This is a genomic window from Sphingomonas pseudosanguinis, assembly GCF_014196255.1.
GTDB lineage: Bacteria > Pseudomonadota > Alphaproteobacteria > Sphingomonadales > Sphingomonadaceae > Sphingomonas > Sphingomonas pseudosanguinis.
In genome coordinates this window covers 1-55335 of record NZ_JACIDH010000016.1, presented here as the reverse complement: position 1 = coordinate 55335, position 55335 = coordinate 1, and the positions used below count along the sequence as shown (strand labels likewise).

Annotated in this window: 59 protein-coding genes (1 of these 59 only partly in view); 25 read left to right on the top strand and 34 right to left on the bottom strand. The window is 67.3% G+C overall.

The features are described 5' to 3' along the window. The 4 genes from GGR48_RS14445 to ung form a co-directional block, all read right to left on the bottom strand. Nucleotides 1-182 carry the 5' portion of a Txe/YoeB family addiction module toxin gene (locus GGR48_RS14445; RefSeq protein ID WP_183952547.1) on the bottom strand. 85 nt of this gene lie to the left of the window's left edge, so 182 of the gene's 267 nt are visible here — the first part of the coding sequence; its start codon is at nt 180-182; its stop codon lies off the left edge, out of view. Continuing rightward, nucleotides 179-433 (bottom strand): type II toxin-antitoxin system Phd/YefM family antitoxin, encoded by a 255-nt coding sequence (locus GGR48_RS14440; RefSeq protein WP_058733588.1) that lies wholly within the window; start codon nt 431-433, stop codon nt 179-181. Before GGR48_RS14440 ends, GGR48_RS14445 begins: the two co-directional genes overlap by 4 nt. Before the next feature lie 39 nt (nt 434-472). Beyond that, entirely contained in the window at nt 473-784 is a 312-nt protein-coding gene (locus GGR48_RS14435; RefSeq protein ID WP_183952546.1) for an alkylphosphonate utilization protein, read from the bottom strand. 78 nt (nt 785-862) lie between these two features. After that, nucleotides 863-1573 (bottom strand): uracil-DNA glycosylase, encoded by a 711-nt coding sequence (gene ung / locus GGR48_RS14430; protein WP_183952545.1) that lies wholly within the window; start codon nt 1571-1573, stop codon nt 863-865. A gap of 114 nt (nt 1574-1687) precedes the next feature. Here ung and GGR48_RS14425 point away from each other — a divergent pair, with 114 nt between their 5' ends. After that, nucleotides 1688-2077 (top strand): hypothetical protein, encoded by a 390-nt coding sequence (locus GGR48_RS14425; RefSeq protein WP_183952544.1) that lies wholly within the window; start codon nt 1688-1690, stop codon nt 2075-2077. A gap of 140 nt (nt 2078-2217) precedes the next feature. Here GGR48_RS14425 and GGR48_RS14420 read toward each other — a convergent pair whose 3' ends face one another. After that, nucleotides 2218-2655: a DUF1810 domain-containing protein gene (locus tag GGR48_RS14420; protein ID WP_183952543.1), complete on the bottom strand. Its 438-nt coding sequence runs from the start codon at nt 2653-2655 to the stop codon at nt 2218-2220. A gap of 80 nt (nt 2656-2735) precedes the next feature. Between GGR48_RS14420 and GGR48_RS14415 the strand changes: the two genes are divergently transcribed. Continuing rightward, complete coding sequence (locus tag GGR48_RS14415; RefSeq protein ID WP_183952542.1) at nt 2736-3248, top strand: hypothetical protein; 513 nt, start codon at nt 2736-2738, stop codon at nt 3246-3248. A 37-nt stretch (nt 3249-3285) separates the two neighbouring features. On the opposite strand, the gene GGR48_RS14410 is transcribed toward GGR48_RS14415, so the two are convergent. The 5 genes from GGR48_RS14410 to recQ all read right to left on the bottom strand — a co-directional run bounded on the left by GGR48_RS14410 (nt 3286) and on the right by recQ (nt 8221). Beyond that, nucleotides 3286-4182 carry a MipA/OmpV family protein gene (locus tag GGR48_RS14410; protein ID WP_240456110.1) on the bottom strand — a complete coding sequence of 299 codons (897 nt, stop codon included), beginning with the start codon at nt 4180-4182 and terminating at the stop codon, nt 3286-3288. Between the two features lie 70 nt (nt 4183-4252). After that, nucleotides 4253-4666 (bottom strand): DUF2141 domain-containing protein, encoded by a 414-nt coding sequence (locus GGR48_RS14405; protein ID WP_183952541.1) that lies wholly within the window; start codon nt 4664-4666, stop codon nt 4253-4255. Continuing rightward, on the bottom strand, nt 4596-5378 hold the full coding sequence (locus tag GGR48_RS14400) for a sterol desaturase family protein (RefSeq protein ID WP_221211527.1): 783 nt from the start codon (nt 5376-5378) through the stop codon (nt 4596-4598). Before GGR48_RS14400 ends, GGR48_RS14405 begins: the two co-directional genes overlap by 71 nt. A gap of 549 nt (nt 5379-5927) precedes the next feature. Then, nucleotides 5928-6440 (bottom strand): GNAT family N-acetyltransferase, encoded by a 513-nt coding sequence (locus GGR48_RS14395; protein ID WP_183952539.1) that lies wholly within the window; start codon nt 6438-6440, stop codon nt 5928-5930. Between the two features lie 11 nt (nt 6441-6451). Continuing rightward, nucleotides 6452-8221 carry a DNA helicase RecQ gene (recQ, locus tag GGR48_RS14390; protein WP_183952538.1) on the bottom strand — a complete coding sequence of 590 codons (1770 nt, stop codon included), beginning with the start codon at nt 8219-8221 and terminating at the stop codon, nt 6452-6454. 204 nt (nt 8222-8425) lie between these two features. Between recQ and GGR48_RS14385 the strand changes: the two genes are divergently transcribed. The 4 genes from GGR48_RS14385 to GGR48_RS14370 all read left to right on the top strand — a co-directional run bounded on the left by GGR48_RS14385 (nt 8426) and on the right by GGR48_RS14370 (nt 11334). Beyond that, the gene (locus GGR48_RS14385) at nt 8426-9424 is read left to right on the top strand and encodes an alpha/beta hydrolase (RefSeq protein ID WP_244954865.1); all 999 of its coding nucleotides are present in this window, start codon (nt 8426-8428) and stop codon (nt 9422-9424) included. 43 nt (nt 9425-9467) lie between these two features. After that, nucleotides 9468-9728: a hypothetical protein gene (locus GGR48_RS14380; protein ID WP_183952536.1), complete on the top strand. Its 261-nt coding sequence runs from the start codon at nt 9468-9470 to the stop codon at nt 9726-9728. 77 nt (nt 9729-9805) lie between these two features. Next, complete coding sequence (locus GGR48_RS14375) at nt 9806-10387, top strand: LOG family protein (protein ID WP_183952535.1); 582 nt, start codon at nt 9806-9808, stop codon at nt 10385-10387. Beyond that, nucleotides 10384-11334, top strand: coding sequence for a squalene/phytoene synthase family protein (locus tag GGR48_RS14370; RefSeq protein ID WP_183952534.1), 951 nt, complete (start codon nt 10384-10386; stop codon nt 11332-11334). Before GGR48_RS14375 ends, GGR48_RS14370 begins: the two co-directional genes overlap by 4 nt. Before the next feature lie 123 nt (nt 11335-11457). On the opposite strand, the gene GGR48_RS14365 is transcribed toward GGR48_RS14370, so the two are convergent. Further along, nucleotides 11458-11688 carry a hypothetical protein gene (locus GGR48_RS14365; RefSeq protein WP_183952533.1) on the bottom strand — a complete coding sequence of 77 codons (231 nt, stop codon included), beginning with the start codon at nt 11686-11688 and terminating at the stop codon, nt 11458-11460. Between the two features lie 121 nt (nt 11689-11809). Between GGR48_RS14365 and GGR48_RS14360 the strand changes: the two genes are divergently transcribed. Both GGR48_RS14360 and GGR48_RS14355 read left to right on the top strand, forming a co-directional pair. Further along, nucleotides 11810-13780, top strand: a complete 1971-nt coding sequence (locus tag GGR48_RS14360; RefSeq protein ID WP_183952532.1) for a S9 family peptidase — start codon at nt 11810-11812, stop codon at nt 13778-13780. 252 nt (nt 13781-14032) lie between these two features. Continuing rightward, nucleotides 14033-15859: an ABCB family ABC transporter ATP-binding protein/permease gene (locus tag GGR48_RS14355; protein ID WP_183952531.1), complete on the top strand. Its 1827-nt coding sequence runs from the start codon at nt 14033-14035 to the stop codon at nt 15857-15859. A 126-nt stretch (nt 15860-15985) separates the two neighbouring features. Here the strand turns inward: GGR48_RS14355 and GGR48_RS14350 are convergent, their stop codons facing one another. The 5 genes from GGR48_RS14350 to GGR48_RS14330 all read right to left on the bottom strand — a co-directional run bounded on the left by GGR48_RS14350 (nt 15986) and on the right by GGR48_RS14330 (nt 21818). Further along, nucleotides 15986-16900 carry a hypothetical protein gene (locus tag GGR48_RS14350; protein WP_183952530.1) on the bottom strand — a complete coding sequence of 305 codons (915 nt, stop codon included), beginning with the start codon at nt 16898-16900 and terminating at the stop codon, nt 15986-15988. An 85-nt stretch (nt 16901-16985) separates the two neighbouring features. Further along, nucleotides 16986-18002 (bottom strand): alpha/beta hydrolase, encoded by a 1017-nt coding sequence (locus GGR48_RS14345; RefSeq protein ID WP_338110525.1) that lies wholly within the window; start codon nt 18000-18002, stop codon nt 16986-16988. Nucleotides 18003-18097: 95 nt separating this feature from the next. Then, nucleotides 18098-19672 carry a phytoene desaturase gene (locus tag GGR48_RS14340; RefSeq protein ID WP_338110528.1) on the bottom strand — a complete coding sequence of 525 codons (1575 nt, stop codon included), beginning with the start codon at nt 19670-19672 and terminating at the stop codon, nt 18098-18100. Continuing rightward, a complete protein-coding gene (crtY, locus tag GGR48_RS14335) occupies nt 19570-20742 on the bottom strand; it encodes a lycopene beta-cyclase CrtY (RefSeq protein ID WP_183952528.1) in 1173 nt (390 codons plus the stop codon). Before crtY ends, GGR48_RS14340 begins: the two co-directional genes overlap by 103 nt. Nucleotides 20743-20792: 50 nt before the next feature. After that, complete coding sequence (locus GGR48_RS14330; protein WP_183952527.1) at nt 20793-21818, bottom strand: YncE family protein; 1026 nt, start codon at nt 21816-21818, stop codon at nt 20793-20795. Nucleotides 21819-22024: 206 nt separating this feature from the next. Here GGR48_RS14330 and GGR48_RS14325 point away from each other — a divergent pair, with 206 nt between their 5' ends. Further along, nucleotides 22025-22456 carry a protein tyrosine phosphatase family protein gene (locus tag GGR48_RS14325; protein WP_183952526.1) on the top strand — a complete coding sequence of 144 codons (432 nt, stop codon included), beginning with the start codon at nt 22025-22027 and terminating at the stop codon, nt 22454-22456. Further along, nucleotides 22453-22854 carry a hypothetical protein gene (locus GGR48_RS14320; protein WP_183952525.1) on the top strand — a complete coding sequence of 134 codons (402 nt, stop codon included), beginning with the start codon at nt 22453-22455 and terminating at the stop codon, nt 22852-22854. Before GGR48_RS14325 ends, GGR48_RS14320 begins: the two co-directional genes overlap by 4 nt. 132 nt (nt 22855-22986) lie before the next feature. Here the strand turns inward: GGR48_RS14320 and GGR48_RS14315 are convergent, their stop codons facing one another. Genes GGR48_RS14315 through GGR48_RS14305 form a run of 3 tightly spaced genes read right to left on the bottom strand, consistent with a single transcriptional unit; the run spans nt 22987 to nt 25730 of the window. Next, on the bottom strand, nt 22987-24231 hold the full coding sequence (locus GGR48_RS14315) for an SAM-dependent methyltransferase (protein ID WP_183952524.1): 1245 nt from the start codon (nt 24229-24231) through the stop codon (nt 22987-22989). Between the two features lie 18 nt (nt 24232-24249). Beyond that, the gene (locus GGR48_RS14310; protein WP_183952523.1) at nt 24250-25005 is read right to left on the bottom strand and encodes a molybdopterin-dependent oxidoreductase; all 756 of its coding nucleotides are present in this window, start codon (nt 25003-25005) and stop codon (nt 24250-24252) included. After that, a complete protein-coding gene (locus tag GGR48_RS14305) occupies nt 25002-25730 on the bottom strand; it encodes a cytochrome b/b6 domain-containing protein (RefSeq protein ID WP_183952522.1) in 729 nt (242 codons plus the stop codon). Before GGR48_RS14305 ends, GGR48_RS14310 begins: the two co-directional genes overlap by 4 nt. 24 nt (nt 25731-25754) lie before the next feature. On the opposite strand from GGR48_RS14305, the gene GGR48_RS14300 reads away from it, so the two are divergent. Beyond that, complete coding sequence (locus GGR48_RS14300) at nt 25755-26375, top strand: flavin reductase family protein (protein ID WP_183952521.1); 621 nt, start codon at nt 25755-25757, stop codon at nt 26373-26375. An 87-nt stretch (nt 26376-26462) separates the two neighbouring features. Further along, entirely contained in the window at nt 26463-26996 is a 534-nt protein-coding gene (locus GGR48_RS18330; RefSeq protein WP_183952520.1) for a DUF3617 family protein, read from the top strand. Between the two features lie 45 nt (nt 26997-27041). Here GGR48_RS18330 and GGR48_RS14290 read toward each other — a convergent pair whose 3' ends face one another. After that, nucleotides 27042-27410 (bottom strand): EF-hand domain-containing protein, encoded by a 369-nt coding sequence (locus tag GGR48_RS14290; RefSeq protein WP_183952519.1) that lies wholly within the window; start codon nt 27408-27410, stop codon nt 27042-27044. A gap of 304 nt (nt 27411-27714) precedes the next feature. Here GGR48_RS14290 and GGR48_RS14285 point away from each other — a divergent pair, with 304 nt between their 5' ends. After that, on the top strand, nt 27715-28173 hold the full coding sequence (locus tag GGR48_RS14285) for a hypothetical protein (RefSeq protein WP_183952518.1): 459 nt from the start codon (nt 27715-27717) through the stop codon (nt 28171-28173). Nucleotides 28174-28213: 40 nt separating this feature from the next. On the opposite strand, the gene GGR48_RS14280 is transcribed toward GGR48_RS14285, so the two are convergent. The 4 genes from GGR48_RS14280 to GGR48_RS14265 form a co-directional block, all read right to left on the bottom strand. Next, on the bottom strand, nt 28214-28975 hold the full coding sequence (locus GGR48_RS14280; protein ID WP_183952517.1) for a sulfite exporter TauE/SafE family protein: 762 nt from the start codon (nt 28973-28975) through the stop codon (nt 28214-28216). A gap of 199 nt (nt 28976-29174) precedes the next feature. After that, nucleotides 29175-30383, bottom strand: coding sequence for a dual-specificity RNA methyltransferase RlmN (gene rlmN, locus GGR48_RS14275; protein WP_240456109.1), 1209 nt, complete (start codon nt 30381-30383; stop codon nt 29175-29177). Between the two features lie 168 nt (nt 30384-30551). Further along, nucleotides 30552-31025 (bottom strand): invasion associated locus B family protein, encoded by a 474-nt coding sequence (locus GGR48_RS14270; RefSeq protein ID WP_183952515.1) that lies wholly within the window; start codon nt 31023-31025, stop codon nt 30552-30554. Further along, nucleotides 31022-31678, bottom strand: a complete 657-nt coding sequence (locus GGR48_RS14265; protein WP_183952514.1) for a histidine phosphatase family protein — start codon at nt 31676-31678, stop codon at nt 31022-31024. The genes GGR48_RS14270 and GGR48_RS14265 overlap by 4 nt, the downstream gene beginning before the upstream one ends. A gap of 141 nt (nt 31679-31819) precedes the next feature. Between GGR48_RS14265 and GGR48_RS14260 the strand changes: the two genes are divergently transcribed. The 3 genes from GGR48_RS14260 (at nt 31820) to recF (ending at nt 34925) form a co-directional block, all read left to right on the top strand. Then, the gene (locus GGR48_RS14260; protein ID WP_240456108.1) at nt 31820-32434 is read left to right on the top strand and encodes an outer membrane protein; all 615 of its coding nucleotides are present in this window, start codon (nt 31820-31822) and stop codon (nt 32432-32434) included. Nucleotides 32435-32584: 150 nt separating this feature from the next. Further along, the gene (gene dnaN, locus GGR48_RS14255) at nt 32585-33700 is read left to right on the top strand and encodes a DNA polymerase III subunit beta (protein ID WP_183952513.1); all 1116 of its coding nucleotides are present in this window, start codon (nt 32585-32587) and stop codon (nt 33698-33700) included. 181 nt (nt 33701-33881) lie between these two features. After that, the gene (gene recF / locus GGR48_RS14250; RefSeq protein WP_183952512.1) at nt 33882-34925 is read left to right on the top strand and encodes a DNA replication/repair protein RecF; all 1044 of its coding nucleotides are present in this window, start codon (nt 33882-33884) and stop codon (nt 34923-34925) included. A gap of 188 nt (nt 34926-35113) precedes the next feature. On the opposite strand, the gene GGR48_RS14245 is transcribed toward recF, so the two are convergent. After that, nucleotides 35114-35494: a hypothetical protein gene (locus GGR48_RS14245; RefSeq protein ID WP_183952511.1), complete on the bottom strand. Its 381-nt coding sequence runs from the start codon at nt 35492-35494 to the stop codon at nt 35114-35116. Nucleotides 35495-35665: 171 nt separating this feature from the next. On the opposite strand from GGR48_RS14245, the gene gyrB reads away from it, so the two are divergent. Further along, on the top strand, nt 35666-38158 hold the full coding sequence (gene gyrB / locus GGR48_RS14240; RefSeq protein WP_183952510.1) for a DNA topoisomerase (ATP-hydrolyzing) subunit B: 2493 nt from the start codon (nt 35666-35668) through the stop codon (nt 38156-38158). Between the two features lie 175 nt (nt 38159-38333). Then, a complete protein-coding gene (locus GGR48_RS14235) occupies nt 38334-39083 on the top strand; it encodes a class I SAM-dependent methyltransferase (RefSeq protein WP_183952509.1) in 750 nt (249 codons plus the stop codon). Between the two features lie 434 nt (nt 39084-39517). On the opposite strand, the gene GGR48_RS14230 is transcribed toward GGR48_RS14235, so the two are convergent. From GGR48_RS14230 to thiD, 8 genes are all read right to left on the bottom strand, one after another. Then, complete coding sequence (locus GGR48_RS14230) at nt 39518-40570, bottom strand: sensor histidine kinase (RefSeq protein ID WP_183952571.1); 1053 nt, start codon at nt 40568-40570, stop codon at nt 39518-39520. Further along, entirely contained in the window at nt 40567-41010 is a 444-nt protein-coding gene (locus GGR48_RS14225) for a response regulator (RefSeq protein WP_183952508.1), read from the bottom strand. Before GGR48_RS14225 ends, GGR48_RS14230 begins: the two co-directional genes overlap by 4 nt. Beyond that, nucleotides 41011-42510 carry a sensor histidine kinase gene (locus GGR48_RS14220; RefSeq protein ID WP_183952507.1) on the bottom strand — a complete coding sequence of 500 codons (1500 nt, stop codon included), beginning with the start codon at nt 42508-42510 and terminating at the stop codon, nt 41011-41013. It abuts the gene before it with no gap. A 54-nt stretch (nt 42511-42564) separates the two neighbouring features. Continuing rightward, the gene (locus GGR48_RS14215; protein WP_183952506.1) at nt 42565-43326 is read right to left on the bottom strand and encodes an exonuclease domain-containing protein; all 762 of its coding nucleotides are present in this window, start codon (nt 43324-43326) and stop codon (nt 42565-42567) included. A gap of 51 nt (nt 43327-43377) precedes the next feature. Next, nucleotides 43378-44433: a dihydropteroate synthase gene (folP, locus tag GGR48_RS14210; RefSeq protein WP_183952505.1), complete on the bottom strand. Its 1056-nt coding sequence runs from the start codon at nt 44431-44433 to the stop codon at nt 43378-43380. Between the two features lie 42 nt (nt 44434-44475). Next, nucleotides 44476-45615, bottom strand: coding sequence for a site-specific DNA-methyltransferase (locus GGR48_RS14205; protein WP_276208019.1), 1140 nt, complete (start codon nt 45613-45615; stop codon nt 44476-44478). A gap of 337 nt (nt 45616-45952) precedes the next feature. Then, nucleotides 45953-46549 carry a ribonuclease HII gene (locus GGR48_RS14200; RefSeq protein ID WP_183952504.1) on the bottom strand — a complete coding sequence of 199 codons (597 nt, stop codon included), beginning with the start codon at nt 46547-46549 and terminating at the stop codon, nt 45953-45955. 71 nt (nt 46550-46620) lie between these two features. Then, on the bottom strand, nt 46621-47448 hold the full coding sequence (gene thiD, locus GGR48_RS14195; protein WP_240456107.1) for a bifunctional hydroxymethylpyrimidine kinase/phosphomethylpyrimidine kinase: 828 nt from the start codon (nt 47446-47448) through the stop codon (nt 46621-46623). Nucleotides 47449-47731: 283 nt separating this feature from the next. On the opposite strand from thiD, the gene GGR48_RS14190 reads away from it, so the two are divergent. Continuing rightward, on the top strand, nt 47732-48616 hold the full coding sequence (locus GGR48_RS14190) for a bestrophin family protein (RefSeq protein ID WP_183952502.1): 885 nt from the start codon (nt 47732-47734) through the stop codon (nt 48614-48616). Nucleotides 48617-48752: 136 nt separating this feature from the next. Here the strand turns inward: GGR48_RS14190 and GGR48_RS14185 are convergent, their stop codons facing one another. Then, nucleotides 48753-50174 carry a sigma-54-dependent transcriptional regulator gene (locus tag GGR48_RS14185; protein ID WP_183952501.1) on the bottom strand — a complete coding sequence of 474 codons (1422 nt, stop codon included), beginning with the start codon at nt 50172-50174 and terminating at the stop codon, nt 48753-48755. Between the two features lie 246 nt (nt 50175-50420). On the opposite strand from GGR48_RS14185, the gene GGR48_RS14180 reads away from it, so the two are divergent. The 6 genes from GGR48_RS14180 to GGR48_RS18410 all read left to right on the top strand — a co-directional run bounded on the left by GGR48_RS14180 (nt 50421) and on the right by GGR48_RS18410 (nt 55036). Next, nucleotides 50421-50555 carry an aa3-type cytochrome c oxidase subunit IV gene (locus GGR48_RS14180; protein WP_221211521.1) on the top strand — a complete coding sequence of 45 codons (135 nt, stop codon included), beginning with the start codon at nt 50421-50423 and terminating at the stop codon, nt 50553-50555. Then, a complete protein-coding gene (locus tag GGR48_RS14175; RefSeq protein ID WP_183952500.1) occupies nt 50555-51682 on the top strand; it encodes an NAD(P) transhydrogenase subunit alpha in 1128 nt (375 codons plus the stop codon). Before GGR48_RS14180 ends, GGR48_RS14175 begins: the two co-directional genes overlap by 1 nt. Next, nucleotides 51679-52134 carry an endonuclease domain-containing protein gene (locus GGR48_RS14170; RefSeq protein ID WP_338110524.1) on the top strand — a complete coding sequence of 152 codons (456 nt, stop codon included), beginning with the start codon at nt 51679-51681 and terminating at the stop codon, nt 52132-52134. The genes GGR48_RS14175 and GGR48_RS14170 overlap by 4 nt, the downstream gene beginning before the upstream one ends. 1 nt (nt 52135) lies before the next feature. Further along, nucleotides 52136-52435 carry a proton-translocating transhydrogenase family protein gene (locus tag GGR48_RS14165; RefSeq protein WP_183952498.1) on the top strand — a complete coding sequence of 100 codons (300 nt, stop codon included), beginning with the start codon at nt 52136-52138 and terminating at the stop codon, nt 52433-52435. Then, nucleotides 52432-53967: an NAD(P)(+) transhydrogenase (Re/Si-specific) subunit beta gene (locus GGR48_RS14160; RefSeq protein ID WP_420854069.1), complete on the top strand. Its 1536-nt coding sequence runs from the start codon at nt 52432-52434 to the stop codon at nt 53965-53967. Before GGR48_RS14165 ends, GGR48_RS14160 begins: the two co-directional genes overlap by 4 nt. 145 nt (nt 53968-54112) lie before the next feature. Next, nucleotides 54113-55036 (top strand): winged helix DNA-binding protein, encoded by a 924-nt coding sequence (locus tag GGR48_RS18410; protein ID WP_183952497.1) that lies wholly within the window; start codon nt 54113-54115, stop codon nt 55034-55036. Nucleotides 55037-55335: the final 299 nt, after the last annotated feature.

Genomic DNA, 55335 nt, shown 5'->3' with positions numbered 1-55335 from the left:
CTGATCCGGCGCGACCACCAGCCTGACAAGTTGCCGCCCAGCGGTTCGGGCTTGCCGGTGCCCTTGAACGGGTGACGGCGACATTCTTCGATCAGGGCATTGAGCTTGGCGAACAGCTTCGCGTCATGCGCATGGAGGTCGAGATACTCGGCCCATGATCGTGACGAGAATTGGACCTTCACGGCTGGATAAGATCGTGCGTTTCGCCGCCGCCCGCTTCCAGCTCGGCGATGCTCTCCAACAGGCGCTGGGCGTTCTTGGGCGAGCGTAGCAGATAGAGAGTCTCTTCGATCGACGCCCATTCGCTGGCCGAGATTAGCACAGCGCCTTCGCCCCGCTGGCGGGTGATCGCCACGGGTGCGCGGTCGGCAACGACCTTATCGATCATCGCCTTCAGATTTTCGCGCGCTTCGGAATAGGAGACAGCCTGCATACGTGTAGGATTGTACAACAACCTGTCCAATGTCAACCCTCACCGCTTCCGCACAAACTCCGCGCGCAGCACCAGTCCCTTGATCCCGTCGAACTTGCAGTCGATTTCCTGCGAGTCGCCGGTCAGGCGGATCGACTTGATCAGGGTGCCGCGCTTGAGCGTCTGGCCCGCGCCCTTGACGGTCAGGTCCTTGATCAGCGTCACCTGATCGCCGTCGCTCAGGACGTTGCCGACCGAGTCGCGCACCACGACCGCATCGTCGTCGCTGGTGGCCCCGCCCTTCGCGGCGGCGTCGGCGGCGCTGATCCATTCGCCGGTCGCTTCGTCATAGACATAATCTTCGTCGGCCATCGCGCTTGCCCCTTGTCTGATCGATGAATGGGCGGCCCTATGCGCGCTTGCGCAAAATGATGCCAGTATGATTACAGATCATGCCCGCTCGGTATCAGGCAGCGGTGGCAGCGCCCAGTCGATCGGCGGCTGGCCATGTTCGACCAGAAAATCATTGGCGCGCGAAAAGGGCTTCGATCCGAAAAAGCCGCCTCGCGCCGACAAGGGCGAGGGGTGGACCGAGGTCAGGACACAGTGCCGCCCCGCGCCCATCTCGCGCACGAAGCCCGCTTTCTTCTGGGCATAGGCGCCCCACAGGATGAAGACGACCGGCTCGGGCTTGGCGGCGACGGCGCGGATCACGGCGTCGGTGAACCGCTCCCACCCGCGCCCCTGATGTGAGGCTGCCTGCCCCATCCGCACGGTCAGCACCGAGTTGAGCAGTAGCACCCCCTGCCGCGCCCAATGATCGAGCAGGCCGTGGCCGGGCGGTGCGATGCCCAGGTCGGTCGCCATCTCCTTGTAGATATTGACCAGGCTGGGCGGCGGACGGACGCCGGGCTGGACCGAGAAGGCCAGGCCATGCGCCTGTCCCTCGCCATGATAGGGGTCCTGCCCCAGGATGACGACACGCACCTGATCGAGCGGCGTCAGGTCCAGCGCGCGGAACCACTCGGCCGGGCGGGGGAAGATGCGCTCGCCGGCGGCCCGCTCCTCGGCCAGGAAGGTCTTCAGCGCCTTCATATAAGGCTCGTCGAACTCGGTCCGCAGCGCGGCCAGCCAGCTTTCGTGCAGACGAATATCGCTCATGCCGCGTGTCATGCCGCTGGCGTCATCGCGGCGCAACCGCCACGGGGGATAATCGTTGAGCAGGCGATACGGTCGTCATTCCCGCCGGCCGCGTGACCTGTCAGGAGCATGTTCATGAAGCGTACGATCATCGCCTCCACCATTCTGGCCACCGCGCTGCCGCTGGCCGCCTGTGGCGGATCGAACGACACCCCGGCCAACAACGCGACGGCGGCGGCGGCGGCGGCGACCAATGCCAGCGGGATGAGCGCGGGCGAACTGGGCACGAAGGTCCGCGATCTGCCCGAGGGGCAGCGGCGCGGCGTGCTGTTCCGTGCGATCCGCGATTCGGGCACCAGCGGCGCGAGCTGCCAGTCGGTGACCAGCATGACCGAGATCGCGCCGACCAACGGCTATCCGACCTGGACCGCCATTTGCGACAATGTCGCCCAGTGGACGATCGTGCTGACCGCCGATGGCGGCGCAACGGTCACCGGACCCGCGCCGGTCAAGAAGAACGGCTAAAGGCCATGGCGGGTGGATCGCCCGGTCGGTCCACCCGCCCGTCCCAAGCCCGGTCGAGATTGCCCTTGTTCCTCCCCTGCAAGGGGAGGTGGCAGGCCGCAAGGCCTGACGGAGGGGTATAACCGTCGGCGAGACCGGCCTTAACGCGCCACGTGACCCAGCAGACGCAGCGTCTCGGGGTCGGGCTTTCCGTCGAAGAAGCGGTCCAGCCCGGTCTGGAACGGGACGGGGTCCTCCGCCACCGCCGCGAACAGGGTCAGCGAGGATCGCAGCTTCATCGCGTCGATGTCGCCGAAGATCACCTCGGCCGATCCCGGCGCGGCGCAGGCGGCCTGTACCACCTCGATCAGGCGGGGTCCGAGTAGCGGATGTGCCAGATAGGCGCGGGCTTCCCGCGCATCGGCGATCGCATAAGCCTGCGCCATCGCGCTGTGGCCCAGCCCGGCGATCTGGGGAAAGATGTACCACATCCAGTGGCTGCGCTTCCGCCCGGCTTGCAATTCGCGCAGCGCCGTGGCGAAATCATGGGTCTGGACTTCGACGAAGCGCGTCAGCGCGTTGGGGGAGGGGCTGGCCATGGCGTGGCAACCGTCCACCCGGGCAGCGCGTTCCTTGGTAAACGGATGCGTCGAGCCGACGTGATCGTCAGGAGAGTGTGATGCGCGGTGTCGTGAGTCTTGTCCCTTTGGCCCTGCTGGCGCTGGCCGCGTGTGGCGGCAAGGGCGGGGATGCGGATTCGGAGGTCGCACCGGGCAACTTCACCCCGCCCGGCACCGCGCGCCCGACCCCGATCGCCGGGGTGGCGCAGGAGACCCCGCTCAAGGCCTATATCGGCCATTATCCCGGCGATGCGGTCGACGGCGTCAGCTTTTTCGACCGGACCGAGGTGGCGAGCGCGCTGCACGACGCGGTGGGCGACCAGAAGCTGGTGCAGCGGATCATGTCGCGCGGCGCGGTGACGGTGCCGATCTTCGCGATGGGGGCGACCGGTCTTGCCGCGCATGGCTGCACTCCGCATGACTGCGCCGACAACAATTGGACGATGCAGATGGATATGAAGACCGGCAAGGCGCAGGTCTGCTATCACGACCGGGAGACGATGGGCGAGCGCAGCCAATGGTATATGGGCGGCGCCCCCGTCACGCGTCCCGGCGAATGTCCGCAGGAATAAGAGAGGCGGGCCGGCCCCGACAGGCCGGCCCGGATCGTCAGAAGGTATAGGCGACGCCCAGCGCGCTCAGCCACTGGCCGCGCGATCCCGCCTGCGACACGATCGGGCTGTCGCCGAAATCGTTGAGCATCCGGCCATAGGCGACGCTGCCGACCAGCTTCCAACCCTGAAGCAGGTTGCCGGTCAGCGAATAGGTGCCGATCGCGCCGGCGGTCCAGTTCTTCCAGCCCGACCGCGCGTTATACACCGGCAGGCCGCTCGCGAGGCTCTGGCCCTGGTTGATCGAGTAATAGCGGCGGGCATAGCCGCTGCCGGCATGTTCGGCGGTGGCGAACAGCCCGACCGCCGCCTTGGTCGACAACGGGGTGAAATAGTTGACGCTCGGCTGCCAGATGCCGCTGTCGTGCACGCCGGTGACGTCGTGGCGATAGCTGAGCGCGACCGACAGGCGGTCATAGGGGCTGGTAATCACCCCGACCTTGCCGATGCCGACATAGCCGCCCAGTTCGACCGCCGCGCCGATCTTGCCCAGCGCGCGGACACGGACGTCGTCGATGCGCGAGGGCGCGGTGCGGTCCAGATTGACAACACCCACGGGGCCGGCCTGGAAATCCCAGCCCGGATTGGTGCGGTCACCGATCAGGTCGACCGACAGGCGGTTGCCGATCAGCGTGATGGTATGGCCGTTGATATAGGCCAGGGCGGCGGGGGCGGGCGTGAACTGATAGTCGTTCGACCCCTGATAATCGGGGAGATAGGCGCCGCCCAGACCGATGGTGATGGTGTTCTTGCCCATCTGCGCGCCGACGGCGGCGGCGTCCGAGACATCGGCCGCCGGGACATCCTGCGCATGCGCCGGGACCGAGAGGGAGAGCGCCGCCGAGGCGATCAGCGGGGCGACCCCGCATAAAGTGGGGCGCGAAAAAAGGCGCAAGACGGAAAACTCCCTGAATGGCTTATCCGAAATGCAACGCCACGGTGGCGATTTCGCTCCGGCGATTGTGTCAGAATATGTACCGCATCCGAATCTGTTGTGTTTCGGCAACAGAATCGAGCGCGAAGCGCGCCGCCGTGAACCGCGGCGGGCCGAAGCGGATCGCCGGGTTGCGTGAAAAGCCGAAGCCTTCGCGGGGAATGCCCGCCAGCGTGTCGAGCTTGGCGTTGTTGTTCTCGTCATGGATGACGGCGGCGGCGTACTGGCCATGGGGCAGGCCGTCGAGATGGATGGCCTTCTGCCCCGCCGGCACCGATCGGGTCAGCGCGCGCGCGTCATCGACACAGGCCGGGAAATTGTCCGGATCGGCGGTCAGGCACAGGCGGACCATGCCCTTGGCCGAGCGCAGCTGATCAATCCCGATGTCCAGCCGGCTGACCGGCGCCGCGCCGATGAGCGGCAACGCGGCCAGCGCCAGCAGCATCGATGCGGCGCGCCGCCTGCGCATGGGCGCGCGCGAAATCTCCCAGTCCCCGGTCCGTCCCGCACAGTCGATCCCAGAAACGGAAGTAAAGGCCATAATTGCACCCATATTGCTCGTGATGCCGTTGATGGTGGCTTGCGGTGATGAGCCACCCCCCCAGGCGCCCCTGCCACATGAAGCGCGGGAAAATCTCCCAGCCCATGTGATTGGTAACGCCCATAACCGTCATGATCGTCAGCACCAAGCTGAGTGCGCCGACATGGATCGGAATTGCGAAGACCAGTAGCGGAATGGCCACAGCGCCGGTCACCGCCTCGATCGGGTGGAACGCCATCGCCGCCCAGGCGGTGGGCGGACGGCTGGCATGATGGACGGCATGCGCGCGCTTGAAGATGGCGGGCCGGTGCATCCAGCGATGCGTCCAGTAGAACCATGTATCGTGCGCGATCAGATAGAGCAGCACCGAGACGGGCAGATACCAGAGCGGATAGTCGTGCACGTCGGCGTAGATCCGCGTCCATCCCCGATTCTGCCAACCCCAGGCGACGATGCCGGCGGGCACGCCGTAGATCGCGGCGGAAGCGAGGCTCCACCAGATTTCACGCCGGATCTGCGGGTCCAGCCCGGCATACAGGTTCGGATGCCGCGCCCTCGTCGCCAGCGCGAACGCGCCCGACGCGAGCAGATAGCGGACACCGACGATCAGCGTCATGGCGATGGCGGACAGGATCAGGGCAAGTGTCACGGCGGCGGTATACCCTATCGGGGGCGGGGCTTGAACCGCGAACGTCCGGCGCGGGGCCTTTTGTTCGCGCGGAGGCGCGGAGGCGCGGAGGCGCAGAGAGGTGGAACCGCGCGTCGGCATCGGGTGTCCATTCGGCGTTGGCTTATGCCGCATCGTCCATAATGGGATGGCCTGTCGGCCGGGCGCACGCCCTCCGCGCCTCCGCGCGAATCTCCCCACATCCGTTCAGGCTGAGCGAAGTCGAAGCCCACGCCCCTCCCTGTCGGCAAGCGCATCCCGTGCACTTCGACTTCGCTCAGTGTGAACGGAGGTCCAAGGCCTTCTATTCCTCCCCTTGCAGGGGAGGTGGCAGGCCGAAGGCCTGACGGAGGGGTGTCGCGTTCGTCGAGAGGGAGTGGCAGGTCGGATTGCCCCCCGGCAATCCTCAAACCCGCAGGGCGGATTCGGCCTGCCGCTCCCCTCCATCAGCGTCGCTGGTCCCCCTCCCCTGCAAGGGGAGGAATAGGCCGAGGGTGTCTAGCCCCGGTGAAAAATCAAAATCGCCCGGTCATGATAGACCCCCTCGACCGGTACGCGGTAACCCAGCTTCTCGGCCAGCCGGATCGACGCGGCATTGTCCGGATCGATGATGCAGCAGGTCCGCCCGATGCCCTGCGCTTCGGCCCAGCCGAGCACCGCGCGCATCGCCTCGCCCGCATAGCCACGCCCGTGCGCCGCCGGGACCAGCGTCCAGCCGACCTCCGGCACGGTCAGTTCCGGCACGATCGCCCGGCGCGATTCTAATAGGCCGATGTCGCCCAGCACCTCGCCGCTCGTGCGGTCGCACACCACCCAGGCGCCATAGCCGAACAGCGTCCAGCACCCGACCGACCGCAGCAGCCGAATCCACACCTCCTCACGCGGCCGGGGCTTGCCGCCGATCATCGCGTACACCGCCGGATCGGCCCACATCGCGGCCAGCGCGTCGAGATCGTCGGGGTGATGGCCGCGCAAGGTCAGCCGCTCGGTGGTCAGGGTCGGGGCGCTCATGGCCCAAGAGCTTATCCCGCCTCGCGGATCACCGCCAGAAACGCCTCGCCATAGGCATCGAGCTTGCGCGCGCCGATGCCGGACAGGAGCGACAGCGCCGCACGGCTGCTCGGCCGTTGTGCCGCCATGTCGCGCAGCACCGAATCATGGAAGATGACATAGGGCGGCACGCCTGCCTCCTGCGCCAGCTCGCGACGCTTGGCGCGCAACGCCTCGAACAGCGGATTGTCCGCCGGGTTGGCGGCGACGGGGGCGGCGCGGCGGCCCTTCTTCTCGCGCTTGGGCGGCAGGACCAACGACAGCCGCGCCTCGCCCTTGATGAGCGCACGCGCGGCGGGACCGAACTCCAGCCCGCCATGCGGATTGGTGCGGAGCGCATCGCGCAGGAGCAGCGCGCGGTGGACGGGCTTGAGCAGCGCCACCTCATCGCCCGAGACGATGTTCCAGACCGACAAAGCCTCATGCCCGTTCATCAGGCTGCGCTCGCTCGACTGTCCGGTCAGCACCTGTTCGATATAGCCCGCGCCGAACATCTGGCCGGTGCGGAAGACGGCGGACAGGAATTTCTGCGCGGTGGTCGTGGCGTCGACCGCATCGGGCGAGCCGAGGCAATTGTCGCAATTGCCGCAGTCCTCCGCCAGCTCCTCGCCGAAATGGCGTAGCAGGATGCGGCGGCGGCATCCCCCCGTCTCGACCAGCGCGCCCAGCGCGGACAGCCGCGCGCGCTCGCCCGCCTGTCGTTCGGGTTCGACCTCGGCCATGCGCTGGCGCGCGCGGGCGAAGTCGTCGGCGCCCCAGAAGAGATGCGCGACCGAGGGATCGCCGTCGCGGCCGGCGCGGCCCGTCTCCTGATAATAGGCCTCGATCGACTTCGGCAGCCCGGCATGGGCGACGAAGCGGACATCGGGCTTGTCGATGCCCATGCCGAACGCCACGGTGGCGCAGATCACCATGTCTTCGGAGGCGACGAAATCGGCCTGGTTCTTGGCGCGCACGGCGGGATCGAGCCCGGCATGATAGGCGCGCACCGGGCGGCCGGTCCGCGCCAGCGCCTCGGCCAGCTTCTCGGTCGCCGCGCGCGTCTGGGCATAGACGATGCCGGGGCCGGGTGTATCGGCGACGACGCGCGCGATCTGCAGGTTCACATTCGCCTTGGGGCTGATCGCATAGCGGATATTGGGCCGGTCGAAGCCCGAGACGATCATGCCTTCGGTGGGAATCCCCAGCTGCTTGGCGATGTCGGCACGGGTATGCGCGTCGGCGGTCGCGGTCAGCGCGAGCCGGGGCACCTCTGGAAAGGCATCCATCAGCGGCTCTAGCAGCCGATAGTCGGGGCGGAAGTCATGCCCCCATTCGCTGACGCAGTGCGCCTCGTCGATCGCGAACAGGCTGAGCGGAGCCGACGCCAGCAACTCGCGGAAATGCGACGACGACGCACGCTCGGGCGCGACATAGAGCAGGTCGAGCTGGCCGTCGCGGAAGCGTGCGATCGTCTCGGCGCGGTTCTGGTCGACGCTGGTCAGCGTGGCGGCGCGGATGCCGACCGCCTCGGCCGCGCGCAGCTGGTCGTGCATCAACGCGATCAGCGGGCTGACCACGACGCAGCACCCGTCCATCATCACGGCGGGCAGCTGGTAGCAGAGCGATTTGCCCGCACCGGTGGGCATCACCGCCAACGTCCGCTGCCGGTTCAGGACACGGGTAACGACCTGATCCTGGACACCCCGGAACTGGCTGTACCCGAAGACTTCATGAAGCTTGGCAAGGGGGTCGGCGACCATCCGCGCTCATGTAGCGACGGCATGGGGGCGGGGGAAGGGTGGGGTGGCTGGAATTGCCTTTGGCCCGAATAGAGATTGGCACCGTGCGGTATCGAACAGGCTTTATCGGACGCGGCGGCGGCGATAGCGTGGTCCAGACGATTCAGCATGGCGGTCGTCCGCCACGGTCCTTTGGGGTGCGATATGCGTGTGTCTCGACTTGGGTTGGCTATCGCGCTCGGGACATGGGGTCTTGCCGGGGCGGCCCCGGCACGGACTGGCCCGGCCAAGCCCGCGCCGCTTCCCAAGAACGAGCGCGTCGGTATCTGGCAACCGATTGATGGGGACGAGCAGATACCGCTTTGGTCACCCGATGTGGGGCTTGCCAAGCCCGACTCCGGGGATCGGCCGGAGGCGACCGGCAACGGCACTGGGCTGGTCGCGGGGCGGAAATGGCATTGGGCGACCTATGTCACTCGCCCGACCATGACGCTGTATCGCCACAAAGGACACGGCAATGGCGCCGCCTTGCTGGTCCTGCCGGGCGGCGGGTTCGAGGTGGTGGCGATGGACCTCGAAGGCACGGAGATCTGCGACTGGGCGGTGCGCCAGGGCATGACCTGCGCCGTGCTCAAATATCGCACGCCGCAGGTCTGGCCGGTGGTCGATGGCCGGCAACAACGGCCCGAGACCTTGCTGGCGCTGGAGGATGCGCAGCGTGCCATCGGCCTGTTGCGCCAGCGGGCAAAAACCTACGGGATCGATTCGCACAAGATCGGCGTCATCGGCTTTTCCGCCGGGGCCTATCTCGCCGCGAATATGAGCAACACCGAGGCGCGCAGCTATCCGATCGCGGATGCCGCCGATCGCCAGTCCCCGCGTCCCGATTTCGCGGTCATCGCCTATACGGCGCGGATGCTGGACAACAGCAGGGGGAAGAACAATCTCGAATTACGCCCTTGGGTGACGATCAGTGCCAAGGCGCCGCCGACGATGATCCTGCATGCGATGGATGATCCGATGGACGACATCCGCCAGCCGCTGGCCTATGCGCTGGCGCTGAACGCGGCGAAGGTGCCTGTCGACATGCGGGTCTATGCCAAAGGCGGGCATGCGTTCGGCTTGCGGCCGACCGCCGATCCGATCACGACGCAATGGCCGGGGCAGGTGCGGCAATGGTTGCAGGACATCGGCATGTTGGCGAAGACTGCGCATCCCCGATAAGGCCCGGCGGGCGCTGTCCGGGGGCATGCGAGAACGAATGTCGATGAAAGCTGTTCGAGGCTTCTGTCGCATCGTAAGCCTCTATGAACGCGCACCGCTGCGCCAGTTGCTCGACCTCGATCCGATCGGTGCCGTCGACTGGATCATCGTGACGCTCGCCCGGCGCATGGTACGGTTTCTGGATGGCGCGCATGCGGCCGAGAATCTCGACGGTCCAGCGGTATCGTCGGGCTGGCGCGGCAATTTCGTCTTTCTGCTGTTCTGGGCGATACTGATCGCCGGTGCCGTCGCCCTCTTCGCCTGACGCGGCGAAAGCCGGAACCGGTCGGCTGGCCGCAACCCCGCTTGCCCCGCCCGGCGCCATCGCTTAGCGCTCACAGGATGAAGCGATTGGCCATTTACTGCGGGTCGGCGACCCCTTCGGACCCCCAATATATCGACACCGCACGGCAGGTCGGGCGTGGCCTGGCCGAGCGTGGGATCGGTGTCGTCTATGGCGGCGGGCGGCTGGGCCTGATGGGTGCGGTCGCCGATGCGGCGCTGGCGGCGGGGGGCGAGGTGATCGGCATCATCCCGCAGGCGCTGGTCGATGCCGAGGTCGCGCATCGCGGCCTGACTGAACTGCACGTCGTGCCCGGCATGCATGAGCGCAAGAAGGCGTTCACCGATCTGTCCGACGGCTTCATCACCATCGCGGGCGGCACGGGCACGATGGACGAGCTGTGGGAAGCGCTGAGCTGGGCGCAGCTCGGCTATCATGCCGATCCGGTCGGGCTGCTCAACACGGGCGGCTATTACGACCATCTCGTCGCCTTCTGGGAAAAGATGGGCGAGGTCGGCTTCCTGCGGCCGCAGCACCGCGACCTCCTGATCGTCGACGACACGCTCGACGGGCTGCTGGACCGGATGGCGGCGCATGTGCCGACTCAGCCGATCGTGCGCATGAACGCGGGCGATCTGTGAGCGACACCGCCGCCCCGAGCGAACGGGCGGCGCTGGTGGCGGCGGCCAAGGCCTCGATCGCGCGCGGCTCGAAGAGTTTCGCGGCCGCCAGCCTGTTGTTCGATCCCGAAACACGCGAGCGCGCCTGGCTGCTCTATGCCTGGTGCCGGCGGTGCGACGACATCGCCGACGGGCAGGATCATGGCCATGGCATGACGCGTGTCGCGGATGCGCCCGCGCGGCTGGCCGAGCTGACCGACAAGACAGAGGCGGCGCTGGCGGGGCGGGTGGTGGGCGATCCGGCCTTCGACGCGCTGCGGGTCGTCGCGGCGGAGACGGGGATGCCGCATCGCTGGCCACGCGACCTGATCGCCGGATTCGCGCTGGACGCCGAGGACTGGCGGCCCGACAGCGAGGAGGATCTCTACCGCTATTGCTATCATGTCGCGGGCGTCGTCGGCTGCATGATGGCGGTGACGATGGGGGTCGCGCCGGAGGATGACGCGACGCTCGACCGTGCATGCGATCTGGGCATGGCGTTCCAGCTGGCCAATATCGCGCGCGACATCGCCGAGGATGCGGGCGCCGGGCGGCACTATCTGCCCCGGCAATGGCTGGCCTATAAGAGCATCGCGCCCGATGCGATCATGGCCCCGTCGCACCGGCCGGGGCTGAGCGCGCTGGCCCGCCGGCTGACCGATCAGGCCGCCCTATTCGAGGCGAGCGCGCGGATGGGGACGCCCGCCTTGTCCTATCGCTCGGCCTGGGCGGTGCTGTCGGCGGCGGCGATCTATGGCGCGATCGGGCGCAAGGTCGCCAGGCGCGGACGGCGCGCCTGGGACAGCCGGGTCGGGACCAGCAAGGCGGAAAAGCTGCGCTTCATGACGGTGGCGAGCGTGCAGGCGGCGCGGCGGGACAAGATGGCGATCGTCCCGCGTGATCCAACGCTTTGGACACGACCCCGATAATCCCACCCTCCGTTCAGCCTGAGCGAAGTCGAAGGCCATGTTCCGACCTATGCCAAGATGACGGTGAGGGGGTTCCCTTGGCCTTCGACTTCGCTCAGGCCGAACGGGGGTAGAGGTTGAGACTCAGCCCCGCGACGGCTTGCGTTCGGCCTTTGCCATCTGCGCGCCGATGCGGCGGCAATCGGCACCGATGACCGGATAGGGCACGTCGGTGTTGGCGGCGATCCGGTTGGCGAGATCGGCGCGGCACTGGGCCATGGTTTCGTAACGGGCCGGGACCATCCGCGCCTCGGTGCAATCGACGCTGCCATCGCCGCAGCCCAGGATCGCCATCACATAGAAAATCGGTTGCATGTAACCGCCTCCACTTGCTGATAAAAACGTACGCAGCGGCCAGCAGTTCCGAAATCGCGCTTGTCGGATTGGGAAGCCGGTGTCATGCTTTGATAATACGGTCAAAGGGTGGGAGCATGACATGGTGTTCAAGGCGTTTTTGGCGGCGAGTGCGGCGATGATGGTGGCGCAGACGGCGGTGGCGGCGGACGTGCCCCTGATCGAGCGGACCAAGCTGTTCGGCAATCCGACCAAGGTCGGTGGCCAGCTGTCCCCCGATGGCAAGTGGATCAGCTTCATCGCGCCGCGCGACGGCGTGCTCAACGTCTGGGTCGCGCCCATCGCCACGCCCGACCAGGCGCGCCCGCTGACCGCGGAGAAGGGGCGGCCGATCCGCCAGACCTTCTGGTCGCCCGATTCCCGGTCGATCCTGTTCGTCAACGACAAGGGCGGCGACGAGAATTTCCTGCTCTACGGCGTCAACGTCGAGACCGGCGCGCAAAAGGCGCTGACCCCGTTCGAAAAGACCCGGGTGCGCGTCATCGGCACCAGCGAGACGATCAAGGATCGCATCCTGATCGGCGTCAACAACCGCGATCCGCGCTGGCACGACGTCTATGAGCTCAACCTGACCAGCGGCGCGCTGACCAAGGTGATGCAGAATGACGGCTATGCCGGCTTTATCGCCGACGACCAGCTGAAGCTGCGCATGGCGTCCAAGGCGCGGCCCGATGGCGGGTCCGACTATTACCGCGTGAACGGCACCACCGTGGAGGCGACGCCGGTCGTCCAGTTCGGGCTGGACGATTCGCTGACCACCGCGCCGATGGGCTTCACCGTCGACGGCAAGACGCTCTACTGGATCGACAGCCGGGGGCGGAACACCGCCGCGCTGATGGCGCAGGACGTCGCCAGCGGAAAGATGACGATCGTCGGCGAAAGCCCGAAGGCCGATGTGTCGGGCGCGCTGTTCGATCCCCGGACCGGCCGGATCGAGGCCTATGCCGTCGACTATCTCAAGAACGAATATCTGCCGATCGGCGACGCGGTGAAGGCCGACCTCGCCTTCCTCAAGGCACAGAACAAGGGCGAGTTCTCGGTCGGATCACGCACCGATGCCGATGACAAATGGCTCGTCACCTTCGATCCCGTCACCGCGCCCGCCTCGACCTGGCTGTACGACCGCAAGGGTAAAAAGCTGACCCAGTTTTATGTCAGCCGTCCCGAACTGGCCGATGCGCCGCTGGTGCCGATGGAGGCGGTCGAGATCCCCGCGCGCGACGGGCTGACGCTGGTGTCGTACCTGACCAAGCCCAAGGGCGTGACCGGGCCGGTGCCGATGGTGCTGCTGGTCCATGGCGGCCCCTGGGCGCGCGACGGCTTCGGCTATAACGGCTATCACCAGTGGCTCGCCAATCGCGGCTATGCGGTGCTGTCGGTCAATTATCGTGGCTCGACCGGTTTCGGGAAGAACTTCATCTCGGCGGGCGACCTGCAATGGGGCCGCAAGATGCATGACGACCTGATCGATGCGGTCGACTGGGCGGTCAAGCAGGGCGTGGCGCGGCCCGACAAGGTGGCGATCATGGGCGGTTCCTATGGCGGCTATGCGACGCTGGCCGGCTTGACCTTCACGCCCGACACGTTCGCCTGCGGCGTCGACATCGTCGGCCCGTCCAACCTGTTCACCCTCCTGAAGACGATCCCGCCCTATTGGGAAGCCGGCAAGCAGCAATTCTACAAGCGGATGGGCGACCCCACGACCGAGGAAGGCCGCGCGCTGCTCAAGGAACGCTCGCCGCTGACCTTCGTCGACCGGATCAAGAAGCCGCTGCTGATCGGGCAGGGTGCCAACGACCCGCGTGTCAACGTGGCCGAAAGCGACCAGATCGTCGAGGCGATGGCGGCCAAGTCCATCCCCGTCACCTATGTGGTGTTCCCCGACGAAGGGCACGGCTTTGCCCGGCCGGCGAACAACATCGCCTTCAACGCGGTGACGGAGAATTTCCTCAGCCCGTGTCTGGGCGGACGCGCGGAGCCGATCGGCGAGACGCTGAAGGCCTCGACCGCGCAGGTGAAGCATGGTGGGGAGTTCGTGACCGGGTTGAAGTGAGGCGGGGTGGGGGCTCGGTGAGACACCTTGCCCTCCCCCAGCCCCTCCCGCCTGCGGGAGGGGAGTCTTGTGGTAATTGGGGAAAGCGAGGACCTACCCAGCGTTAGGAAGGCCACCGATCGCCTCTAGCCGCTCCCCTCCCGCAAGCGGGAGGGGATGGGGGAGGGCAAGGCCACGGGCGACTTGCCCAGATGTGATCCCCAAGGCCACCCCCATTGAACTTCCCTCTCATTCCGCCGACATGGGATCGACATGCCGCCACTCGACCCCACCGCCGGTACGCCTGACCGGCCGCTGATCCCGACGCTTCGCCGTTTCCTCCCCTATCTCTGGCCCGCCGGTGCGCCCGCGCTGCGGGTCCGGATCGTGGCGGCGATGGCGCTGGTCGTGCTGTCCAAGCTGATCCAGGTGCTGGGCGCGGCCTATACGCTCAAATTCGCGATCGACCGGATGGCGGGGGGCGATCGCAGCGCGGTGATGCTGATCGTCCTCCTCGTGATCGGCTATGCGGCGGCGCGGTTCGGCACGACGTTGTTCGACAATTTGCGCAACGCGGTGTTCGAGATGGTCGGGCAGGACGCGACCCGGCGGTTGTCGGCGGACGTCTTCCGCCACCTCCACCGCCTATCGCTGCGCTTCCATCTGGAGCGGCGCACCGGCGCGGTGACCAAGGTGGTCGAGCGCGGCACCAAGAGCATCGATACGATGCTGTATTTCCTGCTGTTCAACATCGCGCCGACGGTGCTTGAACTGGGGCTGGTGCTGACGATCTTCGGGCGCAGCTTCGGGCCGGTGCTGGTCGTCACCACGCTGGTGATGGTCGTCCTCTACATCGTCTTCACCCGCAAGGTGACCGACTGGCGCAACGCGCTGCGCACACGGATGAACGACCTCGACACCGGCGCGGTGGCGCATGCGGTCGACTCGCTGCTGAACTTCGAGACGGTCAAATATTTCAATGCCGAGGAGCGCGAGGCGCGGCGGTATGAGAATGGCGTCGCCGCCTATGCGCGTGCGGCGACCAAGTCGGAAAACTCGCTCGCCTGGCTGAATGTCGGGCAGGCGGCGATCACCAGCCTGATGCTCGGCTTCGCGATGGCCTGGGTCGTGCGCGAGTGGAGCCGGGGCGCGGCGTCGCCGGGTGACGTGGTGTTCGTCTCGACCCTGTTGTCGCAGCTGTTCCGCCCGCTCGACCTGCTCGGCATGGTCTATCGCACCATCCGTCAGGGGGTGATCGACATGGGCGCGATGTTCGACCTGATTGATACCCCCGCCGAGGTGGTCGACGCCCCCGGCGCGCCCGCGCTGGCGGTGACGGGCGGGCATGTCCGCTTCGATGATGTCGTCTTCGGCTATGAGCCGGACCGGCCGATCCTGAAAGGCCTGACGCTCGACGTGCCGGCGGGCACGACCTGTGCGGTGGTGGGGCCGTCGGGGGCGGGCAAGTCGACGCTCGCGCGGCTGCTCTACCGCTTCTACGACGTGAACCAGGGCGCGATCACCATCGATGGCCAGCCGGTGGCGAGGGTGGCGCAGGACAGCCTGCGCGCCGCGATCGGTATCGTGCCGCAGGACACGGTGCTGTTCAACGATACGATCGGCTACAACATCGCCTATGGTCGCGAAGGCGCGGGCGAGGCCGAGGTCGAGCGCGCGGCCAAGGGCGCGGCCATCGCCGACTTCATCGAACGCCAGCCCCAGGGTTATGCCACCCGCGTCGGCGAGCGCGGGCTGAAGCTGTCGGGCGGCGAGAAGCAGCGCGTGGCCATCGCGCGCACCCTGCTGAAGAACCCGCCCATCCTGATCCTGGACGAGGCGACCAGCGCGCTCGACAGCCGGACCGAGGCGGACATCCTTGCTACGCTCCAGGCGATCGAGCGCGGCCGCACCACCCTGGTCATCGCGCACCGCCTGTCGACGATCGTCCATGCCGACCAGATCGTGGTGCTCGATGGCGGCCGCGTCGCTGAACGGGGCACGCATGGCGAGCTGCTGGCCAGGGGCGGACTGTACGCCGAAATGTGGGCGCGCCAGGCCGCCGAGGTGGAAGAGGCGGCGGAGGACGCGTTGCTGGCGTGAACAACATCCTCCCCTGCAAGGGGAGGTAGCAGGCCGAAGGCCTGACGGAGGGGTGTCCCGCTATCGAGAGGGCAACACCCTTCCGCGAGCTTTGCTGGTCCCCCCGCCCATCACAGGGGAGAAATGTCAGCGACAGCTCAGCCGTATCTGCTTGGCCGGCTTGTCGAACACGATCGACGAACAGCGGTTTAACTGGTCCGCGCCGATCGACAGGCGGTCGCGCTTGATGTCGTGCTTGCCCTTGCCGGTGACCACCACCTCATTGGGGTCGGCATGCGTGTCGGCATCGGCGATAGTATCGGTATGGCCATGGTCGACCGTGCGCACACCCAGTGTCCCGATAGTCAGCGGCCCCATAGCAAGGGGCGTGGCCAGCGTCATGGTACGGACCGGCCGCTCGACGCCGAAGGCGATTTCCGCCGGGCTGATCGAACCGGACAGCGTGCCGCCATAGGCGCGCGCCAGCCGCACGGCAGCGCCCGCATTGGCGAGCGTCCGGGGATGATGCGGATCGAAGCGGATGCGCAGCGGCTCGCCCTCCACCATGATGATCGCAAAGCGTTCCGCCCAACCGCCGAACAGGCCGCCTTGATCCACCATGGGGAAGCTGGTGGTCCGTTCGCCGGCGACGGGCTCGCGCAGGCGAAAGCGGATCACGGGGGCGGCCAGGCTGGCGGGGCCGAATACTCCTGCGACGTTCACGGCATAGGGTTTTGGGGTGAAGCCAATCCGAAGCTTGGCGGGTTCGACCTTCCCGAAGGCGACGCGCGCCACGGCGGTGCCGCCGGAGACCATGACCTTCGGACCGAAACCCATGGCGAATCCGAACATGCCGGCCTTCATGCCCGCCGCGTCGGCATAGTCGCGGGTGATAATCGGCATCGCCGGGGCGCCCGGATCAACCCGGATCGTTCGCGTGATGCCATTGATCGTGACCGGCTCCAGCCCATCGGGCGCGATCACCCGCTCGGGCGGCGGTGTCGCCGCGATGGAAAGGACAAGAACGGGTAATGCTGCGAGTCGGGCGGAATGAAAGGCCACGAACATCTACTCCCATAATGTTGCGCAGCCGCAACGTCAGGGATGATCATGGCCGCAAAAAGGCCGGATCGGTCAGAATGGACCGCTATGGATGTGCCGCGATAAATCCTGCCACCGCCTCGACCACGCCGGGCGCCAGCGGCAGATTGGGATCGGCATAGGTCGCCAGATTGGCGCCCCGGCTGTCGCCCTCCACCGTCTTCAGCACATGGCTGACCTGGGGCAACAGCATGAGCATGGCCTTGGGTTGCGCCGCCTTCAGCGCCTGTGCGTCCGCCACCGTCACCTGGAGATCGGCCTCGCCCTGCACGATCAGTATCGGCTTGGTGATCGCGGCGGCCAAGGCGGCTGGGCGTTTGGCATAGAGGCTGATCACGAAGGGCTGTACCGCGTCGCGAAAGATCATCGACAGCGGCGGCGTCAGCGTCGATGCCGGAACCGTCCTGCCCGCCGCCAGCGTGTCGATGACCCGGTCGGCCTCGGCCAGCAGCGGCGCGTTGGCGGGATTGGCGTGGATCTGCGCCTTCATGATCTCGGCCAGCGGTCGGCCAGGGCTGGACATCGCGATCACGCCGCACAAGCCCGCCGGATCGGCGGCGGCGGTGGTCAGTGCGACCAGCCCGCCCTCGCTATGGCCCAGCACCCAGACGCAAGGCGCGCCCGTCGTCTTGCGGATCGAAGCGATCCAGGCGCGGGTATCGGCGGCATAATCGTCGATCGTCACCCGGTCGGCATCGGGCACCGCGCCCGCGCTGGCGAACATGCCGCGCTTGTCGATCCGCACGCTGGCAATACCCTTCGCCGCTAGCCCCTCGGCCAGCAGGCGGAGCGGGGCGGCCTTGATTCCCTGTGGGTTGTTGCCGTCACGGTCGCTCGGCCCCGATCCGGGAATCATCAACACGACGGGCGTTTTCGCGCCCTCCGGCCCCGTCCAGCTGCCTTTCAGCGGCCCCTGCGGGCCGGGCGCGGCGATGTCGCGGTTCGCCATCGTTGCAGTGGTGGCCAGCAGGGCGGCGAACAGCGTGACGAACGGCATAATGACCTGCGCCTCCTGACTCTCGACCCCCAGCCCCCGTTCAGCCTGAGCGAAGTCGAAGGCCACGTACAGTCCTATCCCCAATCACGTTTGTGGCGGCTGCAATCCCTTGGCCTTCGATTTCGCTCAGGCTGAACGGGGGAGGGGGTTGGCGGCTGGGGCTATTTCCGATCCAGCATCAGCGCTGCGGTCGCCTTGGCGCTGCCGACCACGCCGGGAATCCCTGCGCCCGGGTGCGTACCCGCGCCGACGAAATACAGGTTCGGGATCGAATCGTCGCGGTTGTGGACCCGGAAATAGGCGCTCTGGGTCAGGATCGGCTCCAGCGAGAAAGCCGAGCCCATATGCGCGTTCAAATCGGTGGCGAAGTCCGACGGCGCATAATGGAATTTGGTCACGATCCGCTCATGGATGTCGGGGATCAGGCGGCGGCCGACCTCGTCCAGGATGCGCTTTTCCAGGATCGGGCCGACCTCGTCCCAGTTCATCGGGAACTTGCCCATGTGCGGCACCGGGGCCAGCGCATAGAAGGTCGAATGCCCCTCGGGCGCCAGACTCGAGTCCGTGACGGTCGGGTGGTGGAGGTAGAGCGAGAAGTCCTCCGACAGCACGCCGGTGTCGTAGATGTCGGTCAGCAGCCCCTTATAGCGTGGGCCGAACAGGATCATGTGGTGCGGGATGCCCGGCCAACTGCCCTTGATGCCGAAATGGACGACGAACAGCGACGGCGAATAGCGCTTGCGCTCCAGCCGGTTCATCGTGCGCCGCGCCGAGCGGTTGTCGGACAGCAGATCGCGATAGCTGTGCATGATGTCGGCATTGGTCGCGACCGCATCCGCCTGGATCGTCAGGCCGCTCTTGGTGACGACGCCCGTCGCGCGGTCGCCCAGCGTCTCGATCCGGGTGACCGGATCGCCCAGGCGCAGCACGCCGCCGATCCGCTCGAACTGCGCGACCATGCCGGCGACCAGCCGGTTGGTGCCGCCGCGCGCGAACCAGACGCCGCCGTCGCGCTCCAGCTTGTGGATCAGCGCATAGATGGCGCTGGTCGTCATCGGATTGCCGCCGACGAGGAGGGTGTGGAAGGACAGCGCCTCGCGCAGCTTCTCCGACTTCACGAACTTCGACACCATGGCATAGACCGAGTTCCATGCCTGATACTTCGCCAACGCGGGCGCGGCCTTCACCATCGAGGCGAAGTCGAGGAACGCGACATGGCCAAGCTTCTCATAGCCTTCGCGGTAGACGCCGGCGGCATAGTCGAGGAAGCGGCCATAGCCGGCGATGTCGTCGGGGTTCAGCTTGGCGATCTCGGCGCGCAGCTGAGTGTCGTCGTTGCTGTAATCGAAATTGGTGCCGTCGGCCCAGTTGAGCCGGTAGAAGGGGTGGACGGGATCGAGCTGCACATCCTCCGACATGCTACGCCCGGTCAGGCCCCACAGCTCCTCCAGACAGGCCGGATCGGTGATGACGGTGGGACCGGCATCGAAGGTGAAGCCGTCGCGCTCCCAATAATAGGCGCGGCCACCGGGCTTGTCGCGCGCCTCGACGATCGTCGTCTGCACGCCTGCCGATTGCAGGCGGATGGCCAGCGCCAGCCCGCCAAACCCCGATCCGATGACGACCGCGCTCTTCATGCGCGACCGCCCGACTTGCCGCGAAGCGCGGAGATGGCGCGCAGGATCGGCACCGGCGGCCGTCCGGTCAATATTCGTGCCTTGTCGGCCATGGTCGATTGCCCCGCATAGAATCGCCCGATCAGGTCGGGCGCCAGTCGATAGAAACGCTCGAGCACGCGGTATCGCTCATCGGGCTCGGCAGCCTTGAACAACATCGTGTCGAGCATACGATAAAAGCCGCGCGCGTCCCAGGCGGCCCGCGCCATGCGATAGGTCGCGTCGTGCAGGTCGGCGCCGGCGAAGTCGGTCCGCTCGGCCAGCATCGCCGCCAGCCGGATGGCGTCGGGCAGCGAATAGCCGGTGGTCGGGTGGAACAGCCCGGCGCGCATCCCGGCCTTGGGCGTCTTGGCCCCGCCGCTGCGCCAATAGGCGTCGAAATCGCCCCCCATTGCGACCGGCAGGACGCCGGCCTCTTCATGCATCACCTCGGCCGTCACCCAGTCGCGCGCCTCGGCATAGCGTTCGATGCGCTGGACGATAGCGCGGCGGTTCAGCTCGGACGAGGTGGAGTAATAGGTGTCCTCGACGAACACCCGGTCCTCGGCGAAGGGCAGGACATAGACGAAGCGATAGCCGTCGATCTGCTTGACGGTGGCATCCATCACCACCGGCCGGGGGCAGCCATGCGGGCGCGACAGCCGCAATTCCTGTCCGACGAACTTCTGCCAGCCGCACGACAGCGCCGACAGATCGCCCGCGCCGCGCGCGTCGATCACGCCCCTGGCCTCGACGCGGTCGCCATCGGCGAAGACGGCGGCGGTGGCCGATACCGCCAGCACCTTTCGCCCCAGGATCAGCGCCTGGGGCGGCAGGACGCGGCGCACCTCGGCGTCGAGACGGCGGCTTTCGATCGAATAATAGGTCTGGTCGAGCGTGCGCGAATGGGCGGGGAAGGCGACGTCATATTGCCGCCAGCCATGCGCGACCAGCCGCTCGACGATCCAGCGATCGCGCTTGGCGACATCGCTGCCGAAAAAGGACCAGACGTGATTGCCCCCGACCGTCTCGGCCGCGTCGATCAGACGCACGTCGAGCGAGGGGTGCCGTGCCTTGAGCGCCAGCGCGATCAGGCCACCGGCCAGCCCCGCGCCAACAATCGCGACATCGCAGGAAATCGTGGCTGCCATCACGCCATCGCTACCGCAAAGCGATCCTCACGCAAAGGGTTGGTGGTGCGTCACAGCAGCACCGCGGTGTCGGGCGCGTCGCCGGTGGCGAAACCGCGCACGATCCTCCAGCCCGCCAGATCGATGATCGCCAGTCGATTGTTGTCGAGCGCGGCATAGAGCGTGGTGCTTCCCGCCGGCAGGTTCAGCCCCGGCGCGGCGGCGGGCAGGGGCAGGCGCGCCTCCTCCGCCAGGGTGCCGGGCGCGTGACGCGTCAGGCTCTTGTCCGCCTGGTTCGACACGATCAGCCGGCCATCGGGCTGGACGATCACCCGCACCGCTTCGCCGCGCAAGCTCGTGCGGGCGCGGGGGCGAAGCGTCGTCGCGTCGAGGGCGTGGAGGATGCCCGCCGGACGGTCGACGACATAAAGCGTCCGCTCGTCCGGGCTGAGCGCCAGACCTTCGGGGGCCTTGCCGATATGCTGCTTTACGGGGGCGAAGCTGGCATCGTCGGGGTTCACCATGATGACCATGCCGCTCATCGTGTCGGCGATATAGGCGCGGGCGCCATCGCGGCGGACGACGAAGTAATGGCTGCGCGCGCCGCCGACCGGGATCATCCGGTCGGGCGTGTCGGTGGTGGCGGGCGTGTCGAACCGCGCGAGCAGGCTGTCGGTCTCGGACAGCGCATAGAGCCGTCCCTGCGCATCCATCCGCATACCGTGCCAGCGACGGTGCGGGGCCAGATCGATGGTGCGGGCCAAGCGTCGCTCGGCGAGATCGATCACCCAGAGCTGATGCCCTCCATCGCCGGCGGCCTGCCAGCCCTTGACCCCATACCCGCCGATATAGGCGTAGCGGCCTGCGGAATCGGCGACCATCTCATGCGGCTGGGTGCCCAACGGCACGCTGCCCAGGCGGCGGCCATCGGCGATGTCGTAGAAGGCGACGCGGCCTTCGCCCTTCTCGACCAGCGCGAGCGTGCCCGTGCCCGTAGGTGCGGCAGCCTGCGCCCGTCGCCATGCGATCGGCAGGGTCGCCGCCACCCCCAGAGCCGCCAGACCCCATAGGCCTTGACGGCGATCGATCAGCGACATGGGGTGGGCCTTCTTTCCGGACGATGGGGTATCGCAGGGACAGACGCCGGCCAGGGGGTATCGGTTCCGTTGCCGACGTGGATCATCATCGCCTGGCGCAGGAAAGCGGAGGGCGGGTGGAGCCAAGCCCGCCGCGATGCGTCTTTTCGGCGCGAAGGGCGCCCGCGCATGTTGCGGTGAAACGGCCCATTGAATAGGTGAACCGCATGATCCGCACCCTGAACGAAAGCGTCGCCGTCGCCCCCCAGATTCGTCCCGAGGACGTCGCGGCGATCAAGGCGGCGGGCTATGCCGCCATCGTCAACAACCGTCCCGATGGCGAGGAGCCGAACCAGCCGACCGGCGACGCGATTCGCGCGGCGGCCGAGGATCAGGGGCTGGCCTATACCGCCATCCCCGTGACGCCGGGCGGGTTCAGCCACGAGATGGTCGACCAGATGACCCAGGCGCTGGTCGAGGCCAAGGGGCCGGTGCTGGCCTATTGCCGCTCGGGCACGCGCAGCTGCAATCTGTGGGCGCTGGCGGCCGCCAAGGCGGGGCGCAACCCGACCCTGATCGTGATGCAGGCGGAGTCGGCGGGCTATGACCTGTCCGGCCTGCGCCCGACCCTCGAAGCCTTGGCGAGCGCGAAAGGATGAGCCTGCCGCTGGCCGGGACCATGGTCGGCTGGGCGGTGGCGGGTGTGGTCGCGGGCATGGTGCTGGGCGGCACCGGAATCGGCCTGCTGCTCCGGCGGCGGCGCGACCGCCGCGTCGGCTCGCCCGAGGATGTGGCGGCCGCCGCCGAGGCGGCGCTCAGCGGCTTCACCGTATCGGGCGCGGTCGTCGGCGCGGACGGGCAGGGCGCGCTGGCGGTGGCAACCGATGGCCGGGTGGCGGCGATCAAGCTGCAGGGCCGGGTGCTCGCGGTGCGTGAAATCCCCTGGACCCGCGTGCGCTCGACCACCGAGGGCATCATCGCCGAGGTCGAGGGGCGGTTCGGGCCGGTGACGCTGGCCGGGGTCGATGTGCTGGACATCCGGCGGCTGAAGGCCTGATCCGCTATTCCTCCCCTGTAAGGGGAGGTGGCATCGCGTCAGCGATGACGGAGGGGTATAACCCTATCGAGAGCGGGACATCCCTCCACCAGCTTCGCTGGTCCCCCTCCCCTTACAGGGGAGGAATGGAGTCTATTTCGCGCGGAGTTCGCGCTCGCCCTCATACATATAATCCCGCGTGACCGGCACCGAGAGCCGCCCGCGCGTCAGCTGCACCTGATAGTTGCACAGGCCGCCATTGCGGAACGCCGCGCCCGCGCCCGCCAGATAGAATAGCCACATGCGATAGAAGCGCTCGTCATACAGCTCGACGATGCGATCCTTCGCCGCGACGGTGCGGTCATACCATTCGTCGAGCGTCCAGCCATAATGGCAGCGCAGCACCTCGACATCGGTCAGGAACATGCGCAGCCCCTCCTGCGCGCGGACGATCTCCGACAGCGCGGGGTTATAGCCGCCGGGGAAGATATATTTGGTCGTCCAGTCGTCGGTGACGCCCGGCCCGTTCAGCCGGCCGATGGTGTGGAGCAGCATCACGCCGTCCTCGGTGAGGAGGTCGCGGCACTTGCGGAAGAAGGTGCGATATTGCGGCGGGCCGACATGCTCGAACATGCCGACCGAGACGATGCGGTCGAACTTCCCCCCAAAATCCTCAGGGCGCACCCGGCGATAGTCGATCAGCTCGAACTTCACCTTGTCCGACACGCCCAGCGCCTCGGCGCGCTGGCGCGCGACCTTCAGCTGTTCCTCGGACAGGGTGACGCCCAGCACCTCCGCCCCGCACATCTGGTGCAGATAGAGCGCCATCCCGCCCCAGCCGCAGCCGATGTCGAGCACCCGCATCCCCGGCTCGATGGCGAGTTTGGCGGCGATATGCGCCTTCTTGTCGCGTTGCGCCCGCTCCAGATCGTTCTTGGGATCGGTGTAATAGGCGCAGCTATATTGCTTGTCGGTGTCGAGGAAGAGTTCGTACAGCGTGCCCGACAGGTCGTAATGATGCGCGACGTTCTTCTTCGACCGGCGCTCCATGTTGATCCGGTCGATGCGGTGCTTGACCGCACCGCCCGCGCGCACCAGCCAGGATGGATTGAGGTTCGCGCGACCCGCTTCCCATTTGTCGTTGGCGGTCAGCAGTTCGACCAGATCGCGGACATCGCCCTTCTCGACGACCAGCCGGCCATCCATGAAGGACTCGCCCGCCGCCAGCGCGGGGTTGCGCACGATCTGCCCGGCGACGCGGCTATCCGTGAAACGGATCGCGACATCGGGATAACCGGGCTCGGGTGCGCCGAATTCGCGGACCTTTCCGTCGTGATGGGTGAGGGACAGGCGGCCCTTGCGGACCGCGCGCGACAGAAAGAGATCGATCAGCGCCATATGGCACCGCCTAGTGCCTTAAATACCGGCATACCAGTCATAATCGACATGGTCTTCCCAATACCCGCCCTTGCCCAAACCTATGTTGGACAGGCTGTCGACCGCATCGATCCGCATCAGATATTTGGCGTGCTTATAGCCCAATTGCCGCTCGACCCGCAGCCGCAGCGGCGCGCCATGCCCGACATCCAGCATCCGGCCGTTCATCCCCCAGGCCAGGATCGTCTGGGGGTGGAAGGCATCGATCAGGTCGAGCGATTCATAATAGGGCTGGCCGCCATAAAGGTCGGCGCAGGTGAAGACGACATAGCGGGCGCGGTCGCTGATGTTCGCGGCCTTCAGCACATTGCCCAGCATCGGCCCCGTCCATTCGCCGATCGCACTCCACCCCTCGACACAGTCGTGGCGGGTGATCTGGCGGCGCGCGGGAAACTCGCCGATCTGGCGCAGCGAGAGCGACAGGGGCGTGCCGACCAGCCCGCCAACCTTCAGCCGCCAGTCCTGAAAACGGTTTTCGACCAGCGCCCGATATTCCGGCGTCCCCGGATCGCGCGTGCCGTTGGTGCGGAACACGGGCGACATCTGGTCGCGGCGATATTCGGGGGCGAGTGCACCCCGGTCCATCAGCGCGCGTTGCAGGCCCTTTTGCATATCCTCCCCCGCGAACAGGATCTTGCGCGCGGTCGGCTGCTGGATGATCTTGTCGCAGCCTGCGAGGAGCAGCCCCGCACCGCCGGTCAGGATGGCACGGCGCCGGATCAACTCGGGGATCATTCGGGCACCCTCCAACGGCCGGTAATCATCGAACGCACCTCATTGCCCGCACCCGCCAGGATGACGAGCACGAGATGGACGATGGTGAAAAGTGCCAGCACGCTGGCGGTGATGAAGTGGATCGAGCGCGCCGATTGCCGCCCGCCCAATATCTCCAGCACCCAGGGCCAGGCCGCGTTCATCCCCGGCGACAGCGCGATGCCGGTCAGGATGGCGAGCGGCAGCGCGACGAACAGGACCAGCACATAGCTGAGCTTCTGGAACAGATTATACGCACGCGGATCGCGCGGGTCGTGAAAGCGGAAGGCCAGATGCTGCTTCAGATCGGCCCAGAGCGCGGTGGGGCGTAGCTCACGCCCCCGGATGCGCAGGTCGCGCTGGAAATGCCGCGTCACCAGCCCGCCGATCATATAGGCGAGCAGCCCGAAGCCCAGCACCAGCGCGAAGAGCAGATGCCAGCGCCGCGAGATCGCGAGATTGTAATTGGCGGGAATGGTCAGCCAGCGCGGAAAGCGCGGCAGGGTCGCCCAGGCGGGATCGAAATTGGCGCCGTACCGCCCCCAATAGAGCCGGGGATGCGCGTTGGAGATGCCCAGCCCCGACCCCAGCAGGATCAGTACCGCCACCGCGTTGACCCAGTGCCACACCCGCGTCACGACACCATGGCGGCGGATGACGCGCGGCCGATCGGCTCCTTGCGGGTCTGGCGGCGTTTGGGATTCCATCAACTCTTCTCCGACGGGGCAAGCATGACCGAGGATTGGCATTTCTACGAACCCGTCAACGGCCATGGGCTGGCGCATGATCCCTTGAACGCCATCGTCGCCCCGCGACCGATCGGCTGGATCGGCAGCCGGTCGCGCGCGGGCGTCAACAATCTGGCACCCTACAGCTTTTTCAACCTGTTCAACTACCGCCCGCCGCTGCTCGGCTTCGCGTCGCAGGGGTGGAAGGATTCGGTCGCCAATATCGCGGATACCAAGGTCTTCACCTGGAACCTGGCGACCGTGGATCTGGCCGAACCGATGAACGCCAGCGCGGCGATGGTCGGGCCCGAGGTGGACGAGTTCACGCTGTCCGGGTTGGCGATAGCCGAGGGCAAGCTGGTCGCGGCGCCGCGCGTGGCGGCCAGCCCGGTGTCGTTCGAATGCCGGCTGACCCAGCTGATCCGGCTGGAAACCAAGGAGGGGCGCGAGCTCGACCAGTGGCTGGTCCTGGGCGAGGCGGTGGGCATCCATATCGCCACCGCGATGATCGACGACGGCATCTATCAGACCGCCCGCGCGCGCCCGATCCTGCGCGGCGGCGGCCCGGCGGATTATTTCGAGATCACCGAAGCCGCCCGTTTCGAAATGCGGCGGCCGGGTTGAGGATCGGCGCGGACCGGTCCGCGGCCATGGGCGGCGCGGAAAATTCCTGTTATCGTGTCTGGGCTTAACACTATGGGAGAGTGGTTCGTGAAAGCATTTGGCCCCCTGATTCTCGTTGGTGCGCTGTCCTTGGCGGCGTGCGATCAGAAGACCGGTTCGACCACGGTGACGACCAATGCCGCGACCGGCGAAGTGACCGAAAGCCGCAGCGGCGAAGGCTCGCCCGCCGCCAATCTCCAGCCCGGCAAATGGGAGATCAGGACCCAGGTCAGCGACCTGAAGATGGCGAACATGCCCAAGGGCGTCAGCGCGAACCCGCCCGCCCAGACCAACAGCGTCTGCGTCACCCCCGAACAGGCGGCCAAGGGGCCGGCGGAACTGTTGAAGGGCGCGGGCTCGGACTGCACGATCAACAGCTCGAACTTCGCGGGCGGCAAGGTCGAAAGCGACCTGACCTGCAAGATGCCCGGCGACATGACGATGAAGAGCAAGACCACCGGCACCTTCACCGCGACCAGCTTCACCACCGATCAGCAGATGGAGATGACCGGCGCGCATCCGATGTCGCAGAAGATCCATATCGAAGGCCGCCGCATCGGCGACTGCGATACGGCGCAGTAACGACGCCCGGACCCGGAGGGCGGATTGGCCGCCCTTCGGGTTTCGTCAGCTTATGGCGGGCGTCTTGCGGGTGGCGCCCTTGGTGAATTCGGCGAAGGTCAGCAGCCGGTCCGAATCGACGTCGAGCAGACGGAAGATGTTTTCGGAAAATTCACGCGCCATCGCGCTGCGCTTGTCGAGCGGAACCTTGGCATTCGCCTCGGCATGCGCGGCGAAGCTGCGCTCGATACGCTGTTCCATCGCGGCGGTCAGTTCGGCGAGCGTCAGCCGCTGATCGTGGTTGCGATCGGCCGCATCGAAAAACGCCTCGTCAAAGGCCATGTCGATCTTCAATTCGCGCGCCGGTGATCCGGGCGGCGTGATCGGCGACATGGCGATTTGCAAAGCCAGGACCAGGCATAGCCCGAACATCATGTCTCTCCCCCTCGGCGCCTCTCGGTACGGAGGCGTCATAATCTTGGGGTCGCGCCCTGAACCGATGATGAAGTGCGTGGGCGGATCGTTACCGCAGATCGTTGCCATGACCTTCATTTAAAATTAACGACGCGATGTTAGCGTTAAATCGATTTCAGGAAACGGAGCCATGGTTCGCCACTGGCTCCAACGTGCGGTTTGACCCGGGGGGGGCATCACGTCGCGCGGTCCATGACGATGCTCCCCAGCGGCGACGTGCGGGGCGGGTCGTCGTGACGCGCATTTCGATCCTTCGAGGTTTTCGATGCTGTCCGAACTTCAGGCCTTCCATGGCGACATTCTGAAGGCGATGCGTGAGCATCATGCGCTGTGCCAGTCGGTTACCCCCGATCGGACGGCGCTGTCGGCCGTTCGGTGGCAGATGGCGCAGGCCGGGCGGGTGCGCATGCAATTCCTGAACGATGTCGTCTTCCCCATCGCCGAGCAGCATGCGGACTCGCCCGGCGGCGCCGCGATGCTGGCCCTGCGCGCGGCAATCCCCGCCTATCGGCAGAAGATTTCGGCCTTTGTTTCGGTCTGGTCGGCCGATGCGATCGCCGCGGACTGGAATGGATACCGCGCCGCGGCGCTGGGGCTGCGCCCGACCATCCTGCAATTCCTGCGCGACGAGGAGACCCATCTCCGGGCACTGATGGCGGATCTGGGGTCGCCGGTGCCGGCAAACCTGCTGCCGCTGTCCTATGCCACCGGCACCACCGCCTGATCCTTGCCCTAGGGCATGGGCAGGCGCAGGGGCGGGGGGCTCAAGCGATATAGCCCCGCCAGAAGAAGACCAGCGTGGTGACGGTGGTGAGCAACAGCGTCCAGGCGCGGATCAGCCCGGCGGGCAGCTTGCGACCGATCAGCGCGCCGCTCCACCCGCCGACGATCCCGCCCAGCAGCATCGGCACGCACTGGGCCCAAGCGACCATGCCGGTGACGACGAAGACCAGGGTCGCCGCGGCATTGGCGGTCGCCAACATCAGCGTGCGCGGGGCGGCGAGCTGCGCCGGATTGCGCCCCGACAGCAATCCCCAGGCGGCGGTCAGCATCATGCCGATGCCGCCGCCGAAATAGCCGCCATAGACACCCAGCACCGCCTGCGCGCCCATCAGCGCGCGCGGCCCTGGCCGGGCGACCCGCGCCAGCCAGTCCGAGGCATGCCGCCCGCCCGCGATCGCCAGCGTCGCGGTCAGCAGCAGCCAGGGTACGATCAGGTCGAAGGCGCGCGGCGGGGTTAGGAACAGCAGGATGCTGCCCAACAGCGCGAAGACGAAGGTGAGCACGGCCATGCGCCGCATCGACACGCCCATCACCGGTTCCAGCCCATGGCGATAGGCCCAGACGCTGGCCATGGCGGCGGGCTGGAGCGCGACATTGGAGGTGGCGTTGGCGATGGTGGAGGGCAGCCCCAGCGCGATCAGCGTCGGCATGGTCGAGAAGCTGCCCCCACCCGCCAGCGCATTCATCGCACCCCCGACAAAGCCCCCGGCGGCGGCCAGTGCGAGAAAGGTCCAGTCGATCATCGGATGGGGTAACGCATGATGCGGCGCAACAGTGCCTCACCGCCGACGGTGGTTCAAGCGAAGAGCCTATTCCTCCCCTGCAAGGGGAGGGGGACCAGCGAAGCTGGTGGAGGGGGCGTTCCGCAAAGGACGTCCTGTGTGGAAGCCCCCCTCCGTCAGGGCTGCGCCCTGCCACCTCCCCGTGCCGGGGAGGATGGGTTCACCCCAAGGCCGCGAACTTCTCTTCCGCCTCGCGGTCGAGCTGCGCGCGGCTCTTCTTCTCGGCGGCGGTCTTCAACTGGCCGCAGGCCGCGTCGATGTCGCGCCCACGCGGGGTGCGGACAGGCGCGGAGATGCCGCCCTCGAACACGATGTCGGAGAAGCGGCGGATGCGCTCCGGCGTCGAGCATTCGTAATCGGCACCGGGCCAGGGGTTGAACGGGATCAGGTTCACCTTGGCGGGCAGGTCGTAATGGCGCAGCAGCCGGACCAGCTCATGCGCATCGGCGTCCGAGTCGTTCTTGTCCTTCAGCATCACATATTCGAACGTGATGCGCCGGGCGTTGTTCGCACCGGGATAGTCGGCGCACGCCTGCAACAGCTCCTCGATGCCGTATTTCTTGTTCAGCGGCACCAGTTCGTCGCGCACGTCCTTGGTGACGGCATGGAGCGACACGGCCAGGTTCACGCCGATCTCCGCGCCCGCGCGCGCCATCATCGGCACGACGCCGCTGGTCGACAGGGTAATGCGACGCTTGGACAGCGCCAGGCCATCGCCGTCCATCACCAGCTTCAGCGCATCGCGCACCGCATCGAAATTATAGAGCGGCTCGCCCATGCCCATCATGACGATGTTGGTCAGCATCCGGCCTTCCGGCTGGCTGGGCCATTCGCCGAGCGAGTCGCGCGCCAGCATCACCTGCCCGACAATCTCGCCCGCGGTCAGGTTGCGCACCAGCCGCATCGTGCCGGTGTGGCAGAAACGGCAGTTCAGCGTACAGCCGACCTGGCTCGATACGCACAAGGTGCCCCGATCGGCGTCGGGGATGAACACCATCTCGTAATCCTGCCCATCGGGCGAACGGAGCAGCCATTTGCGCGTGCCGTCGCTCGACACCTGCGCCTCGACCACCTCGGGACGGCCGATAACGAAACGCTCCTCCAGCCAGGGATGCTGCGCCTTGGCGATGTCGGTCATGTCGGCGAACCGCGTCGCGCCGCGATTGTAGAGCCAATGCCAGATCTGCTTCGAGCGCAGCTTGGCCTGTTTCAGCTCCATGCCGGCGGACAGCAACGCCTCGCGTAACTGTTCCTTGGTCAGGCCGATCAGGTCGACACGACCATCGGGGCGCGGCTGCACGCCACGCGGCACGGGCACGGGATCGATGTGCCCGGGGATGGGCATGGGGGCGGCCAAAACTGTCTGCATCGCGCGGCCATAGCGTAAAATCGCGGCGATTTCCATCCTCCCCTGCAAGGGGAGGTGGCAGCGCGTAGCGCTGACGGAGGGGGCGTGCCACATAGGACGTCCTGTGCCGCATGCCCCCTCCACCATGCTGCGCATGGTCCCCCTCCCCGTACCGGGGAGGATTGGAGTTCACCCCACACACGCCAGCGTCGCCGCATCGATGGCGGCGGCCGCGCCGGCCAGTGCATAGGTGTCGGCGAAGGGGCGGCGGCGCGGGTCGACGGCGGAGACGCTCATGCTGCGGCCCGATCGCATCGCCATGACCAGCGCATGGTCGGTGGCGCCATCGGGGGCCCAGACGTCGCGGTCGGTGCCGACCAGCGGAAAACGGCGCTCGCCGATCGCCAGCGTCACCGGCGCGGCGCGGTCGCGCGCGGCGCTGAGGTGCAGGTGGAAGGACGCGCGCAGTCGCCGGGCGGGCCAGGTGGCGACGGTGGCGAACCCGCCGGGGCGGCCATTGGCAAGCACGGGCTGGGCGATCGCATAGCAGCGGTCGGGATCGCGAAACGCGCCCCAGCCCTTGTAGACGCCGATCGTCTGCCGCGCGGCGAGCGGCGTCGCCAGCAACGCGATCCCCAGCAACAACGCCGCCCGCCCGCTCACGTCGCCGCCGCACCCATGCCGCGATGGATCAACGACTCGGCGCCGTCCGCGATCATGACGATCGACCCCTGCGGCAGGCGCTCGGCCACCGGCACGCCGCAATGGGGATCGTCGGGCAGGCCGAGCATCAGCCCGCGCAGCACCCGGCTGGACAGGCCATGCATCACGATCAGCCGGTCGCCGTCATGATCGTGGGTGTCGGACAACCAAGCCGCCAGCCGCGCCGCCATCGCCGGATAGATCTCGCCATCGGGCGCACCGACCGCCATGCCGTGCGGATGGACCACCGGGCCGTGGCGCGCGGCCAACTCGGTCAGCGTCTCGCCGCCCCAGCTGCCAAAGCCCAGCTCGATCAGCCGCACATCCTGCCGCGTGGCATGCCAGTCGAGGTGCAGATGCTCGGCGATCACCGCCAGCGTCTGGAGCGCGCGGCCGGTGGGCGAGGACCAGAGCGTCAGCGCGGGCGACTCGCCCATCCGGGCGGACAGCGCTTCGCCGATCGCCTCAGCCTGTGCGAAACCCCGCCGGGTCAGGGGTGTGTGGAGATCAACCCGGTCGCCCTGGATGCGTCCGATCCGGTTGAACACCGTCTCGCCATGCCGGGCGATGAAGTCGCGCCCGCGTCGCGGGGGCAGGGCGGTGGCGGTCGACATGGTTCGCTCCCTGTCGCGGCTGTTGCGCAGATGCAACGCTTTTTCCTGTTTAGCTGAGGTTCATGCAACGCAGGCCGTTCCGCGCCATTTAAGCCCCCGACCGCCATTGTAACGGCGGCCTGTACAGTAACGGAGTAGTTTATGCGTAAGCTCATGCTCGCCACCCTGGCGACCTCGGCCGTCCTCGCCGCCGCCGCGCCGGCTGCCGCCCAGACGACCACGGGCCAGCCCTTCACCGGTTTCCGCGTCGAGGGTTTGATCGGCTATGACAGCCTGAACGATCGTCAGGGTCAGGACAGCAGCTCGAGCGACGGCGTGCTTTATGGCGCCGGCATCGGCTATGACATCCCCGCCGGCCCGGTGATCCTGGGCGCCGAGGGTGAAATCTCGGGCAGCAGCTCGGACACGCGCAGCAACGGCATCCGCGTGCCCGGCGACGAATTCCGCCTGGGCGCGGGGCGTGACCTCTATGCCGGCGCGCGTGTCGGCTATGCGATCTCGCCCGTCGCACTCGGCTATGTGAAGGCCGGCTACACCAACGCCAAGTTCGATGCGCGCTACACCACGGCGGGCGTCACCACCGTCAATTCGCAGGAAGTCGGCGGCTATCGCCTGGGCGCCGGTCTCGAATATGCGATCAGCCCCAACACCTTCGTGAAGGGCGAATATCGCTACTCGCATTATGACGAGCTGGACGGCGTCGGCATCAACCCGAACCGCCACCAGTTGATGGCCGGTCTGGGCCTGCGCTTCTGACGACAGGCGGTTTTCCACATTAACGGTGGTTTTACCCCAATGTTGGAGGGGTCGGAGCCTTGCTCCGGCCCCTTCTTCGCGGGTAGGAACCAAGGCCATTTATCACTATCGGAATCGGACCATGCGGTCGTTCCGGCGGGGGATTTCGAGATGAAGGCGACGATCGAACGCGCAACGCTGCTCAAGGGATTGAGCCATGTCCAGTCGGTGGTGGAGCGGCGGAACACGATTCCGATCCTCTCCAACGTGCTGCTGGAGGCAACGGCCGAGGGCCAGCTGCGCATGATGGCGACCGACCTCGACCTCCAGATCAACGACAGCGTGATGGCGGCGGTCGACCAGCCGGGCTCGACCACCGTGTCGGCGCATACGCTGTTCGACATCGCGCGTAAGCTGCCCGAGGGCGCGCAGGTCCAGCTGACCGCCGCCGAGGGGCGCATGACCATCGTGGCGGGCCGCGCGCGCTTCTCGCTCGGCACGCTGCCGCGCGACGACTTCCCGGTCATCGCCGAGGGTGAGCTGCCGACCCAGTTCGAGCTGTCGGTCGAGCTGCTCAAGCAGATCATCGACAAGACGCGCTTCGCCATTTCGACCGAAGAGACGCGTTATTATCTCAATGGTATCTTCCTGCACGTCGCCGAGGATAATGGCGCGCCCGTGCTGAAGGCCGCCGCGACCGACGGCCACCGTCTGGCGCGCGTCACCATCGAGCGTCCGCAGGGTGCCGAGGGCATGCCCGACGTGATCGTCCCGCGGAAGTGCGTCGCCGAGCTGCGCAAGCTGCTCGACGAGGTCGACGGCTCGGTCGGCGTGTCGCTGTCGGGCACCAAGATCCGTTTCGACCTGGGCCAGGCGATCCTGACCTCCAAGCTGATCGACGGCACCTTCCCCGATTACAGCCGCGTCATCCCGACCGCGAACGACAAGATCCTGAAGCTCGACCCCAAGGCGTTCATGCAGGGCGTCGACCGCGTGTCGACCATCGCGACGGAGAAGACCCGCGCGGTGAAGATGGCGCTGGACCGCGACCGGATCACCCTGTCGGTGACCAGCCCCGAGAACGGCACCGCATCGGAAGAGGTACCGGGCGAATATACGTCGCCGGGCTTCGAGATCGGCTTCAACAGCCGCTATCTGCTCGACATCCTGGCGCAGATCGACAGCGACCTGGTCGAAGTCCACCTGGCCGACGCCGCCGCGCCGACGCTGATCCGCGAGAACGACAAGTCGCCCGCGCTCTACGTGCTGATGCCGATGCGGGTATAAAACCTTTCTATTCCTCCCCTGTAAGGGGAGGGGGACCATCGCGCAGCGATGGTGGAGGGGTGTCGCGGCCGGCGATGAATAGTCTCGCTGGCGGTGACACCCCTCCGTCAGGCCTTCGGCCTGCCACCTCCCCTTGCAGGGGAGGATGTATTGGGGGCTCATACCCTATAAGGCGGACCCGATGCTCACCCGCCTTGTCCTCACCGATTTCCGCAATCACGCCGACCTCGCGCTGACCCCGGCGGCGGGGTTCGTCGTGCTGACCGGCGAGAATGGCGCAGGGAAAACCAACGTGCTGGAAGCGGTGTCGCTGCTCGCCCCCGGCCGGGGGCTGCGGCGCGCGGGCCTGTCGGCGATGGCGCGGCAGGGGGGCAAGGGCGGGTTCGGGGTCGCGGCGACGATCGTCGGCGATGTCGAGATCGCGACCGGTGCGCTGCCGTCCGCACCGGAGCGCCGCGTGGTGCGGGTGCAGGGGGCGGCGGCGAGCGCCAATGCGCTGGCGGACTGGCTGTCGGTGCTGTGGCTGACTCCGGCGATGGATCGGCTGTTCGTCGAGCCCGCGTCCGAGCGGCGGCGGTTTCTCGACCGGCTGGTGCTGGCGCTGGCCCCCGCGCATGGGATGCACGCCACCCGCTATGACGCGGCGATGCGCGAGCGCAACCGGCTGCTCGCCAGCGACGGTCCGGTCGATCCCGACTGGCTGAGCGCGCTGGAGGCCCGCATGGTCGAGCATGGCGCGGCGGTCGATGCCGCGCGCGTCACGGCGGTGGCGGCGCTGGACCAGCGGTTAGAGGAGGTGCCCGACAGCGTGTTCGCGCGCGCCGCGCTGGCGCTGGAGGGGGAGGCGGTCGATCCTGCCGGGTTCGCGCATGCGCTGGCGATGGGGCGCAGGCGGGATGCGGCGGCGGGGCGGACTTTGGTGGGGCCGCACCGGGCCGACCTTTCGGTGACGCATGTCGCCAAGGGGCAGGCGGCGGCGCTGTGTTCGACCGGCGAGCAAAAGGCGCTGCTGCTGGGCATCGTGCTGGCGCATGCCGATCTGGTGACCGAGCGGCGCGGGGTGCCGCCGGTGCTGCTGCTCGATGAGGTGGCAGCGCATCTCGACCCGTCGCGCCGCGCTGCGCTGTTCGAGCGGCTAGCGGGGCGGGGGCAGGTGTGGATGACCGGGACCGAGCCTGGGTTGTTTACGGACGTACCGGGGGAGGCGACGCGGGTGGCGTTTTAGGATCGGCGACTGGGGGCTCTGTGAGACCCCGTGCCCTCCCCCATCCCCTCCCGCCTGCGGGAGGGGCGTGCTTTGGTTCGACGTTGGGAATCCACCTCAAGAGCGTGCCGAACATCGCCCAGTAACGCACCCCTCCCGCAAGCGGGAGGGGATGGGGGAGGGCAGGGTGTCTCACCGAGACCATCACCTCACCGACACACCCGCATCGCCACCAAGTCCAGCGCCCGGCCGTAGCTCGTCGCCTCCCCCGCGCTCAGGAAACCCTGTTTCGCCACAAACCCATCGGCATCGCGTCGCACCCGCTCGACGCTCTGCCACAGCTTTTGCGCCTCGGCCTGCGACAGGCGACGCGCCTTGCGGGCATTGCTGATGTCGGCTTGCAGGATATTGGCGCGCATCGCGATATGCGCCTGCCGCGTGTCGCGGATCGTGCCGCCGGTCGGCGCGCGCAGGCGGCGCTGCTGGGCCAGGTCGCAGCTGGGATAGTCGCGCCGCATCGACTGGGCCGAGACGGGCAGCGCGACCATGGTCGCCAACAGCGTCGCCAGAAATGGAGTCTTGCCGGTCATCACGGGTCGTCCTGTGGGATATGCAAGGGATGCTACGCATCGATCGGCTTGGCGGCTCCCGACGGGGCCGTGAAATCCGCGTCGGCGGGGCGGCTTGCGACAGGGCGCGAAAGGGTTCCAGCCCCTCCCATTTCGCTTTCTTTGGGGGGCGGTAATTCCTATATACTCGCTATGGCAGATACCCCCCAGACGAACGAATATGGCGCCTCCTCGATCAAGGTGCTGAAGGGCCTCGACGCGGTGCGCAAGCGGCCGGGCATGTATATCGGCGACACCGACGACGGTTCGGGCCTCCACCACATGGTGTTCGAGGTGTCGGACAACGCAATCGACGAAGCGCTGGCGGGGCATTGCGACCGCATCGACATCCAGCTGAACGCCGATGGCTCGGTCAGCGTCACCGATAACGGACGCGGCATCCCGACCGGCATCCACCCCGAAGAGGGCGTGTCGGCGGCCGAGGTCATCATGACCCAGCTCCATGCGGGCGGCAAGTTCGAGAACACCAGCGACGACAATGCCTATAAGGTCTCCGGCGGCCTGCACGGCGTCGGCGTGTCGGTGGTGAATGCGCTGTCCGAGTTCCTGGACCTGACCATCTGGCGCGACGGCGAGGAGCATTACATGCGCTTCGCCCATGGCGATGCGGTCGCGCCGCTCAAGGTCGTCGGCAAGGCCGAGCCGGGGCAGAAGGGCACCCGCGTGACCTTCCTGCCGTCGCCCGCGACGTTCAAGATCACCGAGTTCGATTTCGCCAAGCTCGAGCATCGCTATCGCGAACTGGCGTTCCTGAACTCTGGCGTGCGGCTGTTCCTGACCGATGCGCGGCATGACGAGCCGAAGACGATAGAGCTCTATTATGAGGGCGGGATCGCCGCCTTCGTGAAGTGGCTCGACCGCTCCAAGTCGCCGCTCTTCCCCGAACCCATCGCCATCCATGGCCAGCGCGATGCGATCGGCATGGACGTCGCGCTGGAGTGGAACGACAGCTATTACGAGAACGTCCTGGCGTTCACCAACAACATCCCGCAGCGTGACGGCGGCACCCATATCGCGGCGTTCCGCGCGGCGCTGACCCGCACGCTCAACAATTATGCCGACAAGTCGGGCCTCCTGAAGAAGGAAAAGGTCACCCTGACCGGCGACGACATGCGCGAAGGGCTGACCGCGATCGTCTCGGTCAAGCTGCCCGATCCGAAGTTTTCGAGCCAGACCAAGGACAAGCTGGTGTCCTCCGAGGTGCGTCAGCCGCTGGAATCGCTGATCGCCGACAAGCTGGCCGACTGGCTGGAAGAAAATCCGCAGAACGCGCGCGCCATCATCGCCAAGGTGATCGATGCCGCGGCCGCTCGCGAGGCCGCCAAGCGCGCCCGCGAGCTGACCCGGCGCAAGGGCGTGATGGACATCGCCTCGCTGCCCGGCAAGCTGGCCGATTGCCAGGAGCGCGATCCCGCCAAGTCCGAACTCTTCCTGGTCGAGGGTGACTCGGCCGGTGGGTCGGCCAAGCAGGGGCGCAACCGCCATTTTCAGGCGATCCTGCCCTTGCGCGGCAAGATCCTGAACACCGAGCGAGCGCGGTTCGACCGCATGATCTCGTCCAAGGAAATCGGTACGCTCATCCAGGCGATGGGCACCGGCATCGGCCGCGACGATTTCAACGCGGACAAGCTGCGTTACCACAAGATCGTCATCATGACTGACGCAGACGTCGACGGCGCGCATATCCGCACGCTGCTGCTGACCTTCTTCTATCGCCAGATGCCCGAGCTGATCGAGCGCGGGCACCTCTATATCGCCCAGCCGCCGCTTTATAAGGCGACCAAGGGGCGGTCGGAGGTGTACCTCAAGGACGACACCGCGCTCGACGAATATCTGGTCGAGGCGGGCGTCTCGACCATGGTGCTGGAAGGGGCTGGCGGTGCGCGCTCTGGTAACGATCTGAAGGCGTTGGTCGATCATGCGCGGCGGATGCGGACGCTGATGCGGTACGTGCCGCGCCGCTATGACGCCTCGATCATCGAAGTGTTGGCACTGGCGGGCGCGCTCGATCCGGTGCTGACCCGCGAGCAGCGCATGGCGACGGTGGTGGAAACCACGCGCCGTCTGGAGTCGGGTGATTACGAGGCGCGCTGGTCGGCGCGTCTTACGGAAGATGGCGGCGTCCATTTCGAGCGGCTGTGGCGCGGCGTAACCGATCACCACATCGTCGAGGCCAGCTTCATCGCCTCGGCCGAGGCGCGCAAGCTGCACGCGCTGGCCGCCGAACAGGCCGAGAGCTTCGCGCACGCCGCCAAGCTGGTGCCGCTGCGCAACGCCGCGCCCGAGCCGTCGGCCGATGTCGTGCCGACCGATGAGGACGGCAACGCCACGACGCTGGCGCGCGGCGAAACCCGCGTGGCGCGGCCGAGCCAGCTGCTGGAGGCGATCCTGACCTCGGGCCGCAAGGGGCTGGCGATCCAGCGCTACAAGGGTCTGGGCGAGATGAATGCCGAGCAGCTGTGGGAAACCACGCTCGACCCGGCGGTCCGCTCGATGCTGCGCGTGACCTCGGACGATGTCGCCGCGGCGGACGAGGTGTTCAGCCGGTTGATGGGCGAAGTGGTCGAGCCGCGCCGCGAGTTCATCCAGGACAATGCGCTGAACGTGGCGAATTTGGACGTGTAAAACCCCGCCCTGTTCGGGCTGAGCGAGCGGGAAATCCGGGCTGGTTCGGATATTCCCACCCTCCGTTCAGCCTGAGCGAGGTCGAAGGCCACGGGATTCCCTTGGGCTTCGACTACGCTCAGCCTGAACGGGGGTTGGGGATGATGGCATCGGTATCAAGCAGGAGAGAGCAGGCATGAAGGCGATCGCACTGGGACTGATGCTGGCGGCGGGCGCGACCGTCGCGGTGGCGCAGCAAAAGCCTGCCGCTCTGGCCAAGGTCCCCGCCACCATCACCACCGCGCTGGCCGACCCGGCGCGGGCTGAGCAGGCGGGCGACGACGCGCGGCGCCAGGCCGCCGCCGTGCTCGCCTTTTCGGGCGTGAAGCCCGGCGACACGGTGATCGATTACCTGCCCGGCAAGGGCTATTGGACGCGCATCTTCTCGGGCATCGTCGGGCCGAAGGGGCATGTCTATGCCTATTGGCCCGCCGCCGGGCAGAAATATGCCGAGAAGTCGCTGCCCGTGATCCAGGGCTGGAACCTGCCCAACGCGACCGCGCAGGTGCAGGCGGTGAACCTGCCCGCCTCGGACAAGCCGGTCGACCTGTTCTGGACCGTCCAGAACTATCACGACGTCGCCAACAATGCGGGCGAACCCGCGCTGCGCGCGTTCGACCAGGCGGTGTTCAAGCTGCTGAAGTCGGGTGGCACCTATGTCGTCATCGACCATGCCGATACGGCGGGCCGGGGGTTGGCCAACACCAACACGACGCACCGGATCGATCCCGACTATGTGAAGCGGCAGGTCCAGTCGGTGGGCTTCCGCTTCGTCGGCGAAAGCCGGGTGCTGCGCAATCCGGCGGACGATCACTCGAAGAATGTGTTCGATCCCGCCATTCGTGGGCAGACCGATCAGTTCGTCTACAAGTTTCGTAAGCCCTGATTCTAAAGCCACTTTCCCGGCAGGGAGTTCAAGGTCGGTCATGCCCCCGGCATGACCTAAACGATGCGGGGCATCGTTTACCTGGAAATCGGTTGGGGAGGGGCTAGAGCAGGATGACGTCAGTTTGACCCAATCCGTCATTGCGAGCGTCGCGAAGCAATCCAGTGTCCGGGCAGACGCTCTGGATTGCTTCGCGACGCTCGCAATGACGAAGCCATCTCATGTCATCTTTCTTTAGGCCACAGGCATGGTCTCCGTGAGACACGTTGCCCTCCCCCATCCCCTCCCGCCTGCGGGAGGGGAGCGGCAAGAGGTGAGCGGTGGGCTTTCCTTCGACTTCGCTCAGGCCGAACGGAGCGAGGGAGCGGGGCTTCCACAACAACCGTTCAGCCTGAGCGAAGTCGAAGGCCAAGCCCCGCCCGCCACCGAAAAGCCTAAACCGGCACCCGCATCACCGCGCGCACGCCCGTATGCGCCGGGTCATATTCCACCACCGTCTGCAGGCTCTGCGCCATCGCGCGGATCAGTTTGGCGCCCAGCCCGGTGCCTTGCGGCTTCTGGTCCGCCGCCATGCCGCAGCCATCGTCCTCGACCGCCAGCAGGCAATGCCCGTCGCCCTGCGCCACCGAAATGCGCACCTCGCCCGCCGCGCCCGGATAGGCGTATTTGCAGGCGTTGGTGACCAGCTCGGTGACGATCACCCCGATCGACACCGCGCGGTCGGTCTTCACCCGGATCGGCTCGGCGGTCAGGGTCAGCGTGCGGGGGAGGGCGTCGCTCGACCAGCTTTCGCCGAGTTCCTCGACCAGCGCGCCCAGATAGTCGCGCAGATCGACCTGCTCGACATCGTTGGCGGTATAAAGCCGGCGGTGCACCTGCGCGATCGCGCGGATTCGCCGCTGCGTATCCTCCAGCGCCTCGCGCGCGTGCGCGTCGGTCATCACGCCCTTTTGCAGGCCGATCATCGCCGAGACGAGTTGCAACGAGTTGGCGACGCGGTGATTGACCTCGCTCAACATCGCCTCCAGCCGGGCGTTGGAGGCGCGCAGTTCGGCCTCGGCCTCCGCCTTGGCGCGCTCCAGTCGGGTACGGTCGAGCACCTGTTCGAAGCTGGCGGCGAGCAGGTCGAAGAAATCCTCGCCGACCGCCTTCACCACATAATCGGCGGCACCGGCCTTCAGCGCGGCGACGGCGATGCGGCCCTCGTCCGATCCGCTGACATAGACCACGGGCGGCGGCGCGGGGAGCGCGTTGATCGCGCTCAGCGTCTCCAGCCCGTCCAAGCCCGGCATATAATGATCGACCGCGACCAGATCGAAGCCGCCTTCGCCGGCCAGCGCTATCCCCTCGGCCCCCGAGGCCGCCCCCGTCACCGTCCAGCCCCGCCGCGCCAGCGCGCGCGTCACCAGCCGGCGCAGCGCGTCGTCATCGTCGATATAGAGGATGCGCGCACCCTCCGTCGCGGCCGGGGCGGGAAGCGGGGTCAGCCCTCGACTTCCGGAACCTGGATCACCGACAGGAACAGGCCCAGCTGGCGGATCGCCTGGGCGAAATTCTCATAGTTCACCGGCTTGGTGATATAGACGTTGCAGCCCAGGTCGTAGCAGCGCTGGATTTCCACCTTGTCGTCGGTGGTCGTCAGTACGACGACGGGCGCGCGCTTCAGGGGGCTGCCCTCTTTCTTGATCCGCGCCAGGATGTCGGTGCCGCTCATATCGGGCAGGTTCAGGTCGAGCAGGACCATCGCCGGGCCGCTCTTGGCCGGGCCGTCTGGCGCGTGGAACAGATAGTCGAGCGCGGTCGTGCCATCGGTGAAGTGACGGATGTCGTTCAGAATCCCGGCGCGGCGGATATTCTTCTCGATCAGGCGGGCATGGCCCTCGTCATCCTCGATCATGACGATGCCAACGGAGCGATGGTCGTTCATTCAGGCACTTTCGATGGAAAGGGATGGGGGTAGCGAAAGGAAGAAGGTCGCGCCTTCACCCAGTTGGGATTCGACCGAAATCGTACCGCCCAGGCGATAGGCGAGCGCGCGGACATGGGCGAGGCCGATGCCCTCGCCCGGCTGGTCCTGTTGGCCCGAGCGGCGGAACAGGTCGAAGATGCGCTGATGGTCGCGCGGGTCGATGCCCCGGCCATTGTCGCGCACCGCGACGATCACCCGGCCGCGCGTTTCCTCGGCAGAGATATGCACCTCGGCGGCGCGGGTCGGGTGGCGGTATTTGGTCGCATTCTCGATCAGGTTCGAAAGGATCTGCTCCAGCGCGATCCGGTCGCTGACGATGACCGGCATCGGCCGTTCGATCGTGACCGTGACGCCGCGATCGTCGATGACGTGGCGGATCGCATCGGTGATCTGTTCGGCCAACTGGTCGAGCGCGATCATCTCGGGCGCCAGCACCCGGCGGCCCTCGCGGCTGAGCTTCAGGATGGCGTTGATCAGCCGGTCCATCTTGGCGGTCGAGGTGCGGATGAAACCGATCGCCTCGGGCAAATCCTCGCGTGCGGCCAGCCGCGCCTCTTCGGTCACGATCTGCGGCGCCTCCGCCTCGGCGCGGTCGATCAGCTCGGCCAGTGGCTGTGCGGCCGCCGACAGCTCGGCGGTGAAGCCCATGACGTTGACCAGCGGCGAGCGGAGATCGTGGCTGACGATATAGGCGAAACGCTGAATCTCCTCGTTCGCCAGCGCCAGATCGGCGGTGCGTTCGGTCACCTGCTCCTCCAGCGTCGCGTTCAGCGTCGACAGCGCGTCGCGCGACTCGCCCAGTTCGCGGGTATAGCGCCGGACCGTCAGGAACGAGATCAGCGTGACCAGCACCAGCAGCAGGCCGGCGACCACCACCACGACCGAGAACATCCGCCGGTTGGCGCTCTGTTCGGCATCGCGCAGGTTCAGCAGCCGCCGCTCCTCATGCGCCATGGTCTGAAAGGTCTCGCGCAGCCGCCGTACGCGCTCCAGGCCGCTATCGCCGCGGAACCGGCGCAGCGCCTCGGCCCCGCGACCCTGGTCGACGAGGCTGTTGGTCATCCGCTGCACCGCGTCGAGCGCGGCCAGGCGGCGCAGCACCTCGGCCATTGGCGCGCGCTGGTTGGGATTGTCGGCGGTCAGCGCGCGGAGTTCGGCAACGCGCGGGGCAAGCGCCGCCGATGCCTGGTCAAAGCTGTCGAGGAAGGGCCGCGTGCCCGCGAGCATATAGCCGCGCCGTGCGGTCTCCTTCTGCTCGACCAGCCGGCGCACCTCGGTCAGCACGCTTTCGACGCGATAGGTGTGGATGACCCAGTCGGTATGCCGGTTGCCCTGCTGAAGGGCATAGCCGGCGGTGGCGGCCGCGATCAGCAGCGCCAGGAAGCCCGTCACCATCGCGGCGATCAGGATGCGGCCGATCGGGCTCTCGGCGGATGGCGTGGTGCTGGACCCCTGCATGACGCCATGCCTTATCGAAGGAGCGGGGGCGGCGCCAGAGCCGTTACGTCCCTGTTACAGCAACAATTCCTGCGCGCTGGGGCGGCCGACATGGCCGCCGCCCTGCCGCCGCGCCATCTCGGTCTCGGCGGTGAAGCGGACATCGGGATCGCGGTCGCTGAGGAAGCCGATCAGCGACTCCTCGTCGATCTCGCGCCAGTCCTTGCCGCGATCGGGGCCGTAGCGGACGCGCGGCAACAGGCCGGGGCTGCGCGACCATTCGAGCAATTGCGCAACGCTCGCCTCGTTCAGCTGATCGCGCAGGTGGTGCGCGGTGACATAGGCGTCGGGAAAGGCGCGGTGGATGGGCAGACCGCGCTCATGCACCAGCCCATCGGGCTTGCGCCAGTACCGTAGCACCTGGTTGGAAAAGCTGGGGCTGTCGGGCCACAGGCGCAGCGCGCATTTCCAGGTGCAGATCCAGTCGGCCGACTGGGTCATAGCGGGGGTGCAATATTGCTGCTCGAAATCGGCGCGGTGCGCGGCCAGCGCGATACGGCGCGGCCAGGGATCGAGCACGCGGCGCGCGACATCATGCCACCACGGCGCATCGGCGACCTGCTCGTCGAGGATATGGTGGATCGCCTGGGTGATCGGCGGGATGGGGCGGCCCGGATTGACCAGGATGCTGCCGCCTTCGCCCTCCAGCTCCCAGCGGCCGTCCTTGCCCAGCGCGACGTCCTGCCAGCCGATCTCGCACACGCCGTGGGTGGGCGGGGCCTGTCCGGTCGTCTCCAAATCGATGACGCGGATAATCTGGGGCTGGGGACGCTGCATCGCCCCTATGTGGGCGTTTGGGGCCCGAAAAGCGAGGGCCTTATCCCCGCGCTATCCCATCAGGGCGCGGTCGCGTAAGCCCCGCCAGACATGCAGCGCCTGCACCGTTTCCGCCACGTCGTGCACGCGGATCAACTGGACCCCCGCCTCCGCGCCCTTGATCGCCAGCGCCAGCGACCCGCCAAGCCGGGCGTCGACGGGCGCTTCGTTCGACAGCGCGCCGATCATCCGCTTGCGGCTGGCCCCCAGCATGATCGGGCAGCCCAGTCCGTGGAAGATCGCCAGGCTGTTGACCAGCGCCAGATTGTCGGCGAGCGATTTGCCGAAGCCGATGCCGGGATCGACCATGATCCGCGACCGGTCGACGCCCGCCGCCACGACCGCCGCGATGCGCGCCTCCAGCCAGTCGAACACCTCGGTGACGACATCGCCATACCCGACCCGGCCATGCCCGCCCTTTTCGGGATCGGGCGAGTGCATCAGGATGACGGGGCAGCCCGCCTTGGCCACCACCTCCAGCGCGCGGTCGTCCCACAGCAGCGCGGCGACATCGTTGACGATGCCCGCGCCGGCGGCGAGCGCGGCTTCCATCACGGCGGCCTTGCGCGTGTCGATCGACACCAGCGCGCCACCGCGTGCCAGCCGCTCGATGACGGGGGCGGTGCGGGCGATCTCGTCGCCTTCCCAGACGGGGGCGGCGCCGGGGCGGGTGGACTCGCCGCCCAGATCGATGACGGCCGCGCCCAGCGCCGCCATCGCCATGCCGCTATCGGCGGCGGCGGCCGGATCGCCGACATGCTTGCCGCCATCGGAGAAGCTGTCCGGCGTGACGTTCAGGATCGCAGCGACCTGCGGCTGGTCGAAGCGCAGCGTGCGCGGCCCCATGACCCAGGGGCTGCGGGGGGTGGTGAAGGCGGCATGGAGCGCCTCGGCGCGGGGGGAGCCGCCCAGTTCCTGCGCGAACCGTGCGACGGGTACGATGCGGCGATTGGGGCCTTCGCGGACCTCATAGGCGACGAACCACTGCATTCCGCCCGCCAGACGCAGGGCGCTGCCGTCTTCCAGACCGACCGGGGTGTCGACGAATTGGACGGGGCGCAGGTGCATCGTGATAATCCAAAATCCTCCCCTTACAGGGGAGGAATAGGGTCAGGGCTGCGTCGCGAGCAGCCAGGTCTGGCGCATTGCGTCGATCGGTTTCAGCGCGCCCTCCAGCTCATAATGCCAGAAGGTCCAGCCATTGCAGGTCGGCCGGTTCTGGAGCAGCGAACCCAGTCGGTGGATCGACCCCGCCTGCCCGCATTCGGACAATAGCGACCCATCCGCGCGCACCGTCGCGCGCCATTTGCGCTTGGCATCCATCAACGGCATGCCGGGCATGAGGTAGCCGTTCTCGACCAGCGTCCCGAACGCCACCTTGGGCTGCGCCTTGGGGCTCTGCATCGTCGCCAGCGCGCTTTCGTCCAAGGGCAGGGCGGCCTCGATCCGTTCGATCGCGGCGGCGCAATAGGTCGGCTCGCGCTCGATCCCGATCCAGCGACGGCCGAGCCGCTTGGCGACCGCGCCGGTGGTGCCGGTGCCGAAAAAGGGGTCGGCGATCACATCGCCCGGCCGGGTGCAAGCGAGCAGGATGCGATAGAGCAACGCTTCGGGCTTCTGGGTCGGATGGACCTTATGCCCGTCCTTCTTCAGCCGTTCCTGACCGCCGCAGATCGGGAATTCCCAGTCCGAGCGCATCTGGATTTCGTCATTCAGCGTCTTCATCGAACGATAGTTGAAGGTGTATTTCGCCTTCTCGCCCTTCGACGCCCAGATGAGCGTCTCGTGCGCGTTGGTGAAGCGGGTGCCCTTGAAATTGGGCATGGGGTTGGACTTGCGCCAGATGATGTCGTTCAAGATCCAGAAGCCCAGATCCTGCACCGCGGTCCCCACGCGGAAGATGTTGTGATAGCTGCCGATCACCCAGAGCGAGCCATTGTCCTTGAGCACGCGGTAGCATTCGGCCAGCCAGGCACGGGTGAAGGCGTCATAGGCGGCGAAAGTGTCGAACTTGTCCCAGGCGTCGGTGACGGCGTCGACATGGCTGCCATCGGGGCGGAACAGCTCGCCGCCGAGCTGAAGGTTATAGGGCGGGTCGGCGAACACCATGTCGACCGACTTGTCGGGCAGCGAGCGGAGTGCGGCGATACAGTCGCCCATCAGGATCTGGTCGAGCGGCAGGGCATCCTCGCGCTCCGCCGAGACCGGCCGTGCCGCGATCGGCCTTCCCACCGTCTGGATGACCCCCATCGTCTGCGTTCCTTCTGCCCTCAGCCCCTCGCATCCACCCGGAACGAGTCATACGTCAAGAGGCGATTCGCGTTCGCGACTCGCGCGATTCCGCCAGATTCGACGACGTGTTGCGATTTCGTGGCAGATATGGGGGCTGTGGATAACTTCGCCCCCAAGGGAGTGGGGTGTGGCGGTTGCGACTCAATCCATCGCTAAATCCTCCCCACCATCAGATGGGGAGGGGGACCGCGCCCGCAGGGCGTGGTGGAGGGGCGTGGCCGGTTCGTCTGGCCCCTCCACCATCGCAAACGCGATGGTCCCCCTCCCCAAGCATAGCTTGGGGAGGAATAAGCGATCAAAGGTCCAGATAACATTGCGCCACGGGCGCGAAGCTGCGGCGGTGGAGCGGCGTGGGGCCATGTTCGCGAAGCGCCGCCAGATGTGTGGCCGAGCCATAGCCCTTGTTGCTCTGCCAGCCATAAGCGGGCCATGTCTCGGCGGCGGCGATCATCATCTCGTCGCGGACATGCTTGGCGACGATCGAGGCCGCGCCGATCGCCAGCGACTTGGCATCGCCGCCCACGATCGCGGTGGCGGTGTAGCCCCATTTGGGAAGCTTATTGCCGTCGACCAGCACATGCGCCGGGTGGCATCCCAGCGTCTCGACCACCGCGTCGACCGCCAGCGTCATCGCCTTCATCGTCGCCCAATAGATGTTGAGCCGGTCGATCTCCTCGGGCTCGACCACGCCGATTCCGACGATCGCACAGGCGCGGATTTCGGCACACAGGCGCGCGCGGGTCTTCTCGGTCAGCTTCTTGGAATCGTTGATGCCGGCGGGGCAGTCCCGCTCGGGCAGGATGACGGCGGCCGCGACCACCGGCCCCGCCAGCGGCCCGCGCCCCGCTTCGTCCACGCCGCACAGGGGGGCGGGAAAACTGTGATCGACCATGGCGGCGCTCTATCGCGGAGGAACTGCGATTGGAAGGCGCCCATTCCTCCCCTTGCAGGGGAGGATGAGGATTACCCCCAGCGCGCCGCGAACGCCGCCGCGTCCCATCCCTCGCGGCTGAGCGCGGCGAGCAGGTGGTAGAAGGGCACCATGCCCAGCCCGTGCCCCATCGGCCCATGCCCCGCACCAAGCCCCGGCGCGGCGGCGAGCGCGGCCTGGACGAAGGCGATGGCGCGGTCGACCGCATCGGCCAGCGGCAGCCCCTGACCCAGCCCGGTCGCGATCGCGCTGGCCAGCGTACAGCCGGTGCCGTGGGTGGACGTCGTCTCCAATCGGGGATGCTGCCAGCGTTGTTCGCCGCCCGGCTCGACCAGCCGGTCCTCGATCACCGGCCCCTCGCCATGCCCGCCCTTGACCAGCAGCGCGCGCGTCTGATGCCGCACCACCGCCTCGCCGCCCAGCGCCGCCAGTTCGGGCAGATTGGGGGTGGTCAGCGCGGCGAGGCCCAGGAAACGGCGGAAGGCGGCGATGACATCCGCATCGGCCAGCACCGATCCGCTGGTCGCGATCATGACGGGATCGAACACGACCGGCAACTCCAGCGTCTCCAGCCGGTCGGCGAGTGCATGCGCGGTCTCGGCCGATCCGATCATCCCGATCTTGACTGCGTCGGCGCCGATGTCGCTCAGCACGCTGTCGATCTGCGCCATGACCATGTCGGTGGGAACCGCGTGCACCGCCTGCACCCCCAACGTGTTCTGCGCGGTGATCGCGGTGATCGCGGTCATCGGATGGCCGCCCAGCATCGCCACCGTCTTGATGTCCGCCTGAATGCCTGCACCCCCACCGGAATCGGAGCCGGCAACGATCAGAATGCGGGGCGGGGGAGCGGACGTCATAATTTTTGTCATGCCCGGCAAGCCTCTGCGCGGCAAGGGCGGCACGGGGGTGCGGCCACCGCGACGACAGCGCCCTTGGCGCGACAAAGGCCGATGTTTGAACGGTTTGGGCGGCTATCGGATCGATGGCAAGTCCAAGGCGGTTCGTGACGTTTGATGTCCGGCACGCGTCCGGCTCTTTCCTCGACGCCCCCCGGCCCTATTTCGGCGGCGCATCCAACCGGATGGTTCGGCGTTGCTGCGCCCTGAGACCTATGGTGTGGCCGCTTGAGGGAGACCTGTTTTGATCGTCGATGCCGTACCCCGGACCCGTGTCATCATCGCCGAGGTGTGGCGTCCGCTGCTGGCGCTGTTCATCTGGGACGTGGTGGTCACCGTCGCTTACTATGTCCTGCCGTTCAAGGCGCCGTCGCTGCCGCTGACTTTGTTCGGTACGGCGCTGGCGCTGTTCCTGGGGTTCCGCACCAACTCGGCCTATCAGCGCTGGTGGGAGGGGCGGCAGCTCTGGGGCCTGATGATCAACGCCTCGCGCAACATCGCCCGCAGTGCGCGTAACTTCCTGCCCGAGCCGGAAGGGCATGACCTGAAACGCTCGATCGTGCTGCGCCAGATCGCCTATGTGAACGCGCTGCGCTGCCAGCTGCGCAAGCAGCCGGTCGATGGCGAGGTGCTGCGCTTCCTGTCGCGCGGCGAGGCCGAACCGGCGCTCGAACGCACCAACACCGCCAACGGCCTGCTCGACGGCACCGGCCGCCGCATCGCCGATGCGCAGCGCAAGGGCTGGATCGACACCATCCAGCAGACGCAGATGGAAGCGGTGCTGGTCGACATCGCCAATTCGCAAGGCGGCATGGAGCGGCTGAAGAACACGCCGCTGCCCAACCAGTATCGCTTCATCCCGGCCTTCTTCACGCGGCTGTTCTGCGTATTGCTGCCGATCGGCCTGGTCGAGACGCTGGGCTTCGCCACCCCGGTCGGTTCGTCGATCGCGGGCCTGATGTTCCTTGCCGCGCTGCAGATCGGTGACGATCTGGTCGATCCGTTCAGCGATACGGTCCACGACCTGCCGCTGAGCGCGATGTGCCGGACGATCGAGATCGATCTGCTCCAGGCGATCGGCGACCCTGCGCCCGAGCCGATGAAGCCCGTCGACGGGGTGTTGTGGTAAAGTTTCTGAAAATCCTCCTCTGCAAGGGGAGGGTGACCAGCGAAGCTGGTGGAGGGGTGTCACCCTCTCGATAGCGGGACACCCCTCCGTCAGGGCTTCGCCCTGCCACCTCCCCTTACAGGGGAGGAATTGCCACTCACGCCGCGTTGTCGATGCCGAGTTCGCCCAGCTTGCGGTAGAGCGTCGACCGGCCGATCCCCAGCCGGCGCGCGACCTCGGTCATGCGACCGCGATAATGGCCGATCGCCAGGCGGATGACATCGGCCTCGATATCCTCCAGCGGACGCAGATTGCCGTCGGGGCGGAACAGGTTGATCCCGCCATTGTGCAGCGCGCTCTGTGCGCCCGATGCGGTGGCGGGCCGGTCGCCGAGCGAGGCGATCTGCGGAAAGTCGGCGGGCGTCAGGGCATCGCCCTCGCACAGCACGGCGGCGCGGAAGAGCGCGTTCTGCAACTGACGGACATTGCCCGGCCAGTCGTAACGGCGCAGCAGGTCGAGCGCCTCGTCGGTGATGTCGAGCGCGAACAGGCCCGGCTGCTGCGCGATTCGGTCGAGCAGATGGCGGGTCAGCGCGGGAATGTCGTCCGCCCGGTCGCGCAGCGGCGGGATGGCGACATGGACGACGTTGAGCTTGTAATAGAGGTCCTCGCGGAACCGCCCGGCCTCGACCGCCTCCAGCAACCGGCCATCGGCGGCGGCGATCACCCGCACATCGACCTCGCGGGCATGGCGCGCACCCAGCGGCACGATCGCGCCCGTCTGGAGCATGTCGAGCAGCCGCCCCTGGGTTTCGAGCGGCATGCCGGCGATCTCGTCGAGGAACAGGCTCGACCCGTCCGCCTCGACGATCTTGCCTACCCGGCGTTCGAACGCGCCGGCAAAGGCGCCTTCCTCATGGCCGAACAGGATGCTGTCGAGCATGTTGGCAGGCGTGGCGGCGCAGTTGACGCGCACCATCTCACGCTGCGCACGCGGGCTGGCGACATGGATCGCCTCGGCGAGCGATTCCTTGCCGACCCCGCCTTCGCCCTCGATCAGGACGGCGACGCGCGCGCGCGCTGCCTTGGCCGCGACGCCCAGCGCCGCGCGGAATTCGGGCGCGTCGCCGACGATCTCGTCAAAGGCGAGGAGCGCGGGAATCTTCTCGGTCAGCGGGCGCAGCTCGCCGCTGGTCTGGCCCGCGACGCACGCCTCCAGCGCGGCGAGCAGCCGTTCGGGGGCCAGCGGCTTGACCAGGAAGTCGGTCGCGCCGGCGCGCATCGCCGCCACCGCCTGCGCCACCGAATCGTTCGCGGTCAGCATCAGGATGGGCAGTTCCGGGCGCAGGCCATGACATTCGGCGATCAGCGCGGTGGCGTCCGCACCGGGGGCCCAGTGATCGATCAGCACCGCGTCCAGCTCGCGCCCCTGCGCCGATCCCATGATCGAGGCGGCCATGTCGGCATCGGTCGCGAACAGGGTACGCCAGCCGCCTCGCTGCGCCAGCGCGGCGATCAGCCGGCGCTGGGCAGGTTCATCGTCAATCAGCAGCAGCAAACGTTGGCCGTTGCGCGTCATAACCAGTCCTGTAACCCCTGTTGGCCGCTCTATAGCGCAATTTCGTTAAAATCCGCGTTAATTCGGGACAGTTTTCGTTGTCCGCGCGGCCGAGTCAATTTCTCTCGTCTTTCCAATCATGGGCAGGGATGCAGGGTTCGGCGTTTCGGCCCTTTCGGGGTTGATCCCCTCACGCGGGCGCATACACTCGCGGCCAAGGCGAACGGGGCGATCAACGTCCCGACGCGATATCGGAGGTGAGGGACCATGGCCGCCAACGACACCGGCACGGGCGACATCAAGAGCAATGTCGCGACCTATGACCTGATGATCGCCTTGCTCAAATGGGGCGCGGTCGCGGCCGCCATCCTGGTTGCGATCGTCATCTGGCTGATCGCCTGATGCCCCCCGGCATCGCGGTCCTGCTCGAAAGCGCCGAGGCCGAACGTCGCGTCGCCGCCACGCCGGAGACGGTGCGCAAGCTGATCGCGCTGGGTGCGCGCGTGGCGGTCGAGCGCGGGGCGGGGGAGCGGGCCGGGATCGCGGACGGCGATTACGAACAGGCGGGCGCGACCGTCGCCGATCGCGCGGGCGTATTGGCGGGGGCGGACATCGTGCTGGCGGTGCAGGCGCCCGAACCGGCGACGCTGGCGGGCATGGCGCCGGGGGGCTGGGTGGTCGCGGCCTTCGATCCCGTTCGACGGCGCGAGACGGTGGCCGGCTATGCCGCCGCCGGGCTGGAGGCGCTGGCGATGGACTGGATGCCGCGCATCACCCGCGCCCAGTCGATGGACATATTGTCGTCGCAGTCGAACCTGGCCGGCTACAAGGCGGTGCTGGAGGCGGCGAGCGCCTATGGCCGTGCCTTTCCGATGATGATGACGGCGGCGGGGACGATCCCTGCCGCGCGCGCCTTCGTGATGGGGGTGGGCGTCGCCGGGCTGCAGGCGATCGCGACCGCGCGGCGGCTGGGGGCGCAGGTGTCGGCCACCGATGTCCGCTCGGCCACGCGCGACCAGATCCAGTCGCTGGGCGCCAAGCCGATCTTCGTCGAGGGCGTGGCGGGGATCGAGGGCGAGGGCACGGGCGGCTATGCCGGCGAGACGAGCGAGGAATATCGCCGGGCGCAAGCCGAGCTGGTCGCCGGGCATATCGCCAAGCAGGATATCGTCATCACCACCGCGCTGATCCCCGGCCGCCCCGCCCCGCGCCTCGTCACCGATGCGCAGATCGCGACGATGCGCCCCGGCAGCGTGATCGTCGATCTGGCGGTCGAGGCGGGCGGCAATGTCGAGGGCGCGGTCGCGGGCGAGGTGGTGCGGCGGCACGGCGTGACGATCGTCGGCCACCGCAACATGCCCAGCCTGCTCGCCGCCGACGCCTCCGCGCTGTTCGCGCGCAACCTGTACAATTTCCTCGCGGCCTTCTGGGACAAGGATGCCGGCCGGCCGGTGCTCGATGCCGAGATCGGCGACGCGATCCGCCTGACGAAAGACGGGCAGGTGGTGAATCCGAGGTTGTCGCAATGATCCTCCCCGGAACGGGGAGGGGGACCGGCGAAGCCGGTGGAGGGGGCGTGCGGCACATGCCTCGGCCCGAAGTGACGCTGGCGCGCAAACTGCGACGGACGATGACGCTGCCCGAAGTGCTACTTTGGCAGCAACTCCGGGGCTCGCGGGGAGGCATGCGATTTCGGCGACAGCACCCAGTCGGATGCTATGTCGCTGATTTCTTTTGCGCGAGCGCGCGCCTGATCGTCGAGGTCGACGGCGCTATTCACGGCGTCGAAACGCGCCCGGTTCTTGACACCACGCGCGACCAATTCATGAACGACAACGGGTACAGGGTCATGCGGATCGGAGCCGCCGACATCCTGCGCGACGTTGAGGCGGTGGCCGCCTCGATCGTCTCGCTGGCGGCGGCCCCCCTCCACCACTCGCCTGCGACGAGCGGTCCCCCTCCCCGTGCCGGGGAGGAATAGCATGGACTTCATATCGATCCTGTCGATCTTCGTGCTGGCGTGTTTCGTCGGCTATTATGTCGTCTGGTCGGTGACGCCGGCGCTGCACACGCCGTTGATGGCGGTGACCAACGCCATCTCCTCGGTCATCATCGTCGGTGCGCTGATCGCGTCCGCCGCCACCTCGGGATCGACGGGATCGGACGTGGCCAAGTGGCTGGGGCTGGCGGCGGTGGTGCTGGCCAGCATCAACATCTTCGGCGGCTTTGCGGTGACGCAGCGCATGCTCGCCATGTACCGCAAGAAGGAGAAGCGCTCGTGATCGCACCCGTGCCGCCCGCGCCGCTCGTCCCTGCGGTCGAGGCCGTTGCCGCCAACCCCTGGGTGTCGCTTGCCTATCTGGTGGCGGGGGTGTGCTTCATCCTGGCGCTGCGCGGGCTGTCCAGCCCGACGACCAGCCAGCGGGGCAATCGCTTCGGCATGATCGGGATGGCGATCGCGGTCGTGACGACGTTGGTGACGCATGTGCCGATTACTGGCGGCATCATGTCTATTGGTGATGAGCAAATACTAACTACAGCCACCGATTGGTTCGCAGTCTTCGAAATCCTCGCCGCGATCGGTCTCGGCGCGGCGATCGGCATCACCACCGCCCGCCGCATCGCGATGACCGCGATGCCGCAACTGGTCGCCGCCTTCCACTCCCTCGTCGGTCTCGCCGCCGTCGCGGTCGCCTGTGCGGCCTTCCTGAACCCGATCGCCTTCGACATCGCCGACATGGTGGTGCCGATGATCGGACAGCCCTTTGCCAGCATCCATGTCGTCAGCCGGGTGGAGATGGCGCTGGGCGTGGCGATCGGCGCGATCACCTTTTCCGGCTCGGTCATCGCCTTCCTGAAGCTCAACGGCAATATGGGGGGCAAGCCGATCCTGCTGCCCGGCCGCCATGCGCTGAACCTCGGCATCCTCGGCGCGATCGTCATCCTGGTGGCGATGTTCACGCGCGATCAGGCGCCCTGGATTTTCTGGACGATCACGATCCTGTCCTTCGCCATTGGCTTCCTGCTGATCGTGCCGATCGGCGGGGCGGACATGCCGGTCGTGGTGTCGATGCTGAACAGCTATTCGGGCTGGGCCGCCGCCGCGATGGGCTTCACGCTCCACAACAGCGCGATGATCATCACCGGCGCGCTGGTCGGCAGTTCGGGCGCGATCCTGTCCTACATCATGTGCCGCGCGATGAACCGCAGCTTCATCAGCGTGATCGCGGGCGGCTTCGGCGCGAGCGATGCCGGGGCGGCCGGTGGCGGCGCGGCAGTCGATCGGCCGTGGAAGCGCGGCAGTGCCGAGGACGCGGCCTTCCTGATGAGCCAGGCCGAGCAGGTCGTGATCGTCCCCGGATACGGCATGGCGGTGGCGCAGGCGCAGCATGTCCTGCGCGAAATGGGCGACCTCCTCAAGAAGGAAGGCGTGCGCGTCAAATACGCCATCCACCCGGTCGCCGGCCGCATGCCCGGCCATATGAACGTGCTGTTGGCCGAGGCGAACGTGCCCTATGACGAGGTGTTCGAGCTGGAGGACATCAACGCCGAGTTCGCGCAGACCGACGTCGCCTTTGTCATCGGCGCGAACGACGTGACCAACCCGGCGGCTAAGACCGATCGCTCCTCGCCCATCTACGGTATGCCGGTGCTCGACGTCGAAAAGGCCAAGACGGTGTTGTTCATCAAGCGCTCGATGGGCGGCGTCGGCTATGCCGGGGTCGATAACGAGCTATTTTATCGCGACAACACCATGATGCTGCTGGCGGACGCCAAGAAGATGGTCGAAGAGATCGTCAAGGCGCTCGGCTGAGCACCTGATTCGAGCGGACGTCGACTCCCGGACGTCCGCATGGGTCGCAAGGCGAGGGCGGCGGGCGCGGGGCCTGGCGTTGCCCGTGCCGTGCGACCGCGGATGACGAAGCGCGCCGGCATGCGCGCGGGGCGGGGGAGCGACTGTGGACCAGCATGATCCTTATGGCGACGGATTCGCGGTCGTCCTGATCAGCGCCCCGGCGCTGGCGGGGGCGGCGGCGCAGGCGGTGCGGCAGGCCGGCGGGCGGGTGATGCGCAGCATCGACTGGCCGGGCGTGGCCGAGGAGATCGGGCGGCAGGCGGGGCGGCCGCTGCTGCTGATCGACACGCATGGCGCGCCGGCGGCGGCGATGGAGGTCGCGCTGGCGCGGATCGACGCAGTGGCGACCGCGCTCGACCTGTCGGTGGTCGTCAGCCTGCCCGTGGAGGACATCGATCTGGTCGCGGCGATGCTGCTCGGCCCGCGCGTCGCCATGCTGTGCGACGCCAGCGAGCTGGAATTTGTCGCCGCGCTGGCGGTGGCGGGCGCGACCAACAGCGGCGCGACGATGCTGCACAGCCATGTCCATGAAGGCGAATCGGAACGCCTGCGCCAGCTGAATGCCGAAGTGGCGCGGATCGCCGAGGTGCTCGCGCGGCTGTCGACCCATGGCGACGACGACCGGCGCGGCGGCGGGGTCAGCGACCGGCATCAGAGCTTTCACGCCGCGACCGCCCGCGTCCAGCCGGGCGATGCCGAGCTGATCCGCCGTATGATCCGTGCGCGGCGGCTGCGCGACGGCTTTTTCGGATCGGGGCTGTTCGAGGAACCGGCCTGGGACATGCTGCTCGATCTCTACGCCGCGCATCTGGAGGGGACGCGGGTATCGGTGTCGAGCCTGTGCATCGCCGCCGCCGTCGCGCCGACGACCGCGCTGCGCTGGATCGGCAAGATGACCGAGGCGGGGCTGTTCGCGCGGCAACCCGATCCCGTCGATCGCCGGCGCGCGTTCATGGTGCTGACCGAACGCGCGCTGGAGGGGATGCGCGCCTATCTGGCGGCGATGCGGCGGCTGGGGACGCTGTAGGCCGGATCGACTTTCAGCCGCTTCACCTCTCCTGTGAGGGGGACCCTGCGAAGGATGGTGAAGGGGCGTTCCCGGTTGCGGATGCGGTCCAGTCTCTCAGGCCGGGACATGCCTCCGTCAGGTTTCTAGAGCAGGATGACACGAAGTGAACCCACCCCTCCCCTTCAGGGGAGGGGCCGGGGGTGGGGCGCTTCCACAAGCGGGCAGTGTGGGGCGAGGGGGGCCCCCCCCCCCCCCCCCCCCCCCCCGGCGCGCCCGGGGTGGAGGAAGGGGAGAGGAGCCGCCCCCCCCCCCCCCCG

Bases quoted from the DNA above. Each gene is read 5' to 3' on its own strand.
- GGR48_RS14405 (WP_183952541.1), bottom strand. From the start codon at position 4,666: ATGCTGCTGGCGCTGGCCGCGTTGCCGCTCATCGGCGCGGCGCCGGTC.
- GGR48_RS14305 (WP_183952522.1), bottom strand. From the start codon at position 25,730: ATGGAATCCCAAACGCCGCCAGACCCGCAAGGAGCCGATCGGCCGCGC.
- GGR48_RS14355 (WP_183952531.1), top strand. From the start codon at position 14,033: ATGCCGCCACTCGACCCCACCGCCGGTACGCCTGACCGGCCGCTGATC.
- GGR48_RS14435 (WP_183952546.1), bottom strand. From the start codon at position 784: ATGGCCGACGAAGATTATGTCTATGACGAAGCGACCGGCGAATGGATC.
- GGR48_RS14200 (WP_183952504.1), bottom strand. From the start codon at position 46,549: ATGGTCGATCACAGTTTTCCCGCCCCCCTGTGCGGCGTGGACGAAGCG.
- GGR48_RS14315 (WP_183952524.1), bottom strand. From the start codon at position 24,231: ATGGCGCTGATCGATCTCTTTCTGTCGCGCGCGGTCCGCAAGGGCCGC.
- recF (WP_183952512.1), top strand. From the start codon at position 33,882: ATGCTCACCCGCCTTGTCCTCACCGATTTCCGCAATCACGCCGACCTC.
- crtY (WP_183952528.1), bottom strand. From the start codon at position 20,742: ATGGCAGCCACGATTTCCTGCGATGTCGCGATTGTTGGCGCGGGGCTG.
- GGR48_RS14310 (WP_183952523.1), bottom strand. From the start codon at position 25,005: ATGATCCCCGAGTTGATCCGGCGCCGTGCCATCCTGACCGGCGGTGCG.
- GGR48_RS14280 (WP_183952517.1), bottom strand. From the start codon at position 28,975: ATGATCGACTGGACCTTTCTCGCACTGGCCGCCGCCGGGGGCTTTGTC.
- GGR48_RS14375 (WP_183952535.1), top strand. From the start codon at position 9,806: ATGAAGCGATTGGCCATTTACTGCGGGTCGGCGACCCCTTCGGACCCC.
- GGR48_RS14395 (WP_183952539.1), bottom strand. From the start codon at position 6,440: ATGAGCGCCCCGACCCTGACCACCGAGCGGCTGACCTTGCGCGGCCAT.
- recQ (WP_183952538.1), bottom strand. From the start codon at position 8,221: ATGGTCGCCGACCCCCTTGCCAAGCTTCATGAAGTCTTCGGGTACAGC.
- GGR48_RS14175 (WP_183952500.1), top strand. From the start codon at position 50,555: ATGCCCCCCGGCATCGCGGTCCTGCTCGAAAGCGCCGAGGCCGAACGT.
- GGR48_RS14365 (WP_183952533.1), bottom strand. From the start codon at position 11,688: ATGCAACCGATTTTCTATGTGATGGCGATCCTGGGCTGCGGCGATGGC.
- GGR48_RS14415 (WP_183952542.1), top strand. From the start codon at position 2,736: ATGCGCGGTGTCGTGAGTCTTGTCCCTTTGGCCCTGCTGGCGCTGGCC.
- GGR48_RS14165 (WP_183952498.1), top strand. From the start codon at position 52,136: ATGGACTTCATATCGATCCTGTCGATCTTCGTGCTGGCGTGTTTCGTC.
- GGR48_RS14185 (WP_183952501.1), bottom strand. From the start codon at position 50,174: ATGACGCGCAACGGCCAACGTTTGCTGCTGCTGATTGACGATGAACCT.
- GGR48_RS14215 (WP_183952506.1), bottom strand. From the start codon at position 43,326: ATGCAGCGTCCCCAGCCCCAGATTATCCGCGTCATCGATTTGGAGACG.
- GGR48_RS14260 (WP_240456108.1), top strand. From the start codon at position 31,820: ATGCGTAAGCTCATGCTCGCCACCCTGGCGACCTCGGCCGTCCTCGCC.
- GGR48_RS14205 (WP_276208019.1), bottom strand. From the start codon at position 45,615: ATGGGGGTCATCCAGACGGTGGGAAGGCCGATCGCGGCACGGCCGGTC.
- GGR48_RS14360 (WP_183952532.1), top strand. From the start codon at position 11,810: ATGGTGTTCAAGGCGTTTTTGGCGGCGAGTGCGGCGATGATGGTGGCG.
- GGR48_RS14220 (WP_183952507.1), bottom strand. From the start codon at position 42,510: ATGCAGGGGTCCAGCACCACGCCATCCGCCGAGAGCCCGATCGGCCGC.
- GGR48_RS14170 (WP_338110524.1), top strand. From the start codon at position 51,679: ATGATCCTCCCCGGAACGGGGAGGGGGACCGGCGAAGCCGGTGGAGGG.
- GGR48_RS14235 (WP_183952509.1), top strand. From the start codon at position 38,334: ATGAAGGCGATCGCACTGGGACTGATGCTGGCGGCGGGCGCGACCGTC.
- GGR48_RS14245 (WP_183952511.1), bottom strand. From the start codon at position 35,494: ATGACCGGCAAGACTCCATTTCTGGCGACGCTGTTGGCGACCATGGTC.
- GGR48_RS14425 (WP_183952544.1), top strand. From the start codon at position 1,688: ATGAAGCGTACGATCATCGCCTCCACCATTCTGGCCACCGCGCTGCCG.
- GGR48_RS14330 (WP_183952527.1), bottom strand. From the start codon at position 21,818: ATGTCGCTGATCGATCGCCGTCAAGGCCTATGGGGTCTGGCGGCTCTG.
- GGR48_RS14300 (WP_183952521.1), top strand. From the start codon at position 25,755: ATGACCGAGGATTGGCATTTCTACGAACCCGTCAACGGCCATGGGCTG.
- ung (WP_183952545.1), bottom strand. From the start codon at position 1,573: ATGAGCGATATTCGTCTGCACGAAAGCTGGCTGGCCGCGCTGCGGACC.
- thiD (WP_240456107.1), bottom strand. From the start codon at position 47,448: ATGACGTCCGCTCCCCCGCCCCGCATTCTGATCGTTGCCGGCTCCGAT.
- GGR48_RS14325 (WP_183952526.1), top strand. From the start codon at position 22,025: ATGATCCGCACCCTGAACGAAAGCGTCGCCGTCGCCCCCCAGATTCGT.
- GGR48_RS14420 (WP_183952543.1), bottom strand. From the start codon at position 2,655: ATGGCCAGCCCCTCCCCCAACGCGCTGACGCGCTTCGTCGAAGTCCAG.
- GGR48_RS14180 (WP_221211521.1), top strand. From the start codon at position 50,421: ATGGCCGCCAACGACACCGGCACGGGCGACATCAAGAGCAATGTCGCG.
- GGR48_RS14290 (WP_183952519.1), bottom strand. From the start codon at position 27,410: ATGATGTTCGGGCTATGCCTGGTCCTGGCTTTGCAAATCGCCATGTCG.
- GGR48_RS14380 (WP_183952536.1), top strand. From the start codon at position 9,468: ATGAAAGCTGTTCGAGGCTTCTGTCGCATCGTAAGCCTCTATGAACGC.
- GGR48_RS14320 (WP_183952525.1), top strand. From the start codon at position 22,453: ATGAGCCTGCCGCTGGCCGGGACCATGGTCGGCTGGGCGGTGGCGGGT.
- GGR48_RS14285 (WP_183952518.1), top strand. From the start codon at position 27,715: ATGCTGTCCGAACTTCAGGCCTTCCATGGCGACATTCTGAAGGCGATG.
- GGR48_RS14440 (WP_058733588.1), bottom strand. From the start codon at position 433: ATGCAGGCTGTCTCCTATTCCGAAGCGCGCGAAAATCTGAAGGCGATG.
- GGR48_RS14225 (WP_183952508.1), bottom strand. From the start codon at position 41,010: ATGAACGACCATCGCTCCGTTGGCATCGTCATGATCGAGGATGACGAG.
- rlmN (WP_240456109.1), bottom strand. From the start codon at position 30,383: ATGCAGACAGTTTTGGCCGCCCCCATGCCCATCCCCGGGCACATCGAT.
- GGR48_RS14265 (WP_183952514.1), bottom strand. From the start codon at position 31,678: ATGTCGACCGCCACCGCCCTGCCCCCGCGACGCGGGCGCGACTTCATC.
- gyrB (WP_183952510.1), top strand. From the start codon at position 35,666: ATGGCAGATACCCCCCAGACGAACGAATATGGCGCCTCCTCGATCAAG.
- dnaN (WP_183952513.1), top strand. From the start codon at position 32,585: ATGAAGGCGACGATCGAACGCGCAACGCTGCTCAAGGGATTGAGCCAT.
- GGR48_RS14400 (WP_221211527.1), bottom strand. From the start codon at position 5,378: ATGACGCTGATCGTCGGTGTCCGCTATCTGCTCGCGTCGGGCGCGTTC.
- folP (WP_183952505.1), bottom strand. From the start codon at position 44,433: ATGCACCTGCGCCCCGTCCAATTCGTCGACACCCCGGTCGGTCTGGAA.